Below are 57671 nucleotides of genomic sequence, written 5' to 3' on the forward strand. Positions count from 1 at the left end.
CAACTCCTCAAAACCCACGATCCCCGCAACCCCCGAAATCCAGGGTGTTGCGGGGATCGCTAGAACCCGCCACACCGGCGACGGGCCCCTCACCATGCCCGCGGCCCGAAGAGCCTGTCTTTGAACCTGGTCAGGCGGTCCTGGCCCGCTGTTTTGGCGGGTCAGGCGCCTGGCCCTCGTAGTGATCCTGGAGAGGTTGATGAACGCGGCGGAGCGGTCCTGGCTGCTGGCGACGGTGACCAGCACGACCAGCAGCAGGCCCTGACCGACCGGGAATCGATCACCGCCGCGCTCGGCGCCGGATTCCGTCCCGCTCGTGACCGGATCTCCTCGCACAGCCAGTCACGGACCTAGCCGAACACCCCGGCTTCGCTCCAGCGGGCGAAGAACCCGTGCACCGTCTTCCAGGGCGGGAAGCCCTCGGTAGCGCCCGCCATGTGATGCCGTTGTCGGTGACCTAGCGCAGCGCGTCCATGATCGCGCGGCGCGGATGTTCTCCGGCCGGCCGCCCACCGCGGTCCCGCACGCGGGCCGGGGCAGCAACGGCCCCAGCAACACCCACTCGGCATCAGTGGCGTCCGACGGATAACGACGAGGCCCTCAGCAGCCGTTCAGCGGCGGTGTCGCCCAGGCAGTATTCGACATCGAAATTCGTGTTCATCGCGCACTGGGTCGTACCGATGGCCGGCTCGGTCGCGCCGAGCGAGGGCGGCAATGACCACTTTGGACAGTCGATGACGCCAGGTGTCCGGGCCGGGCGCCTCGGTTCGCCGGGAGACGCACCACCCGTGACGATGGTTACACCGGGCGGCACACGGTCCGGGGTGGCCGCCGTCCGCGATGTGGGAGCCGCGCGGAACCGTTGTCAACACTGTGTTCTCACGGCCGTCACTTTCCGAGGCCGGCCGTGCTTTTTGAGACCTAGGTCAAGTTGAGCCCGCAGGGTGGGTATGGATAATTCGGCCCATGACGAACGCCGCCTTGGGAAGGGCAGCCACGACTTTCAGGGCGCTGCTGAAGGGTTACCGCGTTCGCGCCGAGCTCACCCAGGAGGAGCTCGCCGAGGGGTCCGGGGTGAGTGTCCGGGCCATCAGCGACATGGAGCGCGGGATCGCCAAGAGCCCGCAACGCCGGACGATCGAAGCACTCGCCGCGCCGCTGTCCTTGACCGATGAAGAGCTGACCGGCCTGCAGAAGGTCGCGAGGCAGGGCCGCGCCCAGCCGACCCCCGCCCCCGCGCCCGCGGCGGCCGGGATCTACGGAACACCGTTGATCGGCCTCCTGCCGACGGACGTCGACGACCTCACCGGACGCGAAAGCGATCTCGACGCGTTGCGCGCCCTTTCCGCCGATCTGAGCGGCGGCCGCCGCCGGTCGGGGCGGGTCGCCATCCTGAGCGGGCCGCCCGGAACCGGCAAGACCACCCTCGCGGTCCGGGTGGCGCACAACCTCGCCGGCGAATTCCCCGACGGCAGGCTCTTCCTGAAGCTGCGCGGCATGTCCGCCGAGCCGACGAACCCGGCGGACGTGCTGCATCTGATCCTGCGCTCGCTGGGCGTCGACGCCGTCCGCATCCCGGCCGACCCGGAGGACCGGGCGGGCCTGTGCCGCTCCCTCCTGCAGGACCGGGCCACCCTGATCGTCCTGGACGACGCGGCCGATGAAGCCCAGGTCCGTCCGCTGCTGGTCGGCGGGCCGCGGTGTCTCACCCTGATCACCAGCCGTCAGATGCTGGTGGGGCTGGAACGCGCGAGCAGGCTCCCCCTCGACGTGTTCGGCGAGGACGACGCGGTCACCTTGCTGTCGACCATCATCGGGGCGGGCCGGGTCGCGCGGGAGCGGCAGGCGGCGCTCGAACTGGTCGAATTGTGCGGGCGGCTGCCGCTGGCGCTGCGCATCGCGGGCAACCGGCTGGCGAGCCGCCCGGCGTGGCCGCTGTCGCGCCTGGTGGATCAGCTCCGGGACCGCAGCAGACGGCTGACCACGCTGACCGCCGGCGATCTCGACGTGCGCAGCGTGTTCGAACTGTCGTACCGCCAGCTCAGCCCGAACGCCGCCGCGGTGTTCCGGCGGCTGTCGCTCGTCCCGGCGGCGGACTTCTCGGTGGGGGCCGCGATGACGCTCATCGAAGCCTCCGACGAGGACGACGCCGCCGTCTTCCTGGAGGAACTGGCCGACGCGAGCCTGCTGCAGACGTCGCAGGAGAACGGCCGGTACCAGTTCCACGACCTCCTGCGGGTGTTCGCGACCGAACGGCTGGCCCGGGAGGAAACCCCCGACGTCGTCGAGGCGGCGGAGAACCGGCTGGCCGACTGGCTGGTGCGCACCGCGACGGCGGCGGGCCGCTACTTCCACCCGACAGACGGGGTCAGCCCGCTCCCGGTAGCGACGCCCTCGTTCGGTGATCACTCCGGGGCGGGCAGGTGGCTGGAGGTCGAGCTGAAGAACTGGCTCGCCGCGGTCAAGAGCGTCGCCGCTCGCGGAGACCATCGCCCGGTTCTCGACCTGGCCGAGTCCATGCACTGGTACTCGGAGATCGGCGGGACCGCCGGCACCTGGTACGACGTGTTCGAACTCGCCGTGAACTCGGCCATCGCGCTCGGCAGCAAACGGGACGAGGCCGTCCACCTGAACTATCTGGCCTGGGTGCAGGCTTCGCTGTGCGACCAGGCCGAAGAATCCGTCAAGCTGGCCCAGCGGGCCTTGGACGCCGCGGTCGAGGCGGGCGACCGTCGCGAACAGGGCTGGGCTCGGGTGTACCTGACGAGCGCGCATGCCCGCGACGCCGGGCGCACGACGTCGCCCAAGCTCTTCGACGAGGCGGCGCACCTGTTCGAAGAGGCGGGTTATCCGCTCGGAGTCCATGTGGCGCGGGCGATGCGGGCGTCGTACTGGTACCGGAACGGCCGGTTCGAAGAAGCCGCCGAAGAGTTCGATGTCTGCGTCCGCTACTTCGGGCAGGACTTCGGCGGCTCGCGCACGCCCGTGGACGACACCAATCACGCGTACCTGCTGTTGCGTTCGGCGCAGAACCTCGCCGCGCTCGATCTGCCCGATCGGGCACTCGCGCACTGTGAAACGGCGCTCGACCTGTTCCGCCGCCACGGCGCCGCGATGGGGCAGGCCCGCGCGCTCCAGGCCACCGGATCGTTGATGCGCCGCCGGGGCGACCACGCGAACGCGCGCCGCCGCTTGACCGAGGCCGGGGAACTCTACGAACGCATCGGGCTGACCCAGGCTCAGATCGACACACTCTGTGACAGGGCGGCCCTGTCCGAGGAGATGGGCGACCCGGCGTCGGCGCGCGCGGACCGGGAACGCGCGCTGGGCCTCTGCGACCGGCTCGGCCGGGCCGAAGGCGGCAGACTGCGGGAGAAACTGGCCGACCGCCTCAACGCCTCGTAGTCCCGCCGTCAGGAGGCGCGGGTCAGTTCCTCCCAGGTGATGTGCCCGAGCAGGACGTCCTGGATGGTGTAGCGGGGCGTGGGTTCGAACTCGGCGATGGTCGCGGAAGCGCCTGCCCTCGACAGCCCGGCGGCCGCGGCGATCCGGCCGCCGAGTTCACCCGCGTCCAGGTCGCGGATGTCGTCGCGGGAGACGTACACGGCCACCATGTCCTCTTCGGCCCGGGCAGGACGACCGTGGAAACCCTGGATTCGTAGCGACACGTCAACTCCTTGGTGTTGAGCGGTTCTGCGACTCTGGAATCAGTAAACGGCACCCGTGTCCCGGTCACCATGAACAACCACCAGCAGAACGACCGGAAGGAAAGTCACGCCGGAGCGGCGGTTCCGGGTCAGCCCGCGCTCCACACCGGCGTCCGCTCCGCCCCCGGCGGTGCCAGCACGAAACCGGCCGCGCGCCGGACGACGTCCGGCGGCACCGGCTCCGCCGACGCCCCCCGCGCCCGGATGTGGCCGAGCAGATCCGGCTCCGGCGCCATCCCGTGGTGCTCCAGGTAGTAGGTGACGGTGTCGGTCCAGATCCACGTCCCGTCGGTGAGGAAGTTCGTCGGCACGACCGCGGTCCGGTCCGGGTCGACGACGTCGTCCAGCAAGGACGGCGTGACCAGCACCGGGGTACCGCCGGCCAGATACGCGACGAGGGCCCGCAGTTCTTCCGGGTCCTCGATCCGCGGGCGGCCGGGCGCGAACCCCGGGCCCGTTTCGGGGTCGACGAAGTCGAACACCCTGGCCAGGGTGAACTCTCGCGTTGTGGTCACCGGGTACCTCCTGAGGAAGGGCATGGATTCGCCACCCGAGCACACCGCACCGAACCGCCGGGCACCAGGCAGGAGAGGCGGCAGAACCGTCCGGCGGTTCCTGTCGGTCAGTCCCGGGCCAGCCAGTCCGTGAGGATCCCGTCCAGCCGCCGCGGGTCGTTGCCCCACGCGAGGAGATCGGCTTCGGCCTGCGCCGCCCCGGCCGACGCCTCGGCCAAGGCCGCCTCCGCCAGCTCGAGATCCGCTCCGTCCCGTGAGGTTCCCACTCCCGCGAGGACACGGCGTGCCAACCGCCGTTGGGCGTCGGACGCTTGGTTCAGGGCGTCGCGCGCCCAAAGCAGGTTCGCCACCGCCTCTCGCCTCGTGCGCGGGAACCCGGGCCTGCCCGGCTCACCGCCGTCGAAGGATCCGGACGCGTCGGCGTCGAGCATCCGCAGCAACCCTGCGACCTCGTCCTGCCCCACGAAACCCGTTTCGACCAGCCGGTCCAGGTACTCCTCGAGCCGGTCGTCGCGACGGACCCGAGGATCCGGCCCGGCCACAGTGGGCACCAAGGCCTCGAAGACGCTGTTCGACGTCACCGTGTCGGCCGGGACGGGTTCCGGTTCCATCCCCAGATACCGGGCGACGCTCTGCGACGAGCTCCTGATCTCGTTCCACACCTGATGCCGGGCGGCCACCAGCTCGCTGAGGCTCTCCCTCTGCTGCTCCGCACTGCGGAACGGGGCGACCTTGATCCGGAACACCCGCCAGTCACGCTGCCCGTACTCCTCCCGGCGGCCGGGGTCCAGCAACCTCCCGCCGAACAACTCCTCTTCGTGCGTGACCGGAAGGCCGCCACCGCGATATTCGTCGAGCAGCGAAACCAGCCGATCCGCCAACTCCGTCCGCGCATAGGACCGGCCGGCGCCGAAACTGTGCGCGAGACCGTACCTGCCGAAATAGCTCTGATGGATGACCGCGCGGTCACCCCGCAACTCCAGGTAGAACGCGTGCGTCGACCCCGTGCTCACCCACACGCCGACGTCCTGGCCGCCGTTGATCACCTCCGTCAACCCGGACACCGTCACCTCGGCCGGCTCGCCCACCGGATCATGCGCCACCTCGAACAGCAGGGTGGCCGTCTGACCGCACACTCCCGTGAGGCCACCGTCCGCGAACGCGCGGTAGGTCTCCGACACCTGGGCGTCCGGATCCGCTTCGTAAGCCGACCACAACACCCCGAACGGCTCCATCGTCCGCATCTCGAGCTCGAACAGGTTCACCCCGAGACCGTTCGCCACGTCCTCGAAGACACGGGCGGTCACCGACCCGGTCACCGTCGGCAGGTCGACGACCGAGCGGCTGGCCGGGGTGGACGCCAGGGACCCACGCGAGGAACCGCCGTACGCCGAGACCGTCGCGGTGGAGAGCCGTTCCAGCTCGTCGGCCACTGCCTGGTCGAAGACGGCGACGAGGTCCTCGTACTTCTTCTCGTACGCGCTGGTGTAGGCGAAGCGGTGCTCGTCGCCCACCAGCACGTGCTCACCGTCCGAAACGGCCACCCCGGTCAGCTTGTCGTAGCCCGCCTGTTCCAGGCCGGTGGTGTCGTTGACGAACTTCGCCTGCGCGCTGTAGGAGGAGAAATCCGCCTGGTAGTACTGGTGGAACTCACGGAACAGGTTCCGCACGTCGACCGCGGTCGGTGCCCCGCCGTTGGGCCGTCCCACACGGACGGCGAGGCCGCGCACGAAGTCGTACACGCCCGCCGCGGTCATCTTTCCCAGACCGCGGAAGTAGTAGCCGAACGGATCCGAGTCGACGAACGCCCGTACCAGCTCGAAGTCACGCCTGCTCGCCCACAGCCCCTCATGCCTGTTCATGTACTGGACCGCGCCGCGATGCTCGGGTTCCAGATCATGGCTGACCTGGGCGTCGCCGTACTGGTGCTTGGAATTCACCTTGTCCATGTCGTGGAACAGGATCGCCTTGACGACCGCCTCCCGGCGGACGAAGCGGTCGGCGTCCTCCTGTCCGGTGGTGAGCGCCAGGTACCGGTTGAGCACCATCTGGGCGTGCTCGCCGAAGGTGTTCGGTTTCGTCTCCTCCGGCGCACGGTCAGGCCGTCCGACCGGATCCTTCCCGCCGGGCCGGACCGGTTGGATCTTGACCGTCTCGGCGAATTTCCGCGCGAGCTTGTCGTGTTCGTCGGTGACGTCCCGGTCCAGTTCCGTCAGCAGCTGATCGAGGATCACCCTGCCGGAACGCACGTGCGGGCTGTCGAGTTGCGCGTGGATCGTCTTCGCCAGAGCGTCACCGATCCGGCGGTGCTCGCCGAATACGATCGGGTCCTGTTTCCGCGTGTAGCCGAGGATGTACTTGTCACGCCAGCCGGCGTATTCGTTCGCGTAGGGAGAGCCTTCGATGACGCCGTCGGCAAGCCGGCTCTTCCGGGTGTCGAAGTCGAGTTTGATCCGTCGTTCGTCGGTGGCGATGACCGAGCCGATCTCCGCCTGCGTCGCGTATTCCGGAAGCAACTCCATGAACTCGTTCGCCCGGGCACGGCTCACCGGAGTGATCGGCATGTCGTCCACCAGTTCCCGGTTCCGCATCACCGCGGCGGTCTTCTCGGCCAGTTCCTTGCGGTCTTCCGGCGCTCCGAATCTGGCCGCGTTCTTGTGTGCCAGCTCGTCGGACAGTGCCTTGGCCACGTTCTTCAGTCCGGTACGGAACCGCTCGCGGACCTCCTTCTCGCCAACGCCCACCAAATCGCTCTTGGTGATGGACTCCAAGGCCTTGGCGAGGATCCGGGCCTTGAACTGGGCCGCGTAAGAATCCGGACCGATCTTCACCTCCTTGGTGCGCAAGAGACTCTTGAACTCGCCGTCGGCGAGCAGGTCTTCGACGAGGCTCTGGGTGAAAACCTCGGCCCGGGTGCCGGTGAGGAAGGGTTTTCCGCGCTTCTTCTTCGCGTCCCCCTTGTCCTCGGCCTTCTCCTGGCCCTTCTTGTCGTCCTGTGCGCCCTTCTTCGCTTCCGCCTTCTTCCTCTTCTCGTCTTCCTTCTTCTTTTTTTCCTCTTCCTTGTTCTTCGTGTCCTTTTCCAGTTCCTCGACCCAGTCCGTGCCCAGGTCTTCGAACCGGGTCCGCACGGCCTTCAGGACGAGGTCACCGAGTTCCCGTCCGAAATCACCGTCGACGACCTCGTCGCCGAATCCGGCTCCCAGCGAATCCAGTACGGCGTCGGCGACGGTGATCCCCGCTCTGATCGGGATGTGCGGGTCCGCCTCCATGGTCGTCTTGATGTCCTCGAGGGTACCGACCCGGGGCAGGTCCTTCTGGTCGATCGTCATCTTCGTGGCCTCGACGAGAACCGAATGCGGGTTGTTCAAGGACTTGTTGAGCTGGCTCGTCACGGTGGTCCTGAGATCGTTCTCGCTCACCTTGACGCCGTCTCCGGCGTGTTCGCGGACTTCGCTCTTCAGCGCCGTCCAGAGCTTCTCGGTGAGCTGCTCGACAAGCTCCTTCCCCGGACCGTGCGTGTTGAGGAAGGTGTTCATCTCCTCCCGACGGCGGGCGGCGCTGTCCGGTGCGGCTTTGACGGTCGCTTTGGGGAACTCCGGGATGACGTCGGCCGGTGGGCTGAAGAAGGCCTCGGGCGAGTTCTTCCAAGTGTGATAGTGATTGCTCAGAGTCCTCGCGAGGCTTTGCAAGGCCCTCGCGTCATTGCGGAAGTACTTCTGGCCTCCGGTGGCCCAGGTGAACCACGGGTCGTTTTCCCGGCCCAGCGCGGCGGAGTCGAAGTCCGGCCGCAGACCCAGCCTGACGTAGAGGTCGGCGAGGTCCTCCTGACGGCCCGCGACCTCCGGCATGACGGTCACCCGCCCGCCGACCGTGTAGGTGACGAGCGAGCCGGGGAGCACCTTCTTCCGCAGCTGCTCGAAATGCGGACCACGCAGGCCGAACTGGTTGGTGTCGCCGTTCTGGTCGACGTTCATCGACAGCTCGTTGCCCGCCGCCGCGGCCTCGACCACCGACTGTTCCGTGACGTCCAGGAACACATCCAGCGGCACGAGGAAAGACCGCAGCATCGGCTGCATGAAGTCCTGGCGACTTCCGTCGGTCTCGTACTTGGCGGTCCATTGCACGGCCCGCAGCGGCCGCCCACCGCCGACCCAGAAGACCTTCGATCCGGTACTGCCCTCGCCGCTGAACGGCTGGACCGTACCGTCCGTTTCCTGGTGCACGTCCTTGAACTCAGATTCGGGCTTGGCCGGGGTGAGGATCGCGGTGTAGAGACGGACGTAGTTCTTTCCCTTGATCGTCTCGATCTCGAACTCGCCGCGGTGCACCACCTTGCGACCGTGATCGGTCAGCAGGACCGTCGAACCGGGATAGCGCACGTTCGGTCGTCCGATGTGGACGTTCTCCCTGGTGCCGAGGTACCGCTCCGCACCGTCGACCTCCGCCCGCAGGATGTGCACCGGCCGGGCCGTCTCCCGGCCGTGGCTGGTCCACGTGCCGTCCGGGTTGATCACGTGCACCCGGACACCGGCGGCCCTCGCGATCGCATCGAGATCGGTGGTGCCCGGGTCGGCCGCGGTGAGCTCGTCGAGTCCCGCGATGATCCGGGCGCGCTCGCGCGGTACCCACTCGGGCAGGCTCGCCACGAGAGCCTCGCGGAACGAATCGTGCGGCGTGTCCCCCTCGACCAGGACCGGTTCCAGGCCGTGCCGGGCCAGCACGTCACGCTGGTCGGAGAACAGGACGCCGCGGCTGAGCACCTTGCCCGGGTACGGATAGCTGATCTCGACGGAGTTGACGCTGATCGACGATTTCGACGACGACTCGGAGAGATTCCGATTGACCGGTGACGGCCTCAACAGCGCGTTGTCGTCCCGTACGGCGGATTCGGGCGGAGCGGGGAGATCGTCGTCGTTCTCCTCGTTCCCCTCCGTGGTGGGCAGCGGTGTGAGGATGGCGGTGTCCATCGTGGTGGTGACCTTGCGGCGTTCGCGCGCCGTGGTGTCGTCGACCGAGACCTCGAGCAGGCCCCGGCGACCGGGACCGGGAACCTTCTCGATCACGATGTCGAAGTCGGCGACGGACAACCGCGGATCGTCCAGTGCCGAGAGCCGCTCGGCGATCAGCTCGCGCAGCGCCGTCGCGACCGCCTCACCGCGCCGCTGTCCCATGACCACCGCGCGGCCGAACGGATTGTTCCCGTCCCGGATCCCCACCCGCAGCACGGGCGGGGCGAATCCGTCCGCGGCCCGCCACCGCGCGAGTGCCACGACGCGGTTGACGAAGGACTCGAGCCGGCCCCGGGCGGCGACCACACTGCCGAGCCGGTCGACCGCGCTCTCGCGATCGTCGTCCTCGTCCAGGCTGTTCAGCAACTTCGCGTAATACTCGGGATCCACCAGCCGCGTCACGTCGACCCGCTCGCCGTCGATCTCGAGTGACCGCAGCAGATCGGCCCCGGTCGTCACCGTCCCGAGCACCGCCGTCCCCTGGTCGAACTCGGCGTCGAACCGGCCGATCACCTCGTGCCCGGTCATCACCATCGTCAGCGCGTCGGCGAAGACCGCATCGTCACCGGTCGTGTAGATCTCGTGGAAACTCTCGCCATCGCCGTCTCCGACCAGGCGCAGCCGCGGCACTTTCCGGGTGACGGGGTCGACCTCGATGATCAGCTTTCCGCGGCCGTCCGCGCTTTCCGCGACCACCGGCCCGAAATACTGGTTGAGCTTGAGCTCGTTCTTCTTCCCGACCGGCGCCAGCACATACGTCTCACCGACCCGGGCGACAGCGTGCTTGCCCACGCCCAGCCGCTTCGCCGCCTGGTCCATCACAGCCGCGACAGCGGGATTCTTCAACCCTACGCCGAATTCGGGAAGCGGCTCTTCATTCGTCAGCTCGGCCTGGGAGATACCGGCGACGACGTCCGTCGGCGAAAGCTCCTCGACACCTCCGTCCGCTGACGCGACCAGGACCTTCGCCAGGGCGCGGCTACCGTCGACCCGTTCCGAGACGTAACCCTGCATCGTCGCGAAACCGCCGCCGGCACCCCGCAACACCGTCTGTCGCGGCTGCCCGCCGATAACGGTCTTCGCGACGTCCGCGGGCCCCACCACACCCGAGGACAGCGGTTTGCCGTCGGTCCGGACGACCTGGACCCGCCGCAGCCCGTCGGCACCCACCGGACCCGCCACCAAGCGAATCCCGCTGCCCACCAGCTCCAGCCGGGCGTTCGCCGACTTCACCACCGCCGGAGCCGCCCGGAACACCAACTCCCCGTCGAGCGCACCGGAATCGGCCTCCAGCACCAGCGATCCGTCCGAGGACGAGTCCACGTCCGCCGTGACGGTCACCATCGGACCCGAGTCCACCGGGCGCGGCGTGGGCTTGTCGGTACGCGGGTCGCGGGAGTCGAGGTCGAGCGTGAGAATCGCACGACGGCGGGCTTCCTCCGGCGTCAGGCCGTCGACGAGTTCGCCGATCTCCCTTCCGCCCGACTTGCTCACGATCTCGACGTCGGCCAGGCCGATGACCGGGTTGCCGCCCTGCAGCTTGTCCAGCTGCTCTTCGATCGCTTCCCGCAGGGCCTGTGCGGTGGCGTCGGCGCGCGCCTGCCCGGTCTTGACCGCCTGGTTGACGCCGAGCGCCGAACCGTTGCCGTGGCCGGTGACAGTGACGACGGGCATCGGCAGACCGTGCCCGGACCGCCAGATCGCCGCCTTGGCGATCCGCCTGGCCAGGGAATCCAGCTTGAGCTTCTCCCCTTCCGGGACCTCCTTGGAACCGGCGGGGAAGGTGATGTCCTGCGGTCCGACCGGCCCCTGGCCGCCGGTGACGACGAAAGCCATCGGATTGGCCCCCGAGGGCGCCACCTCCGGGGCGTAGAAGTGGGCCTCGTGTTCGTAGAACGTCTCCCCTGGACGCCTGGAGTAAAGCTTGAAATTCCATTGATCGGTGCTTCGCGGGATGTCGCCCGTGTGCAGGCCGAGCTTCAGCATCGCGTTGGCGGCCGCCGAACGAGCGCCCCCGGAATTCGACGGGTCACTGTCGCGAACCCGCCGGAGTTCGTTCAAGGCCTTGGCGAGGTCGATCCGGAGTTCGAGGGTCTTCGCGCCGGGGTCCCGCGGGTTCCGGAAGCCGGCGAGTTCCGCCGTGAGGGTCGACACGACCTGGTCGAACCTATCGCCGTAGACGGCGAGGTTCCGCTCGATCGCATCGTCGATCTCGCGCCTGATCATGCCTCGCCGGTTGAAGTTCTCGAGGACGATCTGCGTGGCGCCGTCGGCGCTTTCCGCGACGACGGTGGCGAAGTGATAACCCCAAGAACCGCCCAGTTCGCCTTCACGTGAGAAGTCGGTGTGGAAGTCGGGATTTCCGTCGGCGTCCTTCGACGCGATCGCGACACTCGCGTAGCCTTCGCCGGGTTTCGCCCAGGCGTGCTCGTTGATCCCGATCTTCTCGGCGAGCATGGCCAGCTTCGCGCGATTCGGTGAATCGTGCTTGAGCAGCGGGCCGTACGCGTCACCCGGCAGGAGCGGGGGTGCCCCGCCGACCGTCCTGGTGTCTTTGGCGATCTGCCGCGCCGCCCACACCGGGCCGAGTTCGGCGAGGTCACCGTCGTCGGCGATCGCGGTGACGATGCTGTCGGCCAGGGCGTGGGAACCCGTGACCTCCATGCCGTGGTCCACGTTGACGGCGCTCACCGCGGAGGTGCCGGAAGGACCGGTGAAGACGACGGTTTCCGGCATGCCGCCCAGCACCGTGTTGGCGAAGTCGCGGCAGATGTCGCTCGGGGCCTCGGCGAACTCCGCGGTGACCTTGGACAGCGTGACGGGCTTCCCGTCCCGGTCCACCGTCACCGTCGTGGAATCGACCACCAGCTTGGCCTTGCTACCGGCCTTGCGCAGCGCCTCCCGGGCATTCGCGATGACCTCCTCGGTCGCGTAGAACTCCTTCGACTCGGTCATCGGCGTGAGTCCGTGGACCGGGTTCGTGCCGTTGATCGCGATCGTGGCGTCACCCGACAACTGCAGAGGCGGATGCTCGAACGCCTGCTTCTTCGCCGAGGCGATGAACGGGAACCCTTCGACGTCGCCGGCTTCATCCCCGAGGACGTCGAGCGGTGGGTACGCCTCGAAGGGTTTCGAGGCGGCATCCGCCGAAGTGGTCACCTCGTAGTCCGTGGTGATGATCGGGTGGGGCCGTGGAATGCCCGGCGACGAGTTCGCGTCCTCGTCGGCGAGCCGCACCGCGCCGTCCAGGTCCCCCACGGACTTCCCGGCCGAGTACCCGGAGGGCAAGGGCCTCGTACGCCAGTCTTCCCCCTCCTCCACCAGGATGTGCGCGCCGATCGGGAGCGCTCGTCCCGTGGATCCGTTCAGGCGCACCCAGTTCCCGTCCGGCGCGACGACCGGCCGGCCGTCCGCGTCGACACCCACGTTTCCGGTCACCACGAGGTGGCCCGCTCCGGCCGGATCGGACACGTCGGGCACGAAGTACACCGGACCGTCGGGCGCGACGGCCTCCACGTCGATTCCCCGCGCCCGCAGCTCGGTGAGCACTCGGGCCGCGAACGACTTGCCGTGCCCGCGACCGGCGCCGCACGACGCGAACATCAGCGGTTTCTCGCCGTCCCACAGGCCGTTCTCCTTGGCGGCCACCAACATCTTGGCCACCTCGGACGGGCTCAGCGGCGTGCTCTCGGTCCCCGGAGCACTGTGGACCGGAGCGCCGTTCGCATCGCCATGTGCGAGAAAGGTGAAGAACCTGTCGTCCGCCGGGTAGCCGTCGGCGACTCCGGCCAGCCGTGGGTCGTCCAGCCTGATCCCGCGGTTCCCTTCGAGCGCGACGGTGGCGACGACCGGGTTCGGCCGCACCGTGATCACGGCTCGTCGGCGGCGTTCCTCCGGTGTCGAGCGCGGATCGTCCGGGGCGTCGGTGAGATCACGTCCCTTCGACCGCGCCGCCACCCGGATCGTCGGAACGCCTTCCGCGACGGGATCGGAGTCGGAGGCGACCTTGACCACCTGATCGTCTCCTTGGAGGCGATTCAGTTCTTCTCCGATCTCCTGGACCAGCATGGTCCGGACCGCGTCAGCGCGTTCCTTCCCCTTCTTGATCGCACCGCCCGGCACGGCGAAGGTCCCGTTGCCGTACCCGGTGACGGTCACCGCCGGGATCGGCAAGTCGTTGGCATTACGCCAGATCGCCGCTCTCGCGACACGGGTCGCGACGGAGCGGAAGGTCTGCGCGTCGGACTCGCGCGGCAGGCTCGATCCGGTATCGAACGCGACCTCCGCGGACCATGGGGTCGCGGCCCCTTGACCACCCGAGACCACGAAGGTCATCAGGTTCGGCATCATGAACTGTTCCGGATCGTCATAAGCCGCCCAGTGCTCATGGAAAGAGTCACCGGGTTCCTTGCTGTAGGAAACGAAGTGCCAGTTGTCACGCTCCTTCGGCCAGGTGGCGAGGTTGTAGACACCGCCGGCCGCTTCGTTGTAGGCGCGTTGCCTCTCTTGCTCGTCGTCCGCGGCTGTTTCCGCCAAGGCCCGGAGCTTCCTGACCACGTAGAGCTTCAACTCGATCTCCGCGACGGCGGGAGAGGAATCCGTCTTCGCCCTCTGCAGGTCGGCGTCGAACCCCGCTTCGAGCGAATCCCACAAGCCGTCGTAGTCGAGCAGGGCCCGCTGGATCGCCTCGTCGACCATCGGAGTGCGAATTCTGGCCTGTGGTGAGTTTTCCAGGGTGATATTGAAGCGGCCGTCGAGGCTCGTCGCGACAACAGCCGCGAAGTGATATCCGAAGGGGGTACCGTCGTTTTCGATTCCCTTGGCGAAGTCACGACTCATCGAGACGATGCCGTCGTCGTCGTCGAAGGGGATGGAATTGGCGCAGTACGCTTCCCCGACCGAAGGCCAGGCGTGCTCGTTGACGCCACTGTCCTGTGCCAGCTGGTCCATCTTCGCCCTGCGCGCGGCGTTGGACAACTGGTAGCTCATCGCGCTGCCGTAGGCGCGCCCGGGACGCGGCGCCCCCGGCCCGCCACCGGTCGGCCTGACGTCCTTGGCCACCTGCGCGGCCGCCCATCGCGGATCGACCGGAGGCGCGAGGTCTTCGGCCTGTGCCGCCATCGCCTCGGCGAGGTTGCGCACCCCCGTCACTTCGACACCGTTGGTGGTACTGACGTTCCCGACCGCGACGTTCCCGTTCCCGTTCCTGAAGATCGCGATGTCCGGCAGCGCACCCAAGACCTCTTGCGCCATGTCACGACAGATATGGGACGGCTTGTCCCAGAATTTCACGCTCACCTTGTTCAGCCGGTGTTCGATTCCCTCCCGTTCGACCACCAGGACCACGTCATCGTGGACGACCAGGCTGATGTTGCTGTCGGCTTGCAGCAAAGCCGCCCGGGACTTGGCGACGACGTCGGGAACAGCGAAGAATTCCTTCGAGGCCTCGAACGAACCCACGGCGATCGACATGTCGTCGGACACCCGCAAAGGAATGTGATCCGACTCGATGTTCTCCTGGAAAGGAACGACGAACGGGGTCGAGCGGGCGGTCGCCGACAAAGCCAGGTCGGAGGGATACGTGAAGGCGGGCCCGGCGGCCGGGCCGGTCCGCTCGATCCGGAACTTCGTCGTCTCCTCGACCTGTTTCCGGGGCGCCCGAAGGTGTGCGGTCGAGATGTCCGAGCCGTCGATCCGGACCCGATACCGATCCGAGTCTCCGTCCGATCCACCCTGGACGGAAAGGACGATGCTTTGCAGCAGGCGATACCTCTCCTGGTCGTCCAGCTCCGTTCGAGTGAACGCCATGTCGCCGATCATCTGCCACAACGTCTTCTCGAGGACGTCGTTCCGGACGGCGTCGAGGCGCTCGTCGCCGGCACCGCCGCCCGACACCTCGATCGAAGGTATCGGCCCGAACATCTGCGGGAGCATGAAATAGGCGTACGCGACGTCTGTCATCTGCCGGGCGACGCGCCGCAGATCTGTCAGCTGCGGGCCGGTCAGGTCGGCCGAGCCTTCGGCGAAATCGATCGTGACCGGCGTCAGGAGATCGTCATACTCGTGAGGATCGTTCGTTTCCGAGTGCTCGCTGTCGCCATCGACCGGCACAAGCGCTTCGAACACGGAATCCGCTCGCGTGTCCTCGGCGTCGAGATCGTTCAAATCGTCCCAGAACCCGTCGTCCGACGAGACGTCCGCCTTCTCGCGATGCGCCATCGCCTGCGCGCGCAACGCGTCCCAGTCGGTCTCCGCGTAGTCCACAAGGGACTCGGACGCGTCGGCGGGCGCCGCGTGGGTGTCCCCGACGACGACCCGCGGCGCTTTCCCCGGAGTGAAACGGATCAGCGGTTCACTGCCGTGCCGGTCGAGCCCGGCGGTATAGCCGATCGGCAGGGTGTGCCCGGCGAAATCGAGCAAGGGCGCGTCCCGCTCCACGTCGTCGGTCAGCACCGAACCGGTGCCGTCCGGACGGCGGATGTGGTGCGAGCCGGTACCGATCACCGGGGCCCAGCCGTCCGCCGTCTCCACGTGCACGACGCCACCGATGACCCGGTGTCCGGCCGGGAGGGAGTCCAGCGGCGTGAGGTATTCGTCCATCCGTTGCCGATAGCGGTGCTCGATCCTGGCGCGCACCTGGGCTGGCAGGGCGGTCAGGTCCGGGAGCCGGGGTTCGAAGCGCGCGGCCAGTCCGATCGCCCGCTCCGGCATACCGAGGTGGACGTCCCACGTCGTGACCGTGCCCGCCGCGAGACCGGGGGACGCCGGCCGCCCACCCTGGAGCAGCGCACGGATCGTCTCCGGGTTCACCGGTCGCAGCTCGAACGCCACGCCCGTGGCGTCCGCGGCCTGCTGGAATACGGCCTGCGATTCCGTACTGAGCCCGAATTCCCGCTCGATCTCCTCCGCGACCGTCGCCGGGACGATCGCGGACAGGAGCACACCGGTCTCCGTGCCTGAGGTGAGTACCCGAATCCGGGCGTCATCGCTCACGCCGTGCCTGGTGAGATCCGACCGCAGCGCCGGGACGATCGCCGCCAGCCGGGCATCTCCACGACGTCCGCGCACCTCCACCGAAGGCGGCATCGGCAGCGCGGCGATCAGCGCGGCGAACTCGTCCAGGTTCGCCTCGACGGTCTCCGGCAGGCCGATGCCGTCCTCCTGACCCGGCCCGAACGGCATCGAATCGGGGATGGGCCGTTCGACCAGCAGCCCCTCGGCCGTCGGCACGACGTCGAAACCGCCGGGCGCCCGCCTGAACAGCGGCGGATCGTCGTCCCCGGCGACGAGGTACGGACCGTGCTCGGTCACCTCGATCTCGGTGTGCCCGCCCGAGGCGAACCGGAAGCGCAGCCATCGCCCGTCGCCGACGACGGCGGGCATGCCGTTCGCCTGGAAACCGATCCTGCTCGCCACGACCAGTTCGTTCCGGCCGGTCTCGTCGTCCCGTCCCGGGGTGGACCAGACCGCGGTGTTCCCCGCATACGCGCCGGCGACGATGCCCTCGGCCGCGAGGCCGTGCAGCACGGTGGACACATAACCTTCGATATCCGGAGACCCCAGCCCGCACGCGACGAAGCGCAGGGGCTTGCCGTCCGCCCAGGCACCCTCACGGGAAAGGCGGGCCAGGAGTTCGACCATCACCTCCGGCGTGATCGGCCGCCCCTCGAATTCCGGCATCCCGCTCGGGCCGGTGTGCGCGACCACCGTGTAGAACCGCCGGTCCTCCCGGAGGCTTTCGACGGCCTGCCGCTGGTTTTCCCGCGCGGCCGGATCGGTGGCGGGATCGTCGAGCCAGATCCCGGAGTCGTCGCCGAACCGGGTCGCGCCGTCCAGCACGGCGTCGGCCGTCGCCGCGACCTGATCGGCGGGAACCTCGTCCGCCGCGGGCTCGACGTCGCCGGGCGCCGCCTCGGACCGGACCCGCACGGGACCGGGTGTGCTGGGCACCACGACGACGTGGTCTTCGAACGTGGGCCGCTCAGCCGTGATGCCCTCGCGTTCCGCCCAGGCCGCGAAGGCGGCCGGCGACAAGTAGTCGAATTGCGCCTTGATCGGGTCGCTCAGGACGAAGACGGGCTCACCGCCGACCTCAGCCGCTTTGAGGAACATGGCGTGATCCACAGTGGACATCCGGACCCCGGAGCCGGTCCGGACCCGCTCCCAGAACCTCGCGACCTGCTCGGCGGAGCGCAGCCGCGAGGACACCGGCACTTCACGATCGGACCACAGTTCACCCCGGGTCTCTTCTCGCGGTTGAAGCGCGAGTCGCCGGGACATGGCCATCCGGAACGGGAAGTCCTCGATCCCCGTCTCCCGGCGGCTTCGCCGGTCGAGCGCGAGCGGGAGCACGAAGGGATAGTTCGGTTCCCACGCGCCGGGAACGACCTTCTTCGTGAGCACCGGGACAGCGGAGCCTTCGCCGGGGTCGAGCCAGATCAGCCCGGCGAGTTTCTGCATGACGCGTCCCCACTCGGTGGTGAGCCGGGCCCAGTCCGCACGCGCCGCGGAGTCCGATCGGTTCGCCGCCACGAGTGCGCGCGCCCGTGTGTCCAAAGCGGTGAACAGGGCGTCGGCTTCGGCGATGCGCTTGCGGGCCAGCTCACCGATCGTCCTGCCCCAAGGGCGATCCCGTTTGTCCAGCTGATGCTTCGGCGCCTTGTCCAGCTCTTCTTCGACGGCGTCGACGACACCGCGTCCGACCGACAGCAGTCCCGCGATCGTCGGGACGACACCGCGCACCTCGGTGATCGTGGCCGCCGCCGCGCACGTGTTCATGAAGTGCTGTTCGTCGTGTCCCGTGACCGCGAACAGGCTTTCCGTCAGCGCGACAGGGTTGTCCAGCAGGGCTTGGAACAGTGAGTCGTTCCGCAGGGCGGTGCGCCCCTCGAGGGTGAGGTTCGTCAGCCCCAACCGCGCCAGGCGCTGCGGCAGTCCCTCGTCGGGCCGGTAGCCGATCCCCCGCACGGTCGACCGGTCGGCGGTGAACGGATCGCGGCCCGCCTCGACGTTCACGGCGAGATCGCCGAGCACCTGCTGGAGCCGGTCGATCGTCAGCGGCTGCAGCACCCGGCGATCGCGCACGGTCGCCAGCCGGAACCGGGAGTTGTCCGGGACGTCCCGCTCCCGCGACGGCACCAGCGACGCCACCAGCAGCGCGTCGTTCACCAGCGACCGCACCTTGGCCCGTGTCTCCGGGTCGGCGAGGTGGTCCAGATTCCGGTCGATCCGATCCAGTGCGGCCGAGATCTCGGCCGAGCCGAAGACCGCGTCGAGGTGGTTCTCCAAACGGCCGCCCTCGGCCAGCCGTGACAGCTGGTCCAAGCGGGCACCGAGATCGCCGGTCACCAGATTCGGCAACCCGTCGAAGACCGTGTCGTGGCGATCGGCGAACTCGTCGGCCCCGGGAAGCCGGGTGACGTCGGCAGGAAGGCCGGCACCGCCGAGCAGCCGGGGTCGCTCCCGGACCGAAGCCTCCCGCCACTCCTGGAACGCCCTGTCCAGCCTGCCCGGATCGTTGCCCCAGGCGCGAAGGTCGTCGGCCGCCTTGGCGACCCGGTCCCGCGCCGCCTCGAGCGCGGTTTCGGACTCCGTGAGACGTCCGGCGTCCCGTGAACTTCCCGCGCCTCCCGGCGCGAGACGGGACCGCAGCTCCGCGTGCGCCGCTTCCACCCGGCTCAGCTCTTGGCGCGCGCCGACGAGGTTCGCCCAGGCCTCACTCCGCGTCGCCGGGAATCCACGCGTGCTCAGCAGTTCCGGATCCGGCCCGGAGTGGCCGTTCGCATCCTTCTCGAGGATGTCGCTCCGGCTCGTGGCGTCCTGTCGCCAGGCTTCGGCGAGGAGAGCCCCCGTCGACGGAGGCGGCGTGATCCCGACGGGTTCGGTGATCTCGTCACCAGACTGCTCGAACGAGTCGCCGGAAACCTCCAGCAGATCCCACACCGCGTCCGGCAGCGTCACCGACCGGACGACGCCGCCGTCCCGCCGCTGGTAGGTGATCGTCCGGACCTTACGCGCGAGGTCCGGGTCGTCGACGACGGTCTTCAGCGCCGCGTGCCACACCTGATCCGGGTCGGGGTGCCGGTCGACGAGGGCTTCGACGGCGGTCAGATGCAGGTCGCCGTTCCGCTCGCGCAGCCCGCGTGCGAGGACGTCGACGACCTTCTCGGCCTGTTCTTCGACGGTCCTGACGCGCAAGCCCGGCCCGGTCCGGTCGACGACCGAAAGCGGGTCGACCTGGCGCAGCCGGATCACCGTCGGCTCGTACCACTCGGCCGCCCTGCTGACCTCCATGACTTCGAAGGTCGAACCCGGCGGCAGGATCCGGTCGTCGTCCACCGCCACGGCGAAGGCGTCGTCGATGACGAACGTGACGTTGCCCGGCTCGCCCCCGGCGACCAGCAGCGTCGGTTCGGTGACGAAGCCGCCCTTCCGGAACAGGTCCAGTTCCGCGGCCGACCGCCACGTGTTCACCGTGATCCGGCTTCGCGACCCGGCTTCGGACAGGGCATGCCTCCGGGCGCGCACGATCTTGTCCCGGTGCGCCCGGGTGTCGCGGCTCGCCAGATCCGGCGCCAGGTCCCGGGCGTCCTTGACCACGTTCTTCAAGGCGACCATGTCGAGGAAGAACTGCGCGGCCGGGCCGTCGCCGGGGAAACCGGTGAACGGCGGACCGATGCGGGCGGGCGTGGCGTCGATCTGCCGCAGCGTCACGTGGAGTTTGCCGTCTTCCTCCTTGACCTTGAGCACGTCGAACGTGCTCCCGGGCGGAAGCAGCACCTCCTGTTCGCTGGGACGAACGGACGCGGACGGGATATAGGCGGCGTCGTGGACCAGCGCGCTGACCACAACCTTCCGGAAGCGATAGAGAACGCGTTCGCCCCGCACCGCACGGAAGAAGCTCCGGTCGGTGAACCGCTCCCCCTCCTTGAAGAGCTCCTTGCCCGCCGAAACCGGCAAGTCCATGACCCGGGTCGCCAACCCGGTGTGACGTGCCGGGAAACGGGTGACCGCGGAGGCCAGCAACCGCGACAGCGGCGCCGCGTAGTCCGGGCCCGTCCCGTTCTTCAAATGGTCGTCGATGGCCGGGGAATGGGAGTGGCTGTAAGCGCGGATCGCGGCCAGCTCCGCCTCCCCCACCGACGCCAGATGCGGGCTGTCCTTCAGTACCTTGGCGACCTGCTGCAGGTACCCGGCCATTTCCTTCTGGGACCGGAATTCCCGTTCGTCCGCTTCGGAGGCGAGGTAACCCGGTTCGTGCTCGGTGCCGCGAGGCGGCCGCCGGCCCGGCCGGGGGTCGTCGCCGACGAGCGCGTGGGTGCGGTCCGAGAGCAGCTGGAGATTGCGCGGTTCGAGGACGACTTCGCCGGTGACGGCGGCCGCGGTCATCAGGCCCTGCCCGGTCGCGACCCGGCCGGCGCCGTCGGCATGCTGGAAGACGGGCGCGTCCGGGGAATCGACGAAGTACTCGTCGTACAGGCCGAGGAAATGCCCGAGCTCGTGCGCGAACTGGACCTCGGACCCGTCCGACGGCCAGTGCCGTTGGTCGGCCGGGGTGCCGGGAGCGGTCACGAAGACCGTGCCGTGCGCGTCTTCGCGGTCGGTGAACTCGACCTCGACCATCAACTGCTCACCGCCGGGAAGGCGGTAGCCCTGGTTGAAGTACCCGTTCACCCCCGCCCTGACCCTGGCCTCGAGATCGGCGATGTCCACTTCGGACTGTCCGGTGTCGTCCAGCCGCAGCCGGACGGTGTGCAGCCGGACCGGTACGGGTTCGTGGCCTTCACGCTCGACCGTGAACCGGCGCAGGTCGTAGCCGATCGTCGCCCGCCACGGCCGTCCCGACCGGCTCAGCCCACCGTCTTCGGACCGGACAGTCACCGGCGGCGTCTCCCGGTGCGAAGCTCCGATATCCGACCACGTCACCGGATCCGCGATCCGGTGCCCGACGGCCACCGCCGGATCCGCCGCCCGCCACCAATCCCGCGTCGCGCCCTCGCGCGTCCACGGCTTGCCCACCGGACGGGTGACCGATCGCGGCGACCCGCCGACGACGAGACGTACTTCCGGATCGGCGGGTACCGGAGCGGCGAGCAGCAACGCCACGGCCCGGCCGGCGAGTGCGGTCAGCTCTTCGGGCGAGGCGCCGGGCGCCCGCCTGGCGATCTCGCGGTGCACCCGGTCCAGCGTCGCCGACGGCGGGACCGAGTTCTCATCCGATTCGGCCGCCGCGAAGGCCCGTTCGAAACCGCCGGAGGCGGTGAACAGGGCGTCGGCCAGCGCCTCCGGGTTACGCATGAGGTCTTGGAAGAGCGGGTCTTCACGCAGGATTTCGACGACCACCGGCGGGGTGTCCATCAGCACGAGTTCGACCAGCCTGCGCGGCAGCGGGGCGTTCGGGTCATAGTCGAGACCCCGCCACGGCGAGCCTTCGGCGGCGAACGGGTCCTGTCCATTGTGGATGATCGTGGCGACATCGGACACAACGCTTCGCAGCCTTTGCGGCGTAAGCGGTTCCAGGACCGTGTCACGGGTCGGCGCCAAGGCCGACAGCAGCACGGCGTCGTTGGCCAGCGCCCGCACCCTCCGCGAGAGCCGCAGAAGCCGTGACTTCTCCTCGGTGGTCTCGGCGGCCCGAGCCTGGTTCTCCAGCTCCCCGAGCACGCTGTCCAGCCGGTGGAGCGGAAGGTCGAGTTCGGGACCCGGCCTGAGGTCGCCGGTGCCCGCCAGCCGGGAGAACTCGGCGAGAGCGGTGTCGAAGTCCTTGTCGGACAAGCGGAAATGCGAAAGTTCCTCGGTGGCGGCGCGATAACCCGCCACGATGTCCGCGGCAGGCACGGGTTGGGCGCGACGCGGCGGAGCAGCCGGGACGGGGCCGGTCGGGAAAGCCGCGTCGTCGGCGGGCCGGACCGTGATGTGCGACGCGCCCGCGCGGAGTGTGCGCTCGAGGTCGGTCGGGCCCTGGACCCAGCGGCCGGCGTGGGGTGCGGGCGCGCCGAGAACCGCCGAGAACACGTCCTGCACGAAGGTCGTGCAGTTGTGGCTCGTCAGCTTGTACTGCCTGCCGGAGAGGGCGAGCACTCGCTCCAGTCCCCGGATGACGTCGTTCGCGCTCACCAGGTGGTCCGCGGTGTACGTGGTGGGTTTCTCCCGTGCGGGGCCCACGTGGACCGTGCCCGGGACGGTCGCCCACTGCGGCGTAGGGGGATTCTCCGGAGCGAAGTCGATGAGTGTCCCGCCACCGAACGGGTCGTGGATCTCGATCCAGGCATGGCCCGGGTACTGCGCGCTCAGGTCGCGGTGCCGGGTCTTCACCTGGAAGCGGAACACCGGCCGGTCCGGGTTCAGCAGCCGCATCCGGTCGAGGGCGTCGGGGAGATCGGTCCGCATGAAGTACTGCGCGACGGTCCGCTGCTGGACCACCTGCGAGCGGGCGGCCTGATCGTTCAACCAGTTCTGGACCGATCGCTCCGGCGGGACGCCCCCATCCCGCCCGTCCTGGACGAACGCGACGAGCGCCGACTCGGCCTTCGTGTCGTCCTGATGGGTGAGCTTGATCGGCCGGAATTCGAGAACGACGCCGTGCTCGTCCGTCGCGTCCCGCAGGGCGGTACGCAACGCGGCTTCCAGATTGGTCCCTCGACGGTTCGCCAGGTCCTCGTCCTGGCCGCGCTTCACGACGATCTCGATCCGGCGACCGGCGACCGGTCGTGTGAGCAGTTCGTGGGCCAGGGACCGGACGAACCCCCGGAAGACGATCGGGTCGACGGTGTCCGAGCCGGGGCGGAACGAGACCTTGACATGCGGATCGAGCAGTTCGACGTCGTCCAGCTCCGCGATGCCGCCGACGGCCTCCCGCAACTGCTTGCCGAGATCGTCCGGGCCGGTCACCAGCCACCCGGCGGACGGAGCGGGCGTGCCGGTGGCGCGTTCGAACAGCCCGCCCGCGAAATGCACGGAGTTGAAGGACAAGGCCTGGTGCGGGGTCCGCAGGTTCCGCAACGCGTGGTCGAGGGCCCGTAACGTGCCTTCCGCAGAGATCCACACCTCGTAGCTCGCGGAGGCGGTGTGCCCGGTGTCGCCGAGCCGCACCGCAGGGCTTCCGTCGGCGGCCGGGTGGAATCCGATCGTTTCCCGGTCGCCGTTCGGTAGCACGAACTCGGCCCAGGCGTGGCCGCGGACGCCGACGAGCCGGGAAAGCCGCGGCGCGGGGGTGCCCGGATCGACCGACAACCGCAGCACGGTGTTCCGGTCCCGCGCCGTGGGCAGGGGCAGATGTTCATCGAGGTAGGCGACCAGCGGGGACGACTCCCAGAGGTGCGGGTCCTCACCGAGTCGCGTCGCCGTGCGGGACAGCCAGGACGCCACCGTCTCGTCCGGCAGGAGGCCGAGTTCCGAGCGGATGTCGCCGTCGTCCCGGACGAGCGCCATCGTCACCGAGCGCCGCCGGGCCGCGGGGTCGTTCGACACCAGCGGCGGAAGGCTGTTCCGGTGCGCGACGGCCGGTTTGACCACCAGGGGTGCCCCGGCCGCCTCGGGCAGCTTTGCCCGCAGCGCCGCCGCCACCGCGTTCGCCCTGGCCAGCGCGGTCTCGGTCCGGCCGATCCTCGCGTTGCCGTCGCCCGTGACCTGGATCCAGGGCGACGGCAGCGACTCGTCGCGCTTCGCCATCGCTTCGGCCGCCGCCGGTGCCCAGGCGGCGAACCGCTCCGCCGCGGCGAGGGCGTCGTCGTCCAGGGCGCGTGATCCCTTGGCGAAGGTGATCGCGGTGTCCACGACCGGAGGAGCCACGCCCGTGACCGTCTCGGTGACGTCGTCGGGGTGGTCGGCGATCTCGACGAATTCGCCTTCCTTGTCCACGTTGACGCCCGCCAGCAGCTGGACGAGGTTGATCGTCTCGGTGGGCGCGTACACCGTCCGGTGGTGGCCGAGCGCCTTGAGCTCGCGGCGGAAGTCGTAGCCGCCGCCACCCGGCTCGTTCCGCTGTCCGGATTCGCAGGCCAGCAACACGATCGGCGCTTCGGGCCGGGACTCGAGCGCCTGCCGGAACCCCGGGTCTTCGAGTGCTCGAGCGGCGAGCTCCGCGCCGGTGATCCGCTGGGCGAGGAGGCGGCCGGGCACCTTGACCCGGAACCTGTCCGGACCGGCGTGGAGGTAGAGGAAGATCGGCTGCTTGGCCGCTTCCTTGGCGGCCCAGGGCGCGGGCCGGCTCTCCGATCCAGCCGCCGTCAGGTTCGCTGAAGCCTCCTGGCCCTCCGGTTTCGGGCGCAGGCTGTTGTACTCGACGACAGGCCGCATGGCGGTCGCGCCCGACCACATACGGGCGACCGCGTCGTCGCCTTTCTTGGTGGGGAAGGCGATCCCGACGACTTTGCCACCGGCGCCGATCATCGGCTTGACGACGGCCGCGCTCGTGGAGCTCTCGGGCCGATCCGGGGCCGGCCTCGACGGCGTCCTCGTGTCCGGGTCGCGAGTCGCCAGGTACTCCCCGCTCGACGTCCGGACGATCCGGACCGGCCGCCGCCCGGCGGGGCCGTACCCGAGGTCGTCCCCGTTCTCGGTGACGACGTGCAGCCGGACCCCGAAGGCCTCGGCGATCTTCGCGGCGGTCGTGTTCCGCAGTGTCGCGCCCAGCTCCCGCAGTTCCACCTGACGTGACCGCGATCCGGGCGCGACGGCGGCGGCGATCGCGGCGATCAGGTTCTCGGTGACCGGCTTTCCGCCGACCGGCACCACCGTCTTGCCGAGCCGGAGGAGGGTGTCCTGTTGTGCGGCGGTGAGCCCGGGGTGCGCCGGAACGGCCGCTGTGGCGAGGAAATCGGCCGACGACGACAACGCGATCCGCACCGGCTCGCCGTCGCCGGGACCGAACGCGGCGGGCCGGACACCTGGCAGCGCGTCCCGGCCGGGGTCGGTGAGGCGATATCCGGGACCCAGCTGGCTGTGCAGGACGTGCTGGATCATCCAGGTGTGGCGGGGCATCAGCTTCGGTGTGGTCCCGGGGGTGACCACGCCCGCGCCCATGATGCTTTCGTCACCGGTGACGACACCGGTCGTGCCGTCGTCCTCGCGGCTGAGGAACACCCGGTCCTTGTCGTGCTCCTCGTCGGCCGCGCCGAGGTAGTGCAGCAGTTCGTGGGCCAGTTCCTCCGGTGTGGCATCGGATCGCCAGTTGGTCTGGGTGGTGCGTTCGTCGTCACCGGCGACGACGTCGTACGCGCGGTACCGGGGATCGCCGTTCCGGTCGGTCAGCCGGTCGTCGGTGAACTCGATCCGGACGTGCAGCTGGTCACCGTTCGGCAGGCCGTGGCGTTTGTTGATCAGCCTCTCGACGCCGGCCGTGGCACGCTCGCGCAGCTGCGCGAGCTGCTCGTCGGTGACGCCGCGACCGGGCACCAGGTTGATCGGCACGGTGAATTCGGTGACCCCGCGCTCACCGACCTTGAAGCGGCTGACGCCGTACCGGATCACACCGTCGTATCGTTTGTCCTTTTCGGACAGAAGCGTGGTCAGGACGTCGGCGGTCTCGGTGGCCACCGACCGCCTCGGCGTGGTCGCCCGCAGTGGCTCCCACTGGGCGGGGTCGAGCGGTTCCGCCACGGAGAACCAGGGCGCGTCGGTGGCCCGGCTGTGCCGCCACTTCTCGTCCTCCGGTGACCCCGGCGGTGCCGTGAGCCGCGCGAATTCGGCGTCCAGCGCGCCTTTCGCCAGCCACCAGGCGTCCTGTTTGGTGTCCACGAAATCGAGCCACGCGGCCTGCAACGCGGCTTGGGTGCGAACCAGCTGCTCCGCCGCGGCGATCTGCTGCTCCTTCGCTTCCACCGCCTCGGCCTCGGCGACGGCCAGTGTTTCCTGTTGCTCTGCGAGCACTTCGCGGAACAGGTCACGCCGCAGTTTCGCGTCGGCGGCGCCACGGGCGAGGTCGGCGAGATCGACGGTCCTTACCTTGAGGCCGGCCAGCACCTCGGCGGTGGCCGCGGCCACCCGATCATGGTGGAGCTGAGCGGCGTCGGCGAGGTTTTCGGCTTCCCGTAAGGCTTTCTCGGTCTCACGGGCGTACTTGTGGTGCCGTTCCTCCAGCGGTCCGGGACGGCGGACCCGTGCCGCGTCGACCGTGGCGCCCCAGTCGACGCCGACACCGAGTTTCTCGACCAGCTGTTCGGCCTGGCGGCGATGGACCTCCGCGCCGACCTCCGCGTCCCGCCACGCTTTCGCGGTCCTGGCGACCCTTCCCTGCCGTGCCTTCAGAACGCGTGGCGTCTTCTGGCCGGTGACATCCGCCAGGCCCTCGATCGGCATCCGCACGTCCGCCGAGGCCGGCAGCGAAACGTCCACGACCTCGGTCCGGCCGTCGACCTTGACCACGACCCGGTAGTCCACGTCGAACCGCACCAGCGCGGTCCGCCCGACCGGTTTGAGGTTCGCGACCGCGGAAACCGTCGTGCCGTCGACCGTGGCGTCGGCGGGCTCACTGGTCCACCGCGCGTCGGCTCCGGTGACCAGGCCGCCGATGTTGTTCTTCTCGTCGACCGGCGTGACCGCCGGTCCGTTGACGCCCATTTCGCCGACCTCGACGACCTTCCGTTCGGCCGACCGGGCCGTCGTCGAGTTCTTCGGATTCTCCAGGTTGACGCCGTCGCTCAACGCGATCGTCCGCGGTTTGCCGAGCCGCGCGTGCACCTCGACGTCCGCCCGCTTGCCCCGCAGGACGGCCGCCTCGCGCAACGCGGGTACGGGCAGGCTCTTCGTCGTCATGACGGGCAGGAACGCCTGCAGCACCTGAGGACTCAGGCTCGACAAGAGCGCGTTGACCGGGCCGGTGCCGTAGCCGGTGATCCCGCTGTCCGCCCCGGCCTTGGTGAGGGTGTCCCGCACGACGTCGCGCAGCCGCGCCGCGGCACGCACGGATTCGACCGACGCCATGTCCGGCAGCTTGGTGACGCTGCCCTGCCGCCACTTCGTCAGTGCGGCGGGGGGGGCATCCGCCGCGGACAGCGGACTCGGCCCGGCGTCCTCACCGGTGTTCGCCTCCCGGTCGGCGCCGACGGTCAGGTTGTCGGCCAGCAGCCGGACGCCGAGCGTCCGTTCACCGGTGCGGACCGCCGCGACGGTTTCCCCGTCACGTCGCACCTCGAGCGCGAACTCGATCGGCACGTCGAACAGCGCGGAGGGCCCGGTTCCGGTCCGCAGCCACGTTTCCTGTTCGGTACGGACCTCCGTGGTGCCGGTGACCTCGATGGCGCCGATCCCCTTGGTGACCGCACCGCCGACCGACGTCGCCGGGTCGCCGCCGTCGTCCTGATACTTCTCCTGTCCGCCCGCTCGCACCGCGGCCGACCACGCCTTGGCCGTACTGTCGGTGTGGATGGTCCGGACCGCCCGGACGGTACCGTGTTCGACGGTCCGGCCGTCGTTGACCACCTCGCGGAAAACCGGGTCGCCGAGCGTTTTCGCGGTCAGCAGGATCTGGTAGCCGCTGTCGGTGAACAGTTTCGGCAGGTGCGTGTGCAGCGGGATCCCGCCGTCCAGCGCGCTGTCCACCAGTCCGCGCACGCTCTCCGGTGAGACGAGGCCGGTCAGTCTCGCCCAGTTGTGCATCGCGTCGTTCAACGACACGTCCGGCAGCAACGGGATCTTGGCCTTGGCCAGCTCCGCGGACAGCTTCGGCACGAGGTCGGACAGCTCGGGCAGCCGCTCGACGGCGCCCAGCCCCAGCGTGCCCGGCTTCCCCTTCGGCAGTGTCGAAGGGGCCGCGAGCCGCTCGTCCCGTTCCCGCGGACCCGCGGGCTTGGCGGGCAGGAGACCGTGGTCCCTGGCCTGGTCTTCGGTGAGCCATACCAGCGCCGCGCCGGGGAGGTGGACGGAGCGGGCGGCGACCCTGGCCTCCGGGCGGATCAGCGCGGTCTGCTGCCGCGCCTCGGCGAGCACGGTGAAGTCGAGGTCGAACCGTGCCAGCACCCGCGGCGTCCCGGCGGCCGTGGTGAGGTTGCGGTCCACGACCGCGGAGATGTCCAGGCCGTCGGCCTTCGTGGTCGTCTTCGCCCACGGTTTGCCGGACAGGCCGCCGGTCGCCGAACCGGTGGGATCGTCCTTCACCGAACCGGTGATCGACACCCCCGCGGTGATCGCCGGGCCCGTGCTCTTGCTCGTACCGCCGTCGAACCGGAACCCGCCCGTGGTGGACCGTTCCGCGGCGACGTCGTCGGCCACCCGGACCAGGGTCGGTTCGCTCAGCTTCGCGTGGACGCCGATCCGGCCCACACGGTCCGCCAGGCGCCGGGTGTGGACGAGGTCGGCGCTCACCACGCCACGGGTGAACGACCGCAGCGCCGCCTTGAGGTTGTCGGTGCTCAGCATCGCCTGGACGCTGGTCCAGGCGTCGCTGCCGGGTAGCGCGAGCGCCCGGTCTTCGTCCGATGCCTCCACCAGCGCTTCCAACGCCGCCGAGCCGACGTGCCCGGTGTGGGCGATGCTCTCCACGCCGATCCAGTCCCCGACGGCGGGCGCCTCGAGGTCCTGGAAGTGGCCGGTGATCGAGCGCGGTGGATCGAGCTCGCGCACCTTCGGCTCGCCGGGCGCGACCTGGTCGGCTTCGGCGGGCAGGGTCAGGCTGTCCGACATCCACACCGTGAAGTTCGCCGGAAGCGGGACGGAACCGTCTTCCCGCTTCTCGGGAGTTGTCCAGATCCGCCGGACCTCCGGCACCTGGATGCCCGGCAGTCCGGGGAGCATCCGCCGGACCGTCGCGTTCAACCGGGAGAAACCGGTGATGGAGACGACGAACCGGCCTTCGTGCTCGAAACCCTCCGAGTCGGCGCTGCCGATGGTGAGGTCCGTCGAGTCGGTGACCGGTCCCGCCCCGGTCCGGGTGCCGTCGCTGCTGCCGTACTTCGCCGAAGCCGTCCCGGTCGCCCCGAAAGTCACCTTGCCCTCGAGGCCGGCCGTCCATCCCTTGGTCGTCGCGGAGGAGGCACCGAGCGCGGGCCCGGTGGTCGTGGCATTGCGGACCACTCGCCCGGTCGCGCGCCCGATGTGCTTGGGGCGCCGGGATTCCAGCCGCACCGTGATGGTGACGTTGTCCTGCCAGAGGGCACCCTGGCGTTTGAGCGTCACCGACACGCCGGGGCCCAGCAGCGCGTCCAACCGGTTACGCAGTGCCGACGGGGACAACGCCGCCTGGAGCCGATGCTCGTTGGCCAGCATCTCCAACGTCCGCGCGGTCCCCGCGCTTTTCTTCTTGTCGTCCCAGCCGAGCAGCAGATCCTTGTACTGACCCGTCTCCCGGAGTTTGCCGCGGATCTCCGTCAGCACGGCGTCGGCGCCGGTGAACTCGCCGACGCGCACGTTGCCCGCCGCCAGCCCCGCGGCCAGCTGCGCGGGCGGGAACTTCTCGGTCGAGGGCGGCGTGATCCCGTCGCCGGTGCCGTCCGGGACCGGCAGACCCTGTTCGGCGGCCTCGGCCATCCCCACCCGTGCGTACACCGTCGCCGTGGTCGTGGTCTCGCGGCCGTCCAGTGCCTGCACCACGATCGTGGATTCGAACCGGTAGAGGCCGATGTCGCCCTTGAGCTGGACACCCGTTTTCGCGGTCGAGGTCCGGCCGGACACGACGGTGTCCACCGTGCGCGCGGAATATCCGGCGCCGAGTCCGGCGGAGATCTTCGCCCCTTTGACGCCGCCACCGCCGCCGAACGCGACGGAGGCGTCGAACCCGCGTTTGGTGAAGGCGGAGACGGTGGAGCCGGTGGTCGTGGATTCGTGCAGCCGGAGTTGTGTCCCGGTGGTGGGGCCGACGAATTCGGCCTTGGTCAGCACGGCCTTCATCCGCACCGCCGCCACTTTGCCGCCGTCCGCGCTGAGCAGGGCGGGCGAGCTGACCCAGCCTTCCAGCATGGCCCCGAAGTTCTCCCGGATACCGGCGTTGCCGAGGAACGCGCGCAACGCGTCCCGGCCGGGGGCGCCGAACGCGGTGACCGACCGGTGCAGCAGCCCCGCCGTTCCGGTGAACACCTCGCCGAGGTCGGTGACCGCTTCGGGCACCGGGTTCTGGAGTTTGCGCCCGGCGTCTGCGTTCAGCTCCTTCGCGGCCGGCCCCGTCGGCGGGGTGATCCGGACCAGGTCGTCCGGAAGCCGCACGGTGACCTGCCCGGGGACGGGCCTCGCCCGCACTTCACCGGCGGGCGGGCCGACTTCGGCGCCGTTCTCGTCGTGGACGCTGACGGTGAACTCGACGTTCAGGCCCACCCGGCGGGAACCCTCGCCGGACCGGATCGCCCGCTGGTCCGAAGTGGACACCGACACGGTCTGTGTCGCACCGGGCGCCGCCAAGGCGACCTTGCCGCCGACGGTGAGGTACGGGCCGGTCGGCGCCTGCACGGTCGCGGCCGTCCCGAGGTCACCGGCGTCGAGGACGGCCAGGTTCTCCGAGTTCGAAGTACCCCCTTGGACGGTGAGATCCGCCTTGGTCTTCTCCTTCGGCTCGCTCACCACGTCGCCGACGACGGTGGCCCGGATGCGAACCTCCCGCCGGCCCTTGTCCGTACGGATCGGGAAATACAGACCGCTGAGCACCGATTCGAAATCGTCGTGGACGGCGTTCCTGATCGCGTCGAGCCGATCCCGTCCGGCACCGGGCAGCAACCGGGCCAGCTCGTCGCGGAGTTCGTCGGTCCCCGTGACCTTCAGCACCGGCGCCGAGCCGAGCGCCTGCCCGGTGGCGAGGAACGGCGGCAGATCCGCCCGCGTCAGGCCCTGCTCGTCCTTGTCCTTCTCGACGGTGGTGGTCTCGTCGGTGGTGGTCTCGGTCGTTTCGGTGGTGGCCGGGACATGCGCCGGCAGCGGGTCGGCGTAGACGAGCCGGGGTGGTTGACCTGGGTCGAAGCGGATCAGCGGTTCGGCGTCCCGCGTGCCTTCCTGATGGCGCTCGACGATGTCGTTGAAGATCTTTTCCTGGAATTCGCCCTGCGGAGACCAGTACATGTGCGCGCCGTGCTGCACGCCCATGTTCCGTTTGGTCAGCAGTTCGACGACGTCGTCGTAGTCGGACGTCGTCAGGGAAGAGCCGTCGTCGACGCACCGGATGTGGTAGACGTCGTGATCGCCGGTGATGGGACGGAATTCACCGCCTTCGGTGCGGGCCTGGACGATTCCGTCCACCACCCGGTAACGCCCTTGCTCCGCCAGCAGGCTCATTTCCTCCGCGAGCGCGGCGAATTCCTTGCTCCGGTTGGCGAACCTGGCGTTGATCTTCTCCTGCGCGTCCGGTGGCAGGTCGGCGAGATCGTCCGGCAGTTTCGGCTCGAAGTAGCCGACCAGCCCGATGACGTCCGGCGAAGCACCCAGATACGTGTCGAGTTCGCTGACCGTCTTGGCTTTGATGTCCTTCGGCTTCGGCACCGCGCCCTGGTCGAGCCAGCGCACCGAATCCGGATTGGTCGGCCGGACGTCGAACACCACGTTCGACCAGTCCGCCAGCCATTGGAACCGCCGCTGGTTCACCAGCGGGAAGCCGAACTCCTCGACCAGCCGCCGCGGCGTCAGCGGTTCGCCACCGTCCGGATGCGGCGACGTCCATTCCTGCTCCCGCAGCTCCATCGGCCGCGGCGCGGGAGTGATCCCCGACTCCAGACCGTCGAAGAGGTCTTCCACGAACGGCTTGCCGAGATCCGGTTCGAGCGCGGGCGCCGGTTCGTCCTCGGTCTCGGTGACCATGCCGGCGGATACGGTTCCGACGTTCTCGGTCACCGTCTGCTCGACCGGAACGGACGCGGCGGCCGCGGCCGAAGTCGAGCCGACGGCCTGTTCGTCCGATGTGGTCCTCAGCGGGGCGGGACGGGTGCGCGGCCGTTCCTCGTCCTCCGGCTGTCCTTCGTACGCCGCGGATTCCTCGTAAGCCGGTGGCGCGTGCTCGACCGTCCCGGCGTCGGAGGAGGTCCGCACGACGGCGGGCGTGGACTCCGCCTCCGCCGCTTTGACGTCCGTCTTACCGGACGAGCTCGTCTTGACCTCCGACGGCGGCTTCGGGTCCGAAGCGGACTTGGTATTCGAAGTCGGCTTGGTATCCGAAGGCTTGGTCTCGGAAGTCTTCGTCTCGGAAGTCTTGGTCTCGGGGACCTTGGTGTCAGGAGCCGCCTTTGTGGCCGGAGCGGACTTCACGTCGGAGGTCGATGCCGTGTTCGGGGTGGTGGAACCGGAGCCTGCCGTGTTCGGCACGGCCGCCGGACCCGGTCCCGCCGCGGCCGGGCCCTTCTCGGTGCCGGGCGAGAGGTTCGCCGGGACGTCGCCGAACTTTCCCTTCATCGACTTGACCGCCGAGTCGAGGGCGCGCTCCCCGATCCCCTCGAGTTTGTGGCTGACCGCGCCGCCGACCACACCGCCGGCGAAACCCATGCCGTATTCCTCGGCGGACACGGACTCACCGTTGAGCGCGGCCATCGCGGCCTGGCTCATCACCCCGGAGACACCTTCGAAGAGGAAGGTCGTGCTGAACTCGGCCGCCCTGGCGACGAGGTTGCCGCCGAGCCGGTCGGCCGCGTTGCGGGACAGCACGTCCGGCACGTGCTCGGTGAGCAGGTCGACGGCGTCCTTGCCCAGCTTGTCGCTGTGCGGCGCGAGCACCTTGCGCAGGCTGTCGCCGAAGGCCCCACTGCCGTCCAGGCCGTGCCTGCTCCAGTTGTCCACGAAGGTGCGTGCGTAGTCCCGGCCGAGTTGCCGGGCCGCGTCGTCACCGAGGGTCTTGCCGAACGCGGTACCGAACCGGTCGGCGACTTCATCGCCGAAGCCGTCGATCGCCCGCTTCGTGAACGCGGTCGCCGGATCGGTGAGCTGTTTGCCCGCGCGGTCGGTCAGCGTCCGGCCGAGGTCGCGCACCCAGTTATCGGCGAGTTCGTCCCCGCCCGGCAGCTTGAGATCCTTGACCAGCTTCAGCAGGTCGTCGGTGGCGATCTTGCCGAAGTCCTTGCCCAGCAGGCCGCCGATCTTGCGGCCCAGCTTCTCCCCGAGCTCGCCGACGGCACCGCCGAGCAGGCCGCCGATCGCTCCCGAGATCGCCGTCTGCTTGGTGGTTTCGTCGTCCCATTCGGTGCGTTCCCGCTGCAGGCGCTGCACGGCGGCGTCGATGATCAGCCCGCCGGTGATGCCGATGAACATCTCGAACACGATCGCCCGCACGAGCATTTTGAACAGGACCAGCAGGTAGCCGCGGGTGAGGGCGTAATGCCAGGTGAGGTTCGCGAGCGACGCGCCCGCGGTGACGGAGGCGAGGGCGTACTCCATCGCGATCTCGTAGGCGAGGAGGAAAAGCTGGCCGATCGCGGAGAACTTCGTGTACTCGACGTCCAGCGCGATCTTGCGGCAGCCGTCGGCGATGCCCTTCGTTCCGTCGGCGAGTTCCCCCAGCAGGTTCGGTGACCCGCCGGTGAGGGGCTTCATGCTCTTGTCGAACGCCTCGCCGGCCTCGGGCATCGACAGCTTCTCGTCGATCGCCCGCTTGACCCTGGCGATGTCGTCCGGAAGCTCTTTCAGCAGTTCCGTGACGGTGTCGTATTCCTGCGCCGCGCGCCGGAACTTGTGCTGGTTGGCGGCGGGCCAGGAGACACCGAGGATTTCCAGAAGGGTCCGCGCCCACTCCGGCACATCGCCGAAGTCGCTGCGATCGACCTTGATGGGCACGGACCACCTCCTGACCTGTTCACCGGAGACAACGCGGCCCGGGGGCCGGACGGTTCACCGCGACCAGCGCGCGTGATCAGAGACGTGACTCGCGTGATTGGGGACCTGACTCGCGTGATTGAACGCCGCACTCGTGCGTACGGCGTCTGATCACGCGAGTTCCGCCTTCAAGCACGCGAGATCCGTTTCTGATCACGCGAGTTCGGTGTCGCGTCACGCCTGGCACTTGGCCTTCACCATCGCCGCGGCGTGGTGCGCGTAGGTCTTGGTGGAACCCGACCAGTCACGGCCCCGGCTGAGCAGCTGGACGGCCAGTTTGGCGCCGTTGATCCGGAACGTCCCGACGTTCACCCAGCGGCCGCGGTTGCCGATCTGGTCGACCTGGAACGTCCCGACCGGGGTTCCCTTGTCCACCGCGAACCGGTCGAACACGCGGTAGACCGACGGGCTGCCGCCTGCCACCGTCACGTCGCCGTTCGGGACGAACACCGAGACCGCGCACGAACCTGCGGTCACCGGGCCGGTGTTGAACGTCCACAGCCCGTACGCGCTGGCGTCGTCCTTGTTCGCGTCGCCGGACATGGGCATGGAGACGAACGACGTGCCGCAGCCGCCGTCGCCGTGATTGACCCAGCCCGCCTTCCCGTCGCTGTACGCGCCGACGCCGGTGAATCCGGTGCCGGCGCCGCATCCCCGTCCGGCCATGCCCTCGTAGGTCACCGTCTTGGCCACCGGTGCGGACGGCCCCTGAGGCTGCTGGGCAGGCGGTGCGGCCTGGTGCTGCTGCGGCCCCGGAGCCGGGCCGCCGCCCGCGGCCGGAGGCTGGCCGCCGGGGAGACCCGCCGTACCGGGATCGGCGGGCGCGCCCGCCTGGCCGGCCGGTATCCCGTCAGCCGCCTGTCCCGGCAGCCGGTCACCCGGCTGACCGGCGGGGACACCGCCGTTGTCGGCGGGAGGCGCGGCCAGCCCCGGCACGAACCCGCCGTCCGGCGGGAGATCCTTCGCGTAGCCCGCCGGCCCGGGCCCCTCGCCGGGCGAGGTGTCGCCGAGCAGTCCGCTGAGCGCCATCGGGAGGGCGACCAGCACGACGCCGGCGACCGCCGCCGCGACGATCACCGGTTTCGACATCCGGCCCGGCGTAGGCGATTCGACGCCGCCCCCCGCCTCCACGACCGGCGGTACGGTGCCGGCCGCCACCACCTCGGCGTCCGACGACTCCGTGGTTTCTTTGTCCGCCTTGGTTTCGGGGGCGGCGGCGGGCGCCGCCGCTTCCGCCGTGGCGACCGCGACGCCGGTGGACTCTTCTGCGTCCGTGGGCATGGTGTTCCCGCTTCCTTTACTGGCTCAGGTCGGCCGACGGCTTCCACACGGCCGCCGGAGATCGCTAACGCTTGAGTCCTCTGTGGACGTTTTCGATGTTCTGGCTCTCCGTGACGGCGAGCTTCGCCGCCATCCCCTTGGTGACGTTGGTCTGGTTCGCGACGACTTCGCCGATCGCGACGAACGCGCCTTCGATCTTCGTCACCGGGTCGCCGAGGTTGGTCTTGATCTCCTCGCCCATTTCGTCGTCGCCGCTGGCTTCGAAGATCAGGTCCCGCCGATCGGCGCCGAGTTCACTGATCTTGCGCATCTTGGCGCCGATGTCCCGGTACGCCTCGGCAAGGGTTCGCATGGCCCGCGGGTCCGCCCTGAAATCCGTCATGGTCCGTCCTCATCCCGTGGTGGTGCCGGTGCTCTGGCCGGTGGTGTCGCCGAAGCCGAACGTGTGGTCGCGCTGGGTGTCCGCGCTCAATCGGGTGCTGCCGAGACCGCGGGCCCGGCGCTTACGCCTGCCGAGTACGCCCGGCGCGACCGTCGGGTCGGTCCCCCAGGTCTCCTCGTCCTCGGCGATCCAGGTCGTCCGGTCGCGTTCACCCTTGCCCTGTCCGGCGCCGCCGGCCCCGCCCGCCGAGGGCGGATAGAACGGCACCCCGTTTCCGTTCCCGGTTCCCGCCGCCCCCTTGGGACCGCCGAGTGTCGGCGGGCCCGCGGTGGACGCACCCGCCGGTTTCCCTCCCTGCGACGGGGTGGGCGACGGCATGTCCGGCGACACCCCGATCCGGCCGCCGCCGAGTGCGCCCGGCCCACCGTGGAAGGTCGACTGAGGGTCGAATTTCGACATGGTCAGCGGCAGCGTGTCGGGTGCGCGGAGTGACGGGACCGGCGGCGGAGTGCGCCGCAACGACTTGAGATACCGCTCCATCGCCGACTCTCCGGGGTCGCCGGAATGGGTCGAGCCCGGTGGCGGATACGCCTTACGCAGCCGGTCCTTCTGTTCCAGGTTCCCGGTGCCCCTCGGTCCGACGATCTCGCCGTTCCCGTTCACCCGTGAGCCCGGCGGGACGATGATCGGCCTTCCGTCGGACCCCAGGACGGGTTTGCCGTCGGGTCCGATGACGGTGCCGTCCGGGCCGACGTGGGAACCGGTGGGCACCTTCAGGAAGGTGTTCGGGCCACCGACATGGGTGACCGGCGGCGGGAACAGCCCGCCGGGGCCGTTGACGCCGACGTGAGTGACCGGCGGTGGCGGTGGTGGCGAGGAGGTGGTGGGACCAGGGCCGCCGTCCCCGGTCGATCCGTCTCCTCCGCCGGGCCCGGCGCCGTCGCCTCCCGACCCCGCCCCGCTGTCCCCGGTGCCGCCGGAACCTCCCGAAAGGTTCAGATGGACCGGGGTCCGGATCGTCGGCAAGTACTGAAGGGACTGGCGGTAGGTCAGGTCGAGCAACCAGGCCACCGCCGCCGCGTTGGTGTCCGCGACCTTCAAGTGTTCCTGCCAGACCCGTTGCGCGGCTGACTCCAGCTTTTCGCGCGGAGCGGTGTTGCCTTCATCAAGAACTCCGCCGAGATAGGTGCTTTTCGGCCAGCCGTCCTCCTCCCTGGTGTACTTGGGGGGAGGATGACTGGCGAAATCCGCGGCCAGCTCGGGGGCCTGCCAGATCGCGCGCACCACACCGCTCGGGGTGGACAGCTCCGATCCCGGCGCGGTGACCGGGAACCCCAGACCGGTGTCGTAGGTGAAGCTTTCGCCGCCCCGCCACCGCGCGCGTCCCTCGTCGAGCACTTCCCCGGCACGCTTCAGCAGGCCGCCCGCCAGGTGGAGCGTCTCCCAGGACGTGAGGTCCTTGGTCATCTGGGCGACGAGACCCCGGCATTTGCCGGCGAGCACGTCCAGCACGTTCCAGAACTCGCCCGCTCCGGCGCCCTGGAAGGCGTCGCCGCGGTGGCCGGTCTTGTCCCGCCAGGTTTCCAGCGGGGTGACCTGTGCGGTCAGCCAGTTCGCCACCCCGCCCAAGGTGGTCGAGGCCCGCTCGAAGGTGGAGTGCTGCCCGACCGGGTTCGCGTCCTCCCGCAGGGAGTCGACGACCTTGTCGCCGTTGGTGAAGTAGGTTCCGGCCGCGCTCTCGAGTTCCTTGCTCGGGTCGGCGACGGCGTACCAGGACGTGAAGAACGTCATGCCTTCCGCGTGGATCATGTTCGTCGGCACCTTGTTGCTGGGGCCGCGAAGATGGGTGTAGACGCGCCACGTCAACCAGGGCACCCCGAGCACGGTCGACCGCGGCGGCACCGCGGGGAAGTCGGGATCGAGGGTGAAGATGTTGAGCGCTTCTTCCCACACCCATTTCGTCGTGTCCGGCCCGCCCAGCGCCACGGAGGATCAGTCCCTTCCCCTGCCGAAGACGTCCGAAGGCGCCTCTTTCCACAGAGCCGAGAACGCCTTGTCGACTTCGGTGCCGCCCGTCATCGCGGCACGGAGGTCGTCGCGCTGGTCCATGAGCGGGCCGAAGACCTCCACGACGGTGTCCGCCATCTCCCGGCGGGCGCGTTCCAGCACGTCGAGCAGTGTCCTGGCCAGTTGCTCCGGCGGCATGGACCGGTATTTCGTGGTGTTGAACTTGAGTCCCACCACGGAGTTCTGCGCGTCCATGGTCACCGTGACCATCCGGTCCGGCGAGGTCGCCGAAGTCGTCCGGGACGCGAGATCGGCCTTCGCCGACTCGATCCGGTCACGCTGATCCCTGAGCGTGACCATGGTCTGGTGAAGTTGCTCCTCCAGCCAGTCGGCCATCGTTTCCTCCCTGTCCGTAGTCGCGTGGGCCGCCGGCACCTCGACCGGCCACCCGGCCTCCTCGCCGTCGGCCGCCGAGTACCGAAGGCGGCAGCTTCGGATCGGTGCCCCAGGTCTCCTCGTCCTCGGTCAGCCAGGTGGTCCGGTCGCGTTCACCCTTGTTCTGGTCGCCGCCCGCTCCGGCACCGGCGCCACCCGCGGTCGGCGGATAGAACGGGACGCCGCCCATGCCGTTCTGCTGGTTCCCGTTGCCCTGCTGGTTCTTGATCAGCGACGGGCCGCCCTCGGTCGTCACCGGCTTCTCCGGCGGCCCTGGCGTCTCGTGCCCAGCCGCCGCACCGAGGCCGCCCGGAAAACCGATCGATCCCACGGTCGTCTTCGGGGCCGACGGTCCATTGTGGAGATTCGGCGAACCGCCGGACAGCGACGACACCGACGGCGAATGCGATCCGAGCAACGTCGGCATCGACGGGGAGTTGCCGCCGCGCAACGACTTCAGGTACTTGTCCAGCTCCGACTGCTGCGACTCGTCCTTCTTGACCGGCTCCGGCCGGGCCAGCCGGTCCTTCTCGGCGAGTTTGTCCCCCTTCGGCCCGATGATCTCGCCGTTGGGCCCGACCCGGGAGCCGGGCGGCACGACGATCTGCCGTCCGAACGGGTCGAGCAGCGGCTTCTTGTCCGGACCGAGCACGACGCCGTCGGGTCCGACGCTCGAACCGGACGGCACCTTCAGCCGCTCCTCGGGCTTCGGCGGGGCCGGTGGCGGTTTGGGGCCGCCCTTCGGCGGACCCGGTACCGGGGGCGGGGGTGCGCCGTTGGGTCCCTTCTTGTCCTTGTCGCCCTGAGAACCCTTGGTGTCCTTGCTGGGATCCGGGATCTTCGGCGGCCCGTCCTTCGAACCGGGCGGAGGTTTGGGCCCGCCGCCCGGCCCGGGCGGAGGTGGCGGCGGCGGCCCCTGCGATCCGGGAGGAGGCGTGGGCGGTGCCTTGTGGAGGTTGAGCCGCCGCGGTTCCCTGATCTGCGGCAAGCGCAGCTTCGCGGCGTTGTAGTTCGTCGGGAGGCTCGTCAGCACGGTGGTGGCAGCGGGATCCAGGACGTTTTTGATGTGGTCGAGCCACAGGTTCTGCGCCGCGGAGGCGATCCCTTCCCAGAAGACGGGGTTCCTGGCGTCCGCGCCGAGGATGGTGCTCCTGGGATAGCGCTCCCCTCCGGTCCCGCTCCAGTCGTCGTCCCTGGCCTTGCTCAGGTCCTCCTTGAACATCGTGGAGGTCCAGATCGCCGTCAGGCACCCACCCGGCCAGGCCAGCTGGCTGCCCGGCAGGTCCAGCTTGCCGAACTTGCCGGTGTCGCGGCTGAACACCTCGGAGGACTTCCACCTCGCATGGGCTTCCTGAAGCTTCGCGAAGGCCCACTTGAGTCCGCTGCCCTCGTCCTTGTCCGCCGTCTGGGGATCGTCCTGCTGTCCCAAAGCGTCCTTCAGCGCATCCGGCCGGACATCCAGCTGCCGGACCAGGTCGTTGCACTTGAAGATCAGGCCGTCCAGGACGTCACGGAACGCACCGGCGCCGGTCCCCTGGAAGTCGTCACCCTTCTTCCCGACCTTGTTCCTCTGGGTGTCCAGCTTCTTGGCCTGGTCGGAAAGCCAGGTCTTCGTGCCGTTCAACGCGTCGAACGCCCTGGTGAACGTCCAGGGCTGCGCCACCGGATTGGTGTTGTAGTAGCCCTGCATGGACTCGATGATGTCGTCCATGTTGCCGTAGAACTTGGTCATCACCGGCGTGAACGCCTCGTAGTTGGCGCTGGCCACCGCCCAGTACTCCATCCACCAGGTCTCGGTGGAAGCGAAGAAATCCCAGCCCTTGGGGTCGGGAAGGCCTCGGCTCTTGGCGTAGACGTCCCATTTGAGCCACTGGATCCCGGTGATGGTCTCGCGGCTCGGTACGTGGGTATCCGGCGCGTCGTGAGCGGCGAAGATCTTGAGAGCCTCTTCCCAAGGCTCCTTCGATACCTTGGCCTCTGCGGAAGTCATCGCGGATCAGGTTCCCGCGCCGCCGGGGGCGGGGGGAGCGGGATTGGTCGCGAAGATCTCCCCGAGTTGACTCATGTTCAGTTCGGTGGACAGCTTGATGTTCTCGTCCTCACCGCTCATCGCGATCCCCACCACGTAGGTGATGTTGTCGTTCAACGTGATGAGCTGGTTCCTGATCGCGTCGACCTGCGCGTACAGCGTCGGACCGGTGCCGGTGCCGGGCGCCTCGTACTTCTCGATCAGCAGCTTGGCGGGTTCCCACGCTTCGGAGCCGGCCAGCAGCCGTCGTTTCCCGGTGGTACTGCCCACGGTCAGGGCCAGTTCCGCGACGTCCTTGTTCGTGTTCAGCTCTTCGACCATGTTCTGCAGCACCTCATCCTGGAACCTCTGCAGAAAGCTCACCGTGATCTTGATGTCGCCGCTGTCCGGCTTCTCCGCCACGCCCCTACTTCCTTTCCCGAAAGCGACCCGGAATCAGATCTGGAACTTCGCCCCGATGTTCTTGTCGGTGCGCTGGTAGTTCTCGAAGGACAGGGCCAGCGTCTGGTGTCCCTTGGTGAACCGGCCTTCCATGGCCTTGGTCGTGGCGTGCCAGCGGCTCTGCAGATCCTCGTAGGACGTGGCACCCTGACCGATCCAGCTGCTGGTCATCGGCTTGATGGCCTGCTCCAGATCGACCAGTGCGGCGTCGATCTGCTTGCTCAGCTGGACCATCCGCTCGGCGAGGTGCGGGATGTTGCCGCTGACCGCGAAACCGTCATAGGGAGTACTCATGATCGTTTCCTCTCTGAAGCAGGGGTGGGGAGATCAGGTCAGCGCGTCGAAGACGCGGTTGCCCTCGTTGCCGCCGAACGCCGTCAGGGCGGTCAGGTTGATGTCCTCTTCGGCGGTGTTCATGTGCCGGTCGCTTTCGCTGACCAGGTTCTTGATCTCCGTGAGCATGCCGAGCACCTGGACGTAGTCCTGCTCCCACAGCTCGAGCTGGTTGAGGAAGGTCTGGGACGCCGCGCCCTGCCAGTCGGCCCTCAGGTCGCTGCGGACCGTGGTCACCCCCGAGTGGATGTTCTTGCAGGCGGATTCGCATTCCTCGATGGCGGCGATGCCGCCCTTCATCCCCGTGTCGGTCTTCTGGAACTGCATGTTCATCTTCTCGCTCGTCCTTCCTCGCGGTCTCGCGGACTTTCACCGGTCCACAGCAAGGACACCAAGTCCGGCACCGGCAGACCATGCGGAACAACCGGCAGAAGTCGCCACCGGGGATTCCTCCGGTCAGGAACCGCAGGCCGCGACCGCCGGCAGGACCGTTCCGCCGTCACGCAAGATCGCCGGATCCAGCGGGGCCCCGGTCGGCACCAGGTTCAACAGGGTGATGGGCAGCCCGTTCGAGGCGGCGGGATCGAAGCCGAGTGCCTTCGCGCCTTCCTGGGGAACCGGGTACTTCACGCCGGTGTCGGTCACCAGGAAGAGGGCGTCACCGGCCCGTCCCGACGCGGCGGAGGCCCGGACGAGGGCACCCGAACCGGGACGCACCGAGATCCGGTCGATCCGGGAGCAGGGTGCCGCGATCCCGGGCCCGGCCGTCGGCGCCTGGCCGGACCGGGTGAGCGTGTCCGTCACCGCCACTTGGGTGCGTGGCGCGTCGCCGTCCGGGGTGACGAGCGCGCACAGGCCCTGTCCACTGTGGAGAGTCGCGGCCTTCGGCGGTTTCACGGGCGGAGGCTGCTCGACCGAGGACAGGTGCTCGCTGACCACCCGTCCGGGCAGCGGGGCCACCGCGATGTCCCCGCCGCCGTACGCGGCCCGGCGGACCTCCGGATCGGCGGTCAGCAGCCGGGCGTCCAGTTCGGACAGCGGCGTGAGACCCGCCTTCGTCAGCACGTACTGCCGCGCGGGTTCCCCGGACACGGTGTAGAGCCTGCCGATCCGCGATTCCGTTCCGCCGAGGGCGGGTCCGGCGTCGCCGAGCCCGTCGATCGCGGGCGGCGCGAAGTCCGGGCCCGCGGGCAGCGCGTCCAGCAACGCCGCCGGGACCTTGGCGGGCTGGAGGACCCCGTCCACCGCGTCGAGCGCGCCGCGGCCGGTCTCCACCCGGTGCCGTTTGCCCTTCCACAGCAGAAAGGTCGTCCCGTCCGGGGTGACCGCGACGACCGCGGCCTCGTCACCGAGGGGTCGCGCGGTCGCGCCACCGACGCGCAGCGCGGTCGGCCCGGACTGATCGCGGTCCACGGAGGTGCACACCTCCCACGGATCCTCGGCGAGGACGGGAAGCGAGTCCGGCGCGCCGATGATCCCCAGTGGTTCGCCGCGCGGCACCTCTTTGAGCGAGGCCTCGGAGACATGCTTGAGCGCGAGCTGGTTCCCGGCGACCAGTTTGGCCGAGGCGAAGTTCAGCACCGGCAACAGCTTTCCGCCGGCGTAGAGGAATCGCGCCCCCGACGAGTCGGCCACGACCAGCGCGCCCTCCACCCGCCAGGACTTGTTCCCGCCCGGGGAGACCAGCCCGAACACCAGCAGGCCGAGACAGGCGAGGACGGCGACCAGCATGCCGATGACACTGCCGCGGTAGGTCCGGTGCAAGGGGCTCTCCGGCGCGTCGGGATCGACCCGCAGCAGTGCCGAGGTCAACCGGCCCAGCATGAACCGGTGTGCCTGGACCTGATCGGTTTTGGCGTTCATCCGCTCAACCCCCGAAACCGCGCACGAACGCGAACACGCCGATCAACCACAACGCGAGCGGCAGCAACGAGACCGCGGCGAGGGTCTCCGCGAGGTCCGCGAGCCTGCCCCATTGCGGCAACATCCGGCGTCCGGGCAGGGTCCAGCGCGCCACCAGCACCAGGGCGGCCAGCGCGAACACACCCGCGACCAGCGGCAGCGGAGTGGCCGAACCCGTCTGTGCGGCCAGCAGCAGGCGCAGCACGCCGTACACGCCCGGCACGATCACCGAGAGCCGCTGCCACACGCTGCCCAGCGCGCGGCCGTGCACCAGCAGCAACAGGCTCAGCACGGCGGCGAACGTGACCGCCTGCCACGACCGGTCGCGGACCACGAATTCGAGTGTGACCAGGCAGGCGAGGCCGATGGCGGCGAACAGCGCGGTCACGAAGGCATCCGCGATCAGGCCCTTGCCGACGACCTCGTCACCGGGGTGCGGATCGAGTTCCTCCTGTAGTTCCTGGGCCGTGGTCGGCAGGCCCGGCAGCCGCAGCCCGGACAGCCGGAAGGCGATCCTCGGCACGAAGGCACCGAGCAGGACGGCGATCACCGCGATGATCGTCGCCGAAGCGGACGCGGATTCGCCGCCGAGCATGAGCACCAGGCCACCGGTCGCGCACAGCAGCCCGAACACCGCGACGGAGACGAACACCGGCGCGAAACCCGCCACCGCCGCCATCCCGAGCGCGGCGGCTCCCGCACCCGCGACACAGGCGGCCAGCAGCCGCGCCCCGGTCAGCACCGGGCCATCGGGACCGTGCGGGATGAGCGAACCGGCCAAGCCGACGAACGGGACCGCCGCCAGCGCCAGCGCCAAGGCCGCGGCGCTGTCACCGAGCGCGCGGGCGGCCGTGGCGGCGCACACCAGCAGGAAGAAGGCCGCCACCCCGGCGGACAGCGCCGTCGGCCAGGTGGGGGGCGCGGTCACCAGGAGCCGGAACCCGAGCGCCACCGCGGCCAGCACACCGCCGAGCAGCGTCCACCGGGTGGCCTGCGCGCTCCACGAATCCGGCCGGGCGCGGGCCTCGGTGGACAGGCCGTCGATGATGTCGTCGAAATGCACGGCGGGCAGTTGTTCCCGCCGCGGCCGCAGATGCAGGGTCTCACCGTCGCGCAGTTCGAGAACGTCGACAGTGGACTCCTGGTCCAGCGGTGGATCGCCGAGCCGTTGCAGGATCCAGCCGTCGTGATCCACGCCCTCCTCCGCGAGATCCTGACCCGCGTGGGCGAGGATAGTCGGCATCAGATCGATCAACGGGATGTCCACCGGGACGGCCAGCGCGAAACTGGTCGCCGGAGCACGGACACGGAGCTTGCACAGTCCTGAAGTGGTCGCCATGGCACACGCCTTCGATCGGGCGACCGACGCGGGGAATCGTGAGTGAACCGTCGCGTGGTCGGATTTCGTCACCTCTAGTGGAGCTGCCACCACAGCGCGTCCGAGAGGGAAGGAATCCGGGCTTGAGTGTAATCACATTCCGCAAGGGGCCGCGACGGCCAGGACCGGAAATGCCCGAGGGCGAGCTGAGTATCCAGGAACCGCCCACGCTGCCCGAGGTCCAGCGCAGCGCCGGCGCGGTCATGATGTACCTGCCGATGGCGCTGTCGTCGACGGCGACGGTGCTGCTGTTCGTCCGGCCGGGTGAGAACGGCGCGTTCAGCTACCTGGCCGCCGGGCTGATGACCGTGTCCTCGATGGCCATGCTGATCGGCCAGCTCGGCCGCAGCGCGGGCGAACGCAAACAGAAACTCAACGACGCCAGGCGCGATTATCTCCGCTACCTGGCTCAATCGAGGCGCAAGGTCAGGGAAGTGGTGAGCAGCCAGCGGCAGGCACTGGCCTGGCGGCACCCCGACCCGACCTCGCTGTGGTCGCTGCCCGGCACGACCCGCATGTGGGAACGGGACGCGCAGGACGACGACTTCGGCGAGATCCGCGTCGCACGGGGCCCGCAACGCCTCGCGTGGCGGCTGAACCCGTTGTCCACCAAGCCTGTCGACGACCTCGAACCGCTGTCCGCGCACGCGCTGCGCCGGTTCATCCACGCCTACGGCACGGTGCCCGATCAGCCGGTCGCGGTGTTCCTGCCGTCGTTCGCCCGGATCCTGGTGCAGGCCGCGGGTGAGGAGGGAGAACGGATCCGGGCGCTCGCGCGGTCGATGATCGCGCATATCGCGGTCTTCCACTCCCCCGCCGAACTGCGGATCGTCGTGCTCGCCGCACCGGAACGCCGGGCCGCGTGGGAATGGGTGAAATGGCTGCCGCACAACCTCCACCCCAGTGAGACCGACGGGGCGGGGGAAGCCCGGCTGGTGGTGGAGTCGATCGCGGAGCTGGAGACCGCGATGGGCGACGAATTCGCCATCCGGCCCGGCTTCGATCCGGACGCCCTGCCCGACGTCCACGAGCCCTGCGTGATGCTGTTCGTGGACGGGGTCACCGTGGCGCCCACCTCCCGGCTCGCCGGTGAGGGCTACCGCAACACCACCCTCGTGGACCTCTCCTCCGCACTGTCCATTCAGGACGATCCGCTGACACTGCGGCTCCGGCTCGAGGACAGGACGCTGAAGCTGATCACGGTCGATCAGCACAACAAGGAGGTGGCCGGCGACCTCGGCCGCCCGGACGGGATCGGACTCCACACGGCGACGGCGCTGGCTATGCGGCTCGCGCCCTACCGGGTCGGCGCGCGGCGCAAGTCGGCCGAGCCGATGGCCGTGAACTTCGACCTGACGGCCATGCTGGGCATCAACGACATCCAGACCTACGACGTCGCCGCGGGCTGGGCGGCGAAACGGCCCGGCGGCAGGCTCCGCGTGCCGCTCGGCATCGGTCCGGGCGGCCAGAAGGTCGACCTCGACATCAAGGAATCCGCCCAGTCCGGCATGGGCCCGCACGGCATGCTGATCGGGGCGACCGGTTCCGGGAAGTCGGAACTGCTGCGCACCCTGGTGCTGGCGCTCGCGCTCACGCATTCGTCGGAGATCCTGAACTTCGTCCTGGTGGACTTCAAGGGTGGCGCGACGTTCCTCGGCCTCGACGGGCTGCCGCACACCTCCGCGGTGATCACGAACCTCGCCGACGAGGCCGCGCTGGTCGGCCGGATGCGCGAGGCGCTCAACGGGGAACTGGTGCGGCGCCAGGAACTTCTGCGCAAAGCGGGTAACTACAGTTCCGCGCTGGACTACGAACGGGCGCGGGCGAACGGGGCCCCGCTCGATCCACTGCCGACCCTGTTCCTGGTGGTGGACGAGTTCAGCGAGCTGCTGTCGGCGCATCGCGACTTCATGGACCTGTTCATCATGATCGGACGGCTCGGCCGTTCGCTGGGCGTCCATCTGCTGCTCGCCTCGCAGCGGCTCGACGAAAGCCGGATCCACCAGCTGGAATCGCATCTGTCCTACCGGATCGGCCTGCGCACCTTCTCCGCCATGGAAAGCCGCGGCGTGCTCGGGGTGCCGGACGCCTATCAGCTGCCGTCCGATCCGGGGAACGGGTTCCTCAAGAGCGGCACCGCCGCGCTGGACCGGTTCAAGGCGGCCTACGTCTCCGGTCCGCACCGCGTGGTCCGCCGGAACGTCGAACAGGCGGTGGTGGCGCAGCAGGTCGTGCCGTTCACCTCGAAGTTCGCCGCCCGCGCCGAACCGGTGCCCGAACCCGAGCCGGTGGTGGCCGAACCCGAACCCGAAGGTTCGGTGCCGAGCCTGCTGGAGCTGGCCGTCGACCGGCTCCGCGACGCCGGTCCGCCCGCCCACCAGGTCTGGCTGCCGCCGCTGGACGCGCCCAGTTCCCTCGACGAACTGCTGCCGCCGTTGGTGGAGACACCCGGACACGGGCTCACCGCGCCGGAGTGGTCCGGCCGCGGTGCGCTGACCGTCCCGATCGGACTGATCGACCGGCCGTTCGAGCAGGCGCGGGATCCGCTGCTCGTCGACCTGGCGGGCAGCGACGGGCACGTCGCGATCGTCGGTGGTCCGCAGAGCGGCAAGAGCACGGCCCTACGGACCCTCATCACCGCGCTGGCGCTGACCCACACCCCGGCCGAGGTCCAGTTCTACTGCCTCGACTTCGGCGGTGGAACGCTGACCAGCCTGCGGAAACTCCCGCATGTCGGCGGAGTGACCGGCAGGCTCGACGTCGAACGCATCCACCGCACCATCGGCGAGGTCACCGCGCTGCTGACCCGCCGGGAGCGGTTCTTCACCGACAACGACATCGATTCGATGGCCACCTACCGGCGCAAGCGGGCGTCCGGGGAATTCGCCGATCAGCGGCACGGCGACGTCTTCCTGGTGGTGGACGGCTGGTCCACGATCCGGCAGGACTTCATGGATCTGCTGCCGACGTTCGTCGAACTGGCCTCACGCGGCCTCAACTACGGCATCCACCTGATGTTGGCGTCGAGCAGGTGGAGCGAGATCATCAGCGCCGTCCGCGACCTCGTCGGCACGCAACTCGAACTCCGGCTCGGCGACCCGGTCGATTCGGTGATCAACATGCGCGCGGCGGCGACCGTGCCGAAGATCCCCGGCCGCGGCCTCACCGACAAGGAACTGCACTTCCTCACCGCGCTGCCGTCGATCGACGGGGTGGACCGCGACGTCGCCGACCACGTCGAGGCCCTGGTGGACCGGATCGTCGCGGCGTGGCCCGGCCCGCCCGCTCCCGCGGTCCGGATGCTGCCGCCGGTACTGGACCGGGCCGAACTCCCCGGCCCGGACGCGGACGTGCGCCTCGCGCTCGGCCTGGACGACCAGCGTCTCGAACCGCTGTGGCACGACTTCGAGGACAACCCGCACCTGATGGTCGTCGGCGACGTGGAATCCGGGAAGACGAACCTGCTGCGGCTGGTGATCGACGGCATCACCCAGCGGTACACCCCGCAGGAGGCCCGGATCATCACCGTCGACTACCGCCGCGGCCTGTACGACGCCGTGCCCAAGGAATACCAGCTGGGCTACGCGGTTTCCGGGGACTCGGTGCACGACATGATCGACGGTGTCGCGCGGGCGGTCCAGACCCGGATGCCCGGCCCGGACATCACGCCGGCGCGTCTGCGGTTGCGTGACTGGTGGACCGGACCACAGGTGTTCGTCGTGATCGACGACTACGACATGGTGGCGTCGTCGTCGAATTCCCTGTTCCAGCAACTGTTCGACCCGCTGGCGCAGGGTAACGCGCTCGGTCTGCACCTGGTCGTGGCCCGTGGCGCCAACGGGATCGGGCGCGGTGCGAACGATCCGCTGCTGCGGCGGCTCGCCGAGGTCAACACCCCGGTGATGCTGCTCTCGTGCCCGCTTTCGGAAGGCATCGTGTTCGGCGAGCTGCGGCCCCGCGTCCTGATCCCCGGGCGGGCGCAGTACGCCACCCGGCGCGGCACGACCATCGTGCAGACGGCCCTCTCGGCCCACGAGGCGGCGCTCGTCGCGAAATGACCGGACCCGCCCTTCCGCCATCGCCCCCCATCAGTGGCGGAAGGGCTTCCCGGCGGCTGGTTCTCAAGTCCGTGAAGGCCTCCTTGAGGGACTCTGGGTCCCTCAAGGAGGCCTTCACGGACCGCCTGACCTGGGCGAACATGCCTGAAACGCGACCGCCCCACCGGCCTTAAGTTCCTTCCCTACTTGAGAGCAGGGAAGGAGGCCTTCGCGACATCTCAGGCACTCACGACCACCGTGACCCGGCACGCCATCCTCGACGCCGCCCCCTCGGCACCACGACGGCGGCCGCGCCCAGCAAAGCGACAGCCACCACGACACCCGCCACGACCGCCCAAGCCGCCTGCCGCGCGGGCCCCAGGTCCGGGCCGGGCGTCACCACCACCGGTTCCCGGCGCGCGGTGGCGGCGCCCGCCGCGGTCGATACCGACGTCAGCGCCGCGAGCGGATCGAGCACGGTGACCCCGGCCTGCGGGGACGCGGTGTCCCTCAGCCGCCGGGTGATGTCGGCGGCGGTCGCCTCCGGCCGGTACGACCGGATCAGCGCCGCCGCGGCCGCCACGTGCGCGGCGGCGAACGCGGGGCCCACACCGATCGCGGCGCCTCCGCCGGGTCCTTTGCCCACGACGAGATTTCCCGGTGCGGCAAGGGATCCGGGTACGGCCTTGCCGTCGGGTTTCCCGTCCGGACCGATGGCGGACACCGCCAGCACGCCGGGGAACGCCGCCGGGTAGTACGGGCCCGGCGAGGCGTCGCGCGCCTTGGTCGTGTCCCGGCCCGCCGCCGCGACGATCAGCGCGCCCGCCGCGACGGCCCGGTCGACAGCCTGTTTCAGCGCGGGATCCGCCTCTGTGACGGCCGTGGCGACGCAGATGATCCGCGCGCCTGCCGTGACCGCGCCGTCGAGGGCGCCCGCGATACTCGCCGCGGTCGCCGCGCCGGTCTTCTCCGTCCCGCGCACCGCGAGCACCCGCGCCCCGGGCGCGAGCCCGGAAACCTTGGCACCGTCCGCCAGGGGCGCCGCGATCAGGCTCGCGACGACGGTGCCGTGCCCGACGCAGTCCGTTCCGGCGTCACCGACCGGCTGGACCGGCAGGACCGCTTTGTCGACCCCGGTGTCCACCACGGCGACGGTGACGCCTTCGCCCGTCGACAAGGCCCAAAGCCGGTCCGCGCCGAGATAAGGCAGCTGCCACGGCGCCGAAGGAATCTTCTTGCCCGAGAAGGAAGTGCACGCCTGCCCGGCCTTCAGTGTCTGCGGGATCTGCGGGAGCTCGGTGTCCTGCGCGGCCGCGAGACCGCCGTTCGCCAGCAAGGTGAGCGTCGCGCACGCCACGGCCAGGGGTCGCCTCATCGTCCCAGTCCAGCACGGGCCGCGCGGCCCGCCCAGGAAGAACCACCGGCAGGATCGCCGGGCCGATGAACCCAATCGGACCTCCACCGCGTTGTCCAGGGTGGAGCCGGAGGACGGGTTCCGATCGGAGAACGACGAGGGGAGCGCTCGTGTCGCGGCACGTGCTCACGGTGGACCGTGACCAGGGGTATCGCACCATTTCGGCCGCGTTGCAGGACGCGCGCAACGGCACGGTGATCTCCGTGCTTCCCGGCCGTTACGACGAATCCCTGGTGGTGACCAAGGTGGTCACCATCGCGGCGAGCGACGCGCGCGGAACCGTCGAGGTCGTGGCACGCCAGGGCAGCGCGGTCCAGCTCGCCGCCGAAGCCGTCAAGCTCACCGGCCTGGTGCTGCGGGGGCAGCACGAGAGCCTGCCCGCGGTCGACGTCGCACGCGGGCAGGCCGCGGTGGAGGACTGCGAGATCATCGGCGCGGCCTGGACGGCGGTGCTGGCCCGCGATTCGGGTTCGCTGGCGATGCGCGGCTGCCGCGTGACCAACCCCGGCGGCGCGGGGATCGTGGTCACCTCGCCCGCGCCCAGCACGATCGAGGACTGCGTCATCGAACACGTGCGGACCTCCGCCGTCGTGATCGCCGAACGCGGGAATCCGATGGTGCGGGACTGCACCCTGAGGCACGCCAAGGGAAACGGCGTCTGCGCGAACGGGCAGGCGCAGGGCACCATCCAGCATTGCGACATCTCCTCGACCGACCGGCCGGGGATCGCGCTCGAAGAGGACAGCGCGACGAAGGTGCTCGACACCACTGTCCGCGACACCGCGAGCGGCGTCTTCATCAGCACGCACTCCTCCCCCGTGCTCGAAGAATGCCGCACCACGAACACCACCGGTGACGGGATCACCGTGGCCGACGGCGCCGATCCGATGCTGCGCCGCTGCCGTACGGCCAAGACCGGCGGCGTGGGAGTCCGGGTCACCGGACGGTCCCGCGGCACTTTCGAAGACTGCGAGATCTCCGACGCGACCGGCGCGGGCATCCACGTCGACGAGGCGAGCGGGCCGACGTTCAGCCGGACGACCGTCCGCGGCGGCGCGGCGGAAGGCCTCGTGGTCACCGACGGCGCGACGGCCGAGTTCGACCGGCTGGAGATCCGGGACGTGGCGGGCCACGGTGTGCTGGTGCGGGCGGCCGCGAACCCGCTGCTGCGCCGGGCGACGCTCAACGCCTGCCGGGGCAACGGCATCGAGGTCACCGGCAACGGCCGCGGCCGGGTCGAAGACTGCGAAGTACGCGACGCGGGGAAAGCCGGGCTCAGTATCTCCGAGGGCGGAAGTCCTTACGTCAGCACGCTTCGGGTGCATCAACCGAAACGATCCGCCGTCCTCGTCGGACCCGGTGGCGTCGGTTCCCTGCGTGACTGCGAGATCGTCGAAGCCGGAGAAGACGGCGTGCTGGTGCAGGACGGCGGCGAGCTGATGCTGTCCCGCTCGTCCGTGCGGCGTTCCCGCGGCCACGGTGTGCTGGTGGAAGCGGGCGCGCGGGCGAAGCTGACCGCCGACGACGTAAGCGGGAACCGCCGCGACGGTATCCGGATCGACTCGGCCGAGACGGTGAGCGTGGTGGACTGCACCGTCTCCGACAACACCGGCGGCGGTCTCCGGACGACCGTGCCCGGCACGCGGCTGTCGGTGGAGAACCTGACCAGCAAGGCCAACGGTGCCCCGGACACAGACGGCACCGTCGCGGCCACCGCCGAGGTCACCGCGGTCACCGAACCCGGCGACACCCCTCAGGACACCGAAGGCGAAGGCGGCCCGCTGGCCAAGCTGGAGGAGCTCGTCGGCCTCAGCGGCGTCAAGCATCAGGTGAAGACACTGGTGAACCTGAACAAGATGGCGCGGCGGCGGGAACAGGCGGGGATGGTCGCGCCGCCGACCAGCAGGCATCTGATCTTCGCCGGCCCTCCCGGCACCGGCAAGACGACCGTCGCCCGGCTCTACGGCAGCATCCTCGCCGAACTCGGTGTCCTGCGCGAAGGTCATCTGGTCGAGGTCGCCAGGGCCGATCTGGTCGCGCAGATCGTCGGCGGCACGGCGATCAAGACCACCGAGACGTTCACCAAGGCCCTCGGCGGCGTACTGTTCATCGACGAGGCGTACACGCTGAGCGCGCAGAGCAAGGGCAGCGGACCGGACTTCGGCCGCGAAGCCATCGACACCCTGGTCAAGCTGATGGAAGACCATCGTGACGAGCTCGTGGTCGTCGCGGCGGGCTACTCACAGGAGATGTCCTCGTTCCTGCAGTCCAACCCCGGGCTGGCGTCGCGATTCACCCGGACCATCGCATTCGAGAACTACTCCACCGACGAACTGGTGACCATCGTCGAGAAGATGTGCACCGCCCACCAGTACCAGGTGCCCGAGGAAACCAGGAACGCGCTGTCAGTCCACTTCGGACAGATGGAACGCGGCGAGGACTTCGGCAACGGCAGGACGGCGCGCAAGGTGTTCGAGGAAATGGTGGACCGACAGGCTTTCCGGCTCGCGAGCGATCCGGACGCCGACGACCAGAGCCTGTCGCTCCTGCTCGCCGCCGACGTCCCCGGAGACGCGGCGAAGGCCGCGCAGGGCGACGACGACGAACTGACGGTCTTGCGGACGAAACTCGACTCGATGATCGGCCTCACCGGGGTGAAGGACGCGATCAACGACCTGGTGAACCTGATCTCCACCGCACGAGCCCGGCGGCAGGCCGGACTGCCGGTCCCCGCGATCAGCAACCATCTCGTCTTCGCCGGTGCGCCCGGTACCGGTAAGACCACGGTGGCCCGGCTCTACGGCGAATTGCTCGCCGCGCTGGGCGTGCTGCGCAAGGGGCACCTGGTCGAGGTCGCGCGCGCCGACCTGGTCGGCCGCTACGTCGGGCACACCGCGCACCTGACCAGGGAGGCCTTCGAATCCGCCCGCGGCGGCGTGCTGTTCATCGACGAGGCGTACGCGCTGACCCCCGAAGGTGCCGCGGGCGGCGACTTCGGCCAGGAAGCCGTCGACACGCTGGTGAAACTGATGGAAGACCACCGCGACGACACCGTCGTGATCGTCGCCGGGTACTCGGCGGCGATGCGGTCGTTCCTCGCCTCCAACGCCGGTCTCGCCTCCCGGTTCTCCCGGCACATCGAGTTCGAGAACTACTCCACCGACGACCTGGTCACCATCGTGCACCGGATGGCCTCCTCGAACGGCTACGAATGCGCCCCGGAGACGGTCATCGCCCTGCGACGGCACTTCGCGGGCGTGGAACGGGACGAGACCTTCGGCAACGCCCGCTACGCGCGGCAGGTGCTGGAGATCATGATGACGCGCCAAGCGGGAAGGCTCAGCACGAGCGGCGCGCCCACCATCGCGGACCTGCGCCTGCTGTCCCCCGCCGACCTTCCCTGAGCTCCCTTCGCGACCGGCCTGTGACGTTCCGCCATCGGAAGTTCACCGGTGCCATGGCAGGATTGCCCCCGGCATGGCTGTCGTTGAGAGGAGTTCCACGCAGCGTGGACAAGACCGCGTTCGGAGACTTCCTTCGCTTCTACCGGCTGCGCGTCCCGATGACGCAGGAGGAGCTGGCCGAGCGGACCGGGATCAGCGTGCGCAGCATCAGCGACATGGAGCGCGGACGGGTCCGCACTCCGCAGCGGCGCACCGCGGAACTGCTGGTCGAGGGCCTGGGGCTGACCGGCAAGGAAGCGGGTGATTTCGCCGACCTCGCCCGGTCCGGACGGCGGCCGGTGCTCGCCAGGGAAGAGCCCGTCCCCGTCGAGGCACCCCATCCCGTCCTCATCGCCGCCCTGCCGCCCTCCCTCACCGAACTGACCGGACGGAAGGCCGAACAGCGGCTGCTGGACGAGGTCGCGGAGTCCGCCGCCTCCTCGTCCCGGCTCCAGGTCGCGGTGCTGCACGGACTTCCGGGCGCCGGCAAGACCGCCCTGGCCGTGGACGCCGGGCACCGGCACGCCCACCGTTTCGCCCAGGGCTGCCTGTTCCTCGACCTGCGCGGCATGGATCCCGAACCACTCACCCCGGACAGGGCCGTCCACCGGCTGCTGCGCGGGCTGGGGCTCGACGAACGCCAGTTCCCGAACGATCCCGAAGACCGGCTCGCCCTCTACCGGTCGCTGGTGCACGACCGCGAGATCCTGCTGATCCTCGACAACGCCGCCAACGAGGCCCAGGTGCGTCCGCTGCTCGCCACCAGCCCCGGTTCGATGGTGCTGGTGACCAGCCGGAGCACGTTGACGGGGTTGAACGCGAGGCACCGGCTCGCCCTCGACGTCCTGTCCGGCGACGAGGCGGTGGACCTGCTCGGCGTGGCCGCCGGGGAACCCCGGCTGAAGGCGGAACCGGCCGCGGCGCGGCGCGTGGCGGAACTCTGCGGTGGCGTGCCGCTCGCCTTGCTCATCGCGGGCAACCGGCTGGCCAGCCGTCCTCAGTGGACGATCGCGCACCTCGCCGACCAGCTCGAGAACGAGCGGCGGCGGTTGTCCGTGCTCAGCGCGGGTGACCTCCAGATCCGCACCGCCTTCGCGCTCTCCTACCACCATCTGGCCCCCGAAACCGCCCGGGTGTTCCGACGGCTGGCGCTGGTGGACGGCCCGGACGTCTCCGTCGAGCTGGTCGCGATCGCCTCCGGCAGTCCCGCGGACGAGGTCGAGGCGGAGCTGGAAAACCTGGCCGAAGCCAGTCTGCTCGGCTTCAGCGGCGCTCCGGGGCGGTTCACCACGCTCGATCTGCTGCGGGTCTTCGCCAAGGAGAAGCTGGAAACCACCGAAAGCGCCGAGGACGTCCGGGAGGCGTCCGAGCGGGTGCGGAACTGGCTGCTCGCGGTGGCGACGAAAGCGGCGCAGTACTTCGACCACGACCGGACCGAGGTGACCTTCACGGTCGACGGGCCCGACCCGGTGCACGACCGGGAATCCTCGGCCCGGTGGCTGGCCGAGGAGCAGCACCATTGGCGCGGGGCGCTGCGGTCGGCGGCGGCGCTCGGCGCGCACCGGCAGGTCCTCGAACTGGCACAGTCCATGCACTGGTACTCGGATCTGCGCGGCACCGGCCCGCTCTGGCGCGAGGTGTTCGGCGCGGGCGCGGCGGCGGCCGAGGCACTGGGCGACGTCCGGTCCGCGGGGGAACAGCTGAACTACGTGTCGTGGGCGCTCTACGCGCTTTGCGGGGATCCGCATGCCGCGCGCGTAGCGCACGAACGCGCGGTGGCCGCGGCGACCGAGGCCGGCGACCTGGTCACCCAGGCCTGGGCCTGGTACTACGGATCCGCCATCACCCGGCGGCTGGGTTCACCGCGTGAGGCCGCCTTGCTGAGCAGACGGTCCGTGGATCTGTTCGAGCGGGCGGATTACCCGAACGGCCGTCATCTGGCGCTGTCCTTGCTGGGAAGCATGTTGCACACCCTCGGCGAGTTCGACGAAGCCGTGGCGGTGCAGCGGCGGAGCGAGGCCTATTACCGGGGTTCGGCCACCGCGCCGGGTAACGACGAGCTACTGTCGATGGTGCTGACCCGGCTCGCCGAAAGTCTCGCGGCGAAGGGTGACGTCGCGACCGCGCTGGACCTGCTGGACGAGGCCGAGTCGCTGTTCCGCAGGCATGGCGCGAAGTTCGCGGTGGCGAAGGCACAACACCTGCGTGGCCGGATCCTGTTCAAGGCGAACCGGCCGGCCGAGGCCGAGGAACAACTGCTGTCCGCGTTGGCCGAAGCGCGCTGGTCCGAAACGAAGATCGAGATCATGATCCAGCTGGCGAAACTGGCCGACGCCACCGGGAAACCGGCCGAGGCCAAGGCGCACCGGGTGCACGCCCTCGCCGAATGCGCCCGGTACGAGACGCCGATCGCCAGGAAGACGGGTCGCGAACTGGCCGCCGAACTCGGTGTCGCGGTGCCGGAATCGGCTTGAGCCCACGAGTCACCATCCTGCGGCGGTGACCCCGCGGCAGGCCAGCACCTCGGTCATCGCGATCGTCGCGTGATGTACCCGGGACTTGACCGTGCCCACCGGCACGCCGATGCTCGCGGCGGCGCGCTGGCGGGTGCGGTCGAGCCGGTAGACCTCGTCGAGTGCTTCGCGCTGGATCGGGGTCAGCCGAGCCAAACCCTCTTCGACGACACACCGCTCGACGACCTCGTCGGCGAAGTCGGTGTCACCCGGCAGCAGGTCGAAGTCGTCGTCCCCGAACACGACCGGGCGGGCCTTGTCGCGGCGGGCCCAGTCGACGATGAGATTGCGGGCGACCCTGAACAGCCACGGCCGCGGCGGGATGCGCTTCTCGATCAGCGCCTCGCTGTTGCGCCAGGCGCGGAACAGGCATTCCTGCACGACGTCCTCGGCCCGATGCGGATCGGTGGGGAGCAGGCCGCGGGTGAAGCGCAGCAGATGGTCTCGGTGCTCTGCGTGCAACGCCGCCACGAAAGCGTTTCCCTCGGCCGACGGTGCCCTGTCCGCCAGCGAAGTCACCTGAGTACCGCGGTGGCCTGTCACGCCGACCTCCCTGACTAGTTGGCGTCCTTGACCTCGATTCCACCGGTCGGAGTAGCCCGCGACCATGAGGAAGGACCGGCAGAACTCGGCATCGGCGGGTTCTTCCGGTTCGTCTGCCGCTCTCCGTCGAACGTCCCTCGCCGCACGATGCGGCCGTGGCCCATGACGAGGATCCGGTTCCGACGACCTCGCCGTGGCCGCCGTGTGCCGGCTCCTTCGTCTTGCTTTTCGCCGATTCCGGGGTTGTCACGCCCGGGTTCATCAGGAGGCACAGGCGGCGGTCTCGACGCGCCTGTTCCCGTGGGAGGCGAAGTGCCATTCGACCTGCGGGGATCGGCACGATCACGACTCTTCATCGCGTGGGGCGCCAATGCCCGGCTGCCGGCACATCTACTCGTTCTGGCAGGTAGGCCTCTTCGGGCTGCGGGCATGCCGAGGGGCCCGTCACCGGTGGCTGGCGGGCTCCTCGGGGTTAGGTGTGGTGGAGGGTGTTGCGGCGGGGTTTTCGGAGCGGATCCCGGTATTGGGGTGGGATGAACTCCGGTAGCCCGTCGGTGGCCATGCGGACCTGCCAGTCGCCGTGATGGATCAGCCGGTGATGAAACCCGCACAGCAGCACCAGGTTGCGGAGGTCGGTGGGTCCGCCGTCTGCCCAGTGGTGAATGTGGTGGGCGTGGCAGTTCTTGGGCTTCCGATGGCAGCCGGGGAACGCGCAGCCGCCGTCTCGGATGTTCAGGGCGCGTCGTTGGCCTGGGGTGACGAACCGTCTGAGTCGTCCCACGTCGAGAGGCTCACCGGCGGCGTTCATGACGACGGGGAGCATGAGGCAGTCGCAGGCGGCGAGGCGGGCTTCACGGGCGGTCATCGTCCCGACGAAGTCGAGACACGCGGTGCCGAGGCCGGATTTCAGCTCCTCCAGCCCGATGGTGACGTGCACCAACGTGCGGTAGCCGCTGGTGCCCGGTTGGTCGGGGCAGGCGATGGCCAGGTCGAGCAGTTCGGTCCAGGCGTCTCCCAGGCGTTCGCACTTCATCCGCAGATCGGCTTGGCCGAATTCGTCGACCGGCCGTGGCTGGGCGTAGGCCTCGAGCGCGGCGGCGGTGCGGGCACCGGTCTCGTCGTCGAGCAAGCCGGTCAGTCTCCAGAACCCGTCCTTGCGGCGCTCCAGGGTGATCTCCCGGCGCGGCTCGGCCGGTTCCGGGTCTTTGGGCTCATTGCCGTCGGGATCCAACCACGCCAGGAGCTTTGCTTCGGCTTCGACGAGCTGCCGGGGACCCGCATCACGGGCCAGATCAGCCAGGATTTTCTCCGCACTGGTGCGGTCCTCAGCCGAGGTCTCGGCCGGGAGCTTCTTCAGAATCTCCAGGATCTGGTCGATCCGCTCGTCCCCGACCAGCCCCTCCGCGGCCACCGCGGCGGTCGCGGAAGCAACCGCGGGAACTTCGGTGCCGTCCACAGCGCGGGTGGGGTTCAAGGCGATGGCCCGTTTCACCACCGGCCGCGCCTCACCAAGCGACAAACCAGCCACATCCGCGAACCAATTGGCCGTACTGCCATAGCCGTACAAGTCTTTGACGCCCCGAGACTCGATCTC

Annotated in this window: 20 protein-coding genes and 1 pseudogene (1 of these 21 running past the window's edge); 4 read left to right on the plus strand and 17 right to left on the minus strand. The window is 69.5% G+C overall.

Features of this window, described 5'->3' with window-relative positions:
• Positions 1-257: 257 nt before the first annotated feature.
• Positions 258-558: pseudogene (locus H074_RS41435) on the minus strand (transposase); the annotation flags it as partial.
• A gap of 408 nt (positions 559-966) precedes the next feature.
• Here H074_RS41435 and H074_RS07475 point away from each other — a divergent pair.
• Positions 967-3405 (plus strand): ATP-binding protein, encoded by a 2439-nt coding sequence (locus tag H074_RS07475; RefSeq protein WP_007029420.1) that lies wholly within the window; start codon positions 967-969, stop codon positions 3403-3405.
• An 8-nt stretch (positions 3406-3413) separates the two neighbouring features.
• Here the strand turns inward: H074_RS07475 and H074_RS07480 are convergent, their stop codons facing one another.
• The 13 genes from H074_RS07480 to eccD all read right to left on the minus strand — a co-directional run bounded on the left by H074_RS07480 (position 3414) and on the right by eccD (position 44088).
• The gene (locus H074_RS07480; RefSeq protein ID WP_235096684.1) at positions 3414-3668 is read right to left on the minus strand and encodes a hypothetical protein; all 255 of its coding nucleotides are present in this window, start codon (positions 3666-3668) and stop codon (positions 3414-3416) included.
• Positions 3669-3796: 128 nt separating this feature from the next.
• Entirely contained in the window at positions 3797-4222 is a 426-nt protein-coding gene (locus tag H074_RS07485; protein WP_007029422.1) for a hypothetical protein, read from the minus strand.
• Between the two features lie 107 nt (positions 4223-4329).
• Positions 4330-33900 (minus strand): WXG100-like domain-containing protein, encoded by a 29571-nt coding sequence (locus tag H074_RS07490; protein WP_007029423.1) that lies wholly within the window; start codon positions 33898-33900, stop codon positions 4330-4332.
• 213 nt (positions 33901-34113) lie between these two features.
• Positions 34114-35220, minus strand: coding sequence for a hypothetical protein (locus H074_RS38725; RefSeq protein WP_007029424.1), 1107 nt, complete (start codon positions 35218-35220; stop codon positions 34114-34116).
• Between the two features lie 64 nt (positions 35221-35284).
• Positions 35285-35602 carry a hypothetical protein gene (locus H074_RS07500; protein ID WP_007029425.1) on the minus strand — a complete coding sequence of 106 codons (318 nt, stop codon included), beginning with the start codon at positions 35600-35602 and terminating at the stop codon, positions 35285-35287.
• A 9-nt stretch (positions 35603-35611) separates the two neighbouring features.
• Positions 35612-37588, minus strand: coding sequence for a hypothetical protein (locus tag H074_RS07505; RefSeq protein ID WP_007029426.1), 1977 nt, complete (start codon positions 37586-37588; stop codon positions 35612-35614).
• 6 nt (positions 37589-37594) lie between these two features.
• A complete protein-coding gene (locus H074_RS07510) occupies positions 37595-38005 on the minus strand; it encodes a YbaB/EbfC family nucleoid-associated protein (RefSeq protein ID WP_235096685.1) in 411 nt (136 codons plus the stop codon).
• Complete coding sequence (locus H074_RS07515) at positions 37944-40034, minus strand: hypothetical protein (RefSeq protein WP_007029428.1); 2091 nt, start codon at positions 40032-40034, stop codon at positions 37944-37946. The genes H074_RS07510 and H074_RS07515 overlap by 62 nt, the downstream gene beginning before the upstream one ends.
• A gap of 6 nt (positions 40035-40040) precedes the next feature.
• Positions 40041-40475, minus strand: a complete 435-nt coding sequence (locus tag H074_RS07520; RefSeq protein WP_007029429.1) for a hypothetical protein — start codon at positions 40473-40475, stop codon at positions 40041-40043.
• 33 nt (positions 40476-40508) lie between these two features.
• On the minus strand, positions 40509-40808 hold the full coding sequence (locus H074_RS07525) for a WXG100 family type VII secretion target (RefSeq protein ID WP_007029430.1): 300 nt from the start codon (positions 40806-40808) through the stop codon (positions 40509-40511).
• A 33-nt stretch (positions 40809-40841) separates the two neighbouring features.
• Positions 40842-41180, minus strand: coding sequence for a WXG100 family type VII secretion target (locus H074_RS07530; RefSeq protein ID WP_007029431.1), 339 nt, complete (start codon positions 41178-41180; stop codon positions 40842-40844).
• 123 nt (positions 41181-41303) lie between these two features.
• Positions 41304-42710 (minus strand): type VII secretion protein EccB, encoded by a 1407-nt coding sequence (eccB, locus tag H074_RS07535; protein ID WP_007029432.1) that lies wholly within the window; start codon positions 42708-42710, stop codon positions 41304-41306.
• 4 nt (positions 42711-42714) lie between these two features.
• Positions 42715-44088, minus strand: coding sequence for a type VII secretion integral membrane protein EccD (eccD, locus tag H074_RS07540; protein WP_007029433.1), 1374 nt, complete (start codon positions 44086-44088; stop codon positions 42715-42717).
• A gap of 122 nt (positions 44089-44210) precedes the next feature.
• Between eccD and eccCa the strand changes: the two genes are divergently transcribed.
• Positions 44211-48185 (plus strand): type VII secretion protein EccCa, encoded by a 3975-nt coding sequence (gene eccCa, locus H074_RS07545; RefSeq protein WP_235096686.1) that lies wholly within the window; start codon positions 44211-44213, stop codon positions 48183-48185.
• A gap of 226 nt (positions 48186-48411) precedes the next feature.
• Here eccCa and H074_RS07550 read toward each other — a convergent pair whose 3' ends face one another.
• Positions 48412-49539: a S8 family serine peptidase gene (locus H074_RS07550; protein ID WP_235096687.1), complete on the minus strand. Its 1128-nt coding sequence runs from the start codon at positions 49537-49539 to the stop codon at positions 48412-48414.
• A 149-nt stretch (positions 49540-49688) separates the two neighbouring features.
• Here H074_RS07550 and H074_RS07555 point away from each other — a divergent pair, with 149 nt between their 5' ends.
• The gene (locus H074_RS07555; RefSeq protein ID WP_007029436.1) at positions 49689-52982 is read left to right on the plus strand and encodes a right-handed parallel beta-helix repeat-containing protein; all 3294 of its coding nucleotides are present in this window, start codon (positions 49689-49691) and stop codon (positions 52980-52982) included.
• A 104-nt stretch (positions 52983-53086) separates the two neighbouring features.
• Positions 53087-55495 (plus strand): ATP-binding protein, encoded by a 2409-nt coding sequence (locus H074_RS07560; RefSeq protein WP_007029437.1) that lies wholly within the window; start codon positions 53087-53089, stop codon positions 55493-55495.
• Positions 55496-55504: 9 nt separating this feature from the next.
• Here the strand turns inward: H074_RS07560 and H074_RS07565 are convergent, their stop codons facing one another.
• Both H074_RS07565 and H074_RS07570 read right to left on the minus strand, forming a co-directional pair.
• Complete coding sequence (locus H074_RS07565) at positions 55505-56077, minus strand: sigma-70 family RNA polymerase sigma factor (protein WP_235096688.1); 573 nt, start codon at positions 56075-56077, stop codon at positions 55505-55507.
• A 472-nt stretch (positions 56078-56549) separates the two neighbouring features.
• Positions 56550-57671, minus strand: partial view of an HNH endonuclease signature motif containing protein gene (locus H074_RS07570; RefSeq protein WP_007029439.1) — the 3' portion only. It continues 132 nt past the right edge of the window; 1122 of the gene's 1254 nt are visible here — the last part of the coding sequence; its start codon lies beyond the right edge, outside the window; its stop codon occupies positions 56550-56552.

It is taken from the genome of Amycolatopsis decaplanina DSM 44594, assembly GCF_000342005.1.
Classification (GTDB): Bacteria; Actinomycetota; Actinomycetes; order Mycobacteriales; family Pseudonocardiaceae; genus Amycolatopsis; species Amycolatopsis decaplanina.

Coding starts and splice junctions, on each gene's coding strand:
- eccD (WP_007029433.1), bottom strand. CDS start 44,088: ATGGCGACCACTTCAGGACTGTGCAAGCTCCGTGTCCGTGCTCCGGCG.
- H074_RS07475 (WP_007029420.1), top strand. CDS start 967: ATGACGAACGCCGCCTTGGGAAGGGCAGCCACGACTTTCAGGGCGCTG.
- H074_RS07525 (WP_007029430.1), bottom strand. CDS start 40,808: ATGAGTACTCCCTATGACGGTTTCGCGGTCAGCGGCAACATCCCGCAC.
- H074_RS07530 (WP_007029431.1), bottom strand. CDS start 41,180: ATGAACATGCAGTTCCAGAAGACCGACACGGGGATGAAGGGCGGCATC.
- H074_RS07550 (WP_235096687.1), bottom strand. CDS start 49,539: ATGAGGCGACCCCTGGCCGTGGCGTGCGCGACGCTCACCTTGCTGGCG.
- eccB (WP_007029432.1), bottom strand. CDS start 42,710: ATGAACGCCAAAACCGATCAGGTCCAGGCACACCGGTTCATGCTGGGC.
- H074_RS38725 (WP_007029424.1), bottom strand. CDS start 35,220: ATGCCCACGGACGCAGAAGAGTCCACCGGCGTCGCGGTCGCCACGGCG.
- H074_RS07510 (WP_235096685.1), bottom strand. CDS start 38,005: ATGGCCGACTGGCTGGAGGAGCAACTTCACCAGACCATGGTCACGCTC.
- H074_RS07515 (WP_007029428.1), bottom strand. CDS start 40,034: ATGACTTCCGCAGAGGCCAAGGTATCGAAGGAGCCTTGGGAAGAGGCT.
- H074_RS07500 (WP_007029425.1), bottom strand. CDS start 35,602: ATGACGGATTTCAGGGCGGACCCGCGGGCCATGCGAACCCTTGCCGAG.